This is a genomic window from Lysobacter sp. P5_B9 (genome assembly GCF_054049835.1).
This window is the reverse complement of the sequence record NZ_JBFULP010000007.1, coordinates 115344-173014: the sequence shown is the minus strand read 5'-3', so window position 1 is coordinate 173014 and position 57671 is coordinate 115344. Positions and strand designations below refer to the sequence as shown.

Below are 57671 nucleotides of genomic sequence, written 5' to 3'. Positions count from 1 at the left end.
GAACGTGAAGCAGCGTGCGATGTCACTGGAACAGCGGCTGCTGGCCAGCATGCACGAGGTCGAGGAGCGCGAACGCGAAACGCTGCACCGCCTCGCACGCGCGATCGAATACCGCGATGCCGGCACGAGTGCCTGGCTGGAACGCATGGCGCACGTGGCCGGCCTCATCGCCGAGCAACTGGGCATGTCCGAGGACGAGGCCCGCCTGGTCGAAATGGCCGCGCCCTTGCATGACGTCGGCAAGATCGCGATTCCTGACTCGATCCTGCTCAAGCCGGGTCCGCTGACGGAAGACGAGGTCGCCGTCATGCGCCAGCATCCCCGCATCGGGCACGAACTGCTGAGCGGCAGCCAGAACCGCTTCATCCAGGCCGGCGCGGTGATTGCATTGCGCCACCATGAGCGCTACGACGGCAGCGGCTATCCCGACGGGCTCGTCGGGGACGAAATCCCGCTGGAGGCGCGGATCGTGGCGGTGGCCGACGTCTTCGACGCCCTGATTTCGCCCCGGCCMTACAAGCACGCATGGGAGATGGAAGCGGCGCTGGGCTACCTGCACGCGCAGCGAGGACGACTGTTCGACCCGCGATGCGTGGACAGCCTGATCAGCAGCCGTGAGCGCCTCGAAGACATCTGCCAGCGCTATTCCCGCATCGCAAGGCGTCCCGGCACGGAGTGATCGGATGATCCGCGTCCTGTAAGCGGTCAGGCCTGTCCGGTCGTCCGGACGCGAGCACGCTCAGGAACTGGTCTCGATCGTCATCACCACACTGGCTGACGGCCGTACCGCAGTACTGCGATCCGCTGCGCATGCCCCTGAAGCAAAACGCCCGCAGGGCCTGAGCCTTGCGGGCGCAAGAAGGAAGATTTCCTTGCCGTATCAGGTGGTAGGGGTGGGATCGCGCAACTCACGACGCAGGATCTTCCCCACGTTGGTCTTCGGCAGTTCGGTGCGGAATTCCACGTATCTGGGATGCTTGTAGCCGGTGAGATTCTCGCGCGCGTGGGCCTTGACCTGTTCGACCGTCAGGGAAGGATCCTTCCTGACGATCACGACCTTGACGGCTTCCCCGGACTTTTCGTCCGGCACGCCTACGGCGGCAACTTCCAGCACGCCGGGCATCATGGCGATCACGTCTTCGACCTCGTTCGGATATACGTTGAAGCCCGAGACCAGGATCATGTCTTTCTTGCGATCGACGATATAGAAGTAGCCGCGCTCGTCCATCTTCGCCATGTCGCCGGTGTGCAGCCAGCCTTCACCGTCGATGACCTTGGCGGTCTCCTCCGGACGCTGCCAGTAACCCTTCATGACCTGCGGGCCCTTGATGCACAGTTCACCGACTTCGCCGGTGGCCAGCTTGCGGCCGTCCTCGTCCTTCAAGCAGGCGTCCGTGGAGGGGATCGGCAGGCCGATCGCACCGTTGTAGTCCTTCAGGTCCAACGGGTTGATGCAGGCCGCGGGCGAGGTTTCAGTCAGGCCGTACGCCTCGATCAATGGCACCTTGGTGACTTGCTTCCAGCGGTCGGCCACGGCGCGTTGCACGGCCATGCCGCCGCCGAGCGTGAGGTGCAGCTTCGAGAAGTCCACCTGGTCGAATCCGGGCGTGTTCAACAAGCCGTTGAACAGTGTGTTGACGCCGGTGATCGCCGTGAAGGGCACTTTCTTCAGTTCCTTCACGAACCCAGGCATGTCTTTCGGGTTGGTGATCATGTAGTTCAGCCCGCCGAATTTCATGAAGGCAAGGCAGTTCGCCGTCAGCGCGAAGATGTGGTACAGCGGCAACGCCGTGATGATGATCTCCTCGCCCATCCTGATGTTGGCGTTGATCCACGCGGATGCCTGCTGCATGTTGGCGACGAGATTGCGATGGCTGAGCATCGCCCCCTTCGAGATGCCGGTAGTGCCGCCGGTGTACTGCAGGAACGCGATGTCTTCCGAGCCGATCTGCACGGCAGGCAATGTCTTGAGCTGGCCGATGACGAGCGCATCGCGGAAGCGGGTGGCGCCGGTGATGTCGTAGTCCGGCACCATCTTCTTCACGTGGCGCAGCACGAAGTTGACGATCGAGCCCTTGGGAAAGCCGAGCATGTCGCCCAGGCCCGTGGTGATCACCTGCTTGATGGAGGTTTCCCCGACCACTTCCTGCACGGTATGGCCGAAGTTGTCGAGCACCACCAGCACGCTGGCGCCGGAGTCGACCAGCTGGTGCTTGAGTTCGCGGGCCGTGTACATCGGGTTGACGTTGACGACGGTCAGGCCCGCGCGCAGCGTGCCGAATATCGCTACCGGGTACTGCAGGCAGTTGGGCATCATGATCGCGACGCGATCGCCCTTCTTGAGGCCGAGTTCGCCCACCAGGTAGGCGGCGAACTGCCTGCTCAGGCGGTCGATGTCGCCGTAGGTCAGCACCTTGCCCAGGTTGGCGAATGCCGGGCGATCACGATAGGTGTCGATGGCCTTCTCAAGCACCGATACCACGGACGGAAATTCATTGACGTCGATTTCCGCCGGCACGCCTGCCGGGTATTCGGCCAGCCAAGGACGTTCATTGCTCATCGCGATCCCCTCTTTAATCGGCGATTTGTCGTACGCCGCAGCGAATGCGCTGCCGTACGGTTTCCGGTCGATTGGAGCATAGGCACTAGAGGCTGGCAAGGCACATCCGGCGGGCATTCCGTGCGCATACGCCCGTTGCGATCAAGGCAAGAGCAGGCAAGTGCGACTGCCGCCCGGCTGCCCCCGCAATGCAGGGCAGCAGCCTTTCAATCCGCTCAGGCGGCCTTCCGCGCCGCCAACTGCCGCAGCACGTAGTGCAGGATGCCGCCGTGGCGGAAGTACTCCGTTTCCTTCGGCGTCAGCAGCAGCACCTTGACCTCGAATCGCACCTCGCGGCCGTCATGCTTGCGCGCCGTCACCGTGGCGGTTTTCGATGCGCCATCCTGGAGGCCGGTGATGGCGATGGTTTCCGATCCGTCGAGCCCGAGCTTCTGCGCATTCTGGCCGTCGCTGAAGGCCAGCGGCAGCACGCCCATGCCGACCAGGTTCGAGCGGTGGATGCGCTCGAAGCTTTCAGCGACGACCGCTTTCACCCCGAGCAGGTTCGTTCCCTTGGCTGCCCAGTCGCGCGACGAACCGGTGCCGTATTCCTTGCCGGCAAACACCACCAACGGCACGCCGTCGGCCTTGTAGCGCATGGCGGCGTCGTAGATCGACAGCTTCTCGGTGGCGCCGTGCGCACCGTGGTAGATCGTATTGCCGCCTTCCTCGCCCCCGAGCATCAGGTTCCTGATGCGGATGTTGGCGAAGGTACCGCGCACCATCACGTCGTCGTTGCCGCGCCGCGAGCCGTAGCTGTTGAAGTCGGCCGGCTGCACGCCGCGTTCCATCAGGAAACGTCCGGCGGGCGACTCCTTCTTGATGTTGCCGGCCGGGGAGATGTGGTCGGTGGTGATCGAGTCGCCGAAGATGCCCATCACCCGGGCGCCATGCACGTCGTCGATGGTGCCGACCTGCATGGTAATGCCATCGAAGTAGGGCGGATTCTTGATGTAGGTCGACGCCGCATCCCAGCGGAAGGACTCTCCTTCGGGCGAAGCGATCTGGTTCCAGCGCGAGTCGCCCTTGAAGACATCCGCGTAGTTCTGTGCGAACAGCTCCGGGCCGACGGTCGCGGAAATGACATCGCCGATTTCCTTGTTCGATGGCCAGATGTCGCGCAGGAAGACGTCCTTGCCGTCCGGCGTATGGCCGACCGGGTCCTGGCTCAGGTCGATGTCGACGGTGCCCGCGATGGCATAGGCGACCACCAGCGGTGGCGATGCCAGGTAATTCATCTTCACCTCGGGGTGCACGCGACCTTCGAAGTTGCGGTTGCCCGAAAGCACGGACGCCACGACGAGTTCGTTCTCGGCGATACCCTTCGATACTTCGTCGGGCAGCGGGCCGGAGTTGCCGATGCAGGTCGTGCAGCCGTAGCCGACCACGTAGAAACCCAGTTTCTCCAGGTCTTGCAGCACGCCGGCCTTCTTCAGGTAATCGGTGACGACGAGCGAACCCGGGCCGAGCGATGTCTTCACCCAGGGTTTCGCCTTCAGCCCCAGCTTCACCGCGTTGCGTGCGAGCAGGCCCGCGCCGAGCATCACCGCCGGGTTGGAGGTGTTGGTGCAGGACGTGATCGCCGCAATCACCACCGAGCCGTCGGTGAGGTCGCAGTCCATGTCGTGGATGCGGATCTTCGACTTGGGCTTCGCGGCAAGATGCTCGGCTTGCGGCTGGTCGCCGCCTTCGCCCACCAGCCGCCCGATGGTTTCGCGGCGCGGCTTGCGGTTGGCGATGAGGCCTTCGAGGTTCTGGTGGAAGTTGTCCCGCACCGCCTCGAGCAGTACGCGATCCTGTGGGCGCTTGGGGCCCGCCAGGGACGGCTTCACGTCGCCGAGGTCGAGTTCGAGCGTGGCGGAGTAGGTGGCATGCGGGGAGTTCGCGTCGTGCCACAGCCCCTGCGCCTTGGCGTAGGCCTCGACCAGGGCGATCTGTTCCTCGCTGCGGCCCGACAGGCGCAAGTAGGTGAGGGCCTCCGCGTCGATCGGGAAGATGCCGCAGGTCGCACCGTATTCCGGCGCCATGTTGGCGATGGTGGCACGGTCGGCGAGCGGCAGGTGCTGCAGCCCATCACCGTAGAACTCGACGAACTTTCCGACCACGCCGAGAGCTCGCAGCATCTGGGTGACCGTCAACACCAGGTCGGTTGCGGTCGCGCCTTCAGGCATCCTGCCGGTGAGCTTGAAGCCCACCACCTGCGGAATGAGCATCGAGGAAGGTTGCCCCAGCATCGCGGCTTCGGCCTCGATGCCGCCCACGCCCCAGCCGAGCACGCCGATGCCATTGATCATCGTGGTGTGCGAGTCGGTGCCGAACACAGTGTCCGGGAACGCCTGCAGGACGCCATCGACGTCGCGTTCGACCACGACGCGTGCGAGGTTTTCCAGGTTGACCTGGTGCACGATGCCGGTGTTGGGCGGCACCACCTTGAAGTTGCCGAACGCCTTCTGGCCCCAGCGCAGGAAGGCATAACGTTCCATGTTGCGTTCGAACTCGATCTTGCCATTGAGGTCGAGCGCGTCGGCGCGGCCGAATACGTCGACCTGTACCGAATGGTCGATCACGAGTTCGGAAGGAATAAGGGGATTGATCTGCTTCGGGCTTCCGCCGAGCCGGGTCACCGCATCGCGCATCGCGGCGAGATCGACGACGCAGGGGACACCCGTGAAGTCCTGCAGCACCACGCGCGCAGGCATGAAGGCGATTTCGGTTACAGGTTCCTGCTTCGCATCCCACCGGGCGACGGCCTCGATGTGCTCCTTGGCAACCGTCATGCCGCCGTCTTCGTGGCGCAACAGGTTCTCGAGCAGGATCTTCATCGAGTAGGGCAGCTTCGACAGATCGAAGCGCTTGCCGAGTTCGGGCAGGCTGAAGTAGGTGTAGGACTTGCCGTTGAGTGCGAGCTGGGCGCGGGTGGCGAAGGAGTCGAACGACATGTGGTGCTCCCTGTTGTGTGCGGCGGGCGAGGTGGGGCGCCTGCGGGTTGGCACGCCTGCCGCCGGACCGAGCCGTACGACATGACGCGTCGATTATGAACAAGTCGGGGCAGGGCGGAGCGTTAACGAGGCCAAAGTCGTCGACGATGCGTTCCGTTCTTGTCGTAAGTCCCTGCCGAGACTAGGAATTTGCCGATTCTGGCGTTGCCGGAAGTCGGCGTTTCGGGCAAAATACGCGGCCGAGAATCGAACCCGCCGCGGCAACCCGCGGTCGGCCGATTCGACCCCCACCAATCCTGCCGACGGACGTCCTTGCGGACGGCTGCACAGCGCGGGCGCGGTGTTCTTCCGCCTCAGCAGACGGGACTTTCATGCTCTCCAGCGACATGCTGTCTAACTACCGCCAACACATTGCCGAGCGCGCCGCGCTGGGCATTCCGCCGCTGCCGCTGACCGCGCAGCAGACCGCCGACGTCATCGAGCTGCTCAAGGCTCCGCCGGCGGGCGAGGAAGCCTTCCTCGTCGACCTGATCACGAACCGCGTGCCGGCCGGCGTCGACGATGCCGCCAAGGTCAAGGCTTCGTACCTCGCCGCCGTGGCCTTCGGCACCGAGAAGAACGCGCTGATCCCGCGCGAACGCGCCACCGAACTGCTGGGCACCATGCTCGGCGGCTACAACATCCATCCGCTGGTCGAGCTGCTCGACGACGCGCAGGTCGGCACCGTCGCCGCCAACGCGCTCAAGCACACGTTGCTGATGTTCGATGCCTTCCACGACGTGCAGGACAAGGCGCAAAAGGGCAATGCGAACGCCAAGGCCGTGTTGCAGAGCTGGGCCGATGCCGAATGGTTCACCAGCCGTCCGGAAGTGCCGGAAAGCCTGACCATCACCGTCTTCAAGGTGACCGGCGAGACCAATACCGACGACCTGTCGCCGGCCCCGGACGCCACCACGCGCCCCGACATCCCGCTGCATGCACTGGCGATGCTGAAGAACGCCCGCGACGGCATCGTGCCCGAGGAAGACGGCAAGCGTGGCCCGGTGGCGTTCATCGAGTCGCTCAAGGGCAAGGGCCACCTGGTCGCCTATGTCGGTGACGTGGTCGGTACCGGTTCGAGCCGCAAGTCCGCGACCAACTCGGTGCTGTGGTTCACCGGCGAGGACATTCCCTTCATCCCGAACAAGCGCTTCGGCGGCGTGTGCCTGGGCTCGAAGATCGCGCCGATCTTCTACAACACCATGGAAGACGCCGGCGCGCTGCCGATCGAGCTCGACGTGTCCAGCATGAACATGGGCGACGTCGTCGAGCTGCGTCCTTACGAGGGCAAGGCGCTCAAGGACGGCCAGGTCATCGCCGAGTTCGCGCTGAAGTCCGACGTGCTGCTGGACGAAGTCCGCGCCGGCGGCCGCATTCCGCTGATCGTCGGCCGTGGCCTGACCGCCAAGGCGCGCGAGGCCCTCGGCCTGGCCCCATCGACGCTGTTCCGCCTGCCGCAGAACCCGGCCGATACCGGCAAGGGCTACTCGCTGGCGCAGAAGATGGTCGGCCGCGCCTGCGGCCTGCCCGAAGTTGATGGTGTGCAGCGAGGCGTGCGCCCGGGCACCTACTGCGAGCCGAAGATGACCTCGGTGGGTTCGCAGGACACCACCGGCCCGATGACCCGTGACGAGCTGAAGGACCTGGCCTGCCTGGGCTTCTCGGCCGACCTGGTGATGCAGTCGTTCTGCCACACCGCGGCCTATCCGAAGCCGGTCGACGTCAAGACCCACCACACGCTGCCGGAGTTCATTTCCAACCGCGGCGGCATCTCGCTGCGTCCGGGCGATGGCGTGATCCACAGCTGGCTCAACCGCATGCTGCTGCCCGACACCGTCGGCACGGGCGGCGACTCGCACACCCGCTTCCCGGTGGGCATCTCGTTCCCGGCCGGGTCGGGCCTGGTCGCGTTCGCCGCGGCCACCGGCGTGATGCCGCTGGACATGCCCGAGTCGGTGCTCGTCCGCTTCAAGGGCGAGATGCAGCCGGGCGTGACCTTGCGTGACCTCGTCAACGCCATCCCGCTGGCCGCGATCAAGCAGGGCCTGCTGACCGTCGCCAAGCAGGGCAAGAAGAACATCTTCTCCGGCCGCATCCTCGAGATCGAAGGCCTGCCGCAGCTGAAGGTCGAGCAGGCGTTCGAACTGTCCGACGCTTCGGCCGAACGTTCGGCGGCCGGCTGCACGGTGCATTTGGACAAGGCGCCGATCATCGAGTACATCAACAGCAACATCACGCTGCTGAAGTGGATGATCGCCGAAGGTTATGCCGACCCGCGTTCGCTGGCGCGCCGCATCAAGGCGATGGAAGCCTGGCTGGCCAACCCGCAGCTGCTGGAGGGCGATGCGGACGCCGAATATGCCGCGGTCATCGAGATCGACCTCAACCAGATCGTCGAACCGATCCTCGCCTGCCCGAACGATCCGGACGACGTGAAGACGCTGTCCGACGTCGCCGGCGCCAAGATCGATGAAGTGTTCATCGGTTCGTGCATGACCAACATCGGTCACTTCCGCGCCGCTGCCAAGCTGCTGGAAGGCAAGCGCGACATCCCGACCCGCTTGTGGGTCGCGCCGCCGACCAAGATGGACGCATCGGAGCTGACCAAGGAAGGCCACTACGGCACTTTCGGCACCGCCGGCGCGCGCATGGAGATGCCGGGCTGCTCGCTGTGCATGGGCAACCAGGCGCAGGCGCGCGAAGGCGCGACGGTGTTCTCGACCAGCACCCGCAACTTCCCGAACCGCCTGGGCCGCAATACCAACGTGTACCTGGGTTCGGCGGAGCTCGCCGCGATCTGCTCGCGCCTGGGCCGCATCCCGACCCGCGAGGAGTACATGGCGGACATCGGCGTGATCAACAGCAAGGGCGCCGAGATCTACCGCTACATGAACTTCGACCAGATCGAGGAATACCGCGAAGTGGCGGACAAGGTGGAAGCGGCGTAAACCGCGCGCCATCGTTCATTGCAACAAAAAAGCCCCGGCATGACCGGGGCTTTTTTTGTGTGCGGCAGTGACGGCCGGTCAGGCCAGCAATTCCTGCACGGCATCGCCCATGGCCCGCTTGCGCAGCATGAAGTCCCACAGGCTGCCGCCCATCTGCCGCCACAGCACCGCCGACCGCACCGCGGACAGCAGCACCGCACGCACTTCCGCGACCACCGCCGCCTGTCCGAGATAATGCGGATTGCCCTGCACCAGCACGCGCGGCCGCAGATGGCTCAGCGTGTCCGCGTACAGCGAACCCAGTGCGCTGAGCACCTCGGGATGCGTGCTTCCCAGTCGCTCCGCGGCGCCGCTCTGGGCGCGGATGCCACTGAGGACACGCGACACCATGTCGTCGTCGCGCACGAAGCGGCGCTCCAGCTGGAGCACCGCCAGCGCCAGGCGTGGCAGTTGGTCATCGGGCATCGCGCCGCCGAAGTAGTCGCGCAACAGCATCAGCCCCGTGCGCAACGACCCCGTGCCGCCGTAGACCCCCGCCGTGTCGTCCGCGTCGAAGCGGAACACCGAATCGAGCGCGGTCGAAAGTACGTCCGCATGTGCCTGTCCCGTATCGGCGATTCGCCGCACCTGGGCCAGCGCCTGCGCCAGGCCGGCCAGTGCGAGGACCCGTTCGGACATCGGATTTGGGCTGTCGGTCATGCGGCGTGTTCCTTGATCCGTTGTTCGAGCACGGCGTCGGTGGCGGCGATCACTGCGCCACCCAGGCAGACGTCTCCGTCGTACAGCACCAGGGATTGTCCCGGCGTGACCGCGCGTTGCGGGTCGGCGAAATGCACTTCCAGCGAACCATCGGCGCGAACGCTGACCTCGCAGGCCTGGTCCGGCTGGCGATAGCGGGTCTGCGCCTGGCACTGGAAACGGGAGGAAGGGGGCGCACCCGAGATCCAGTGCGCGGCCTCCGACCACAACGCATTCGCGTACAGGAACGGACTGTCGACGCCCTGGTCGACGTAAAGCACGTTGTTCGCCACATCCTTGCCGACGACATACCACGGTGCCGCCTCGAAACCGCGCACGCCGCCGATGTTCAAGCCTTCACGCTGGCCGAGGGTGAAATAGAACACGCCGGGATGCTGGCCCAGTACGTGGCCATCCGGCGTACGCATTTCCCCGGCGCGGGCGGGCAGGTAGCGCGCAAGGAACTCGCGGAAGTCGCGCTCGCCGATGAAGCAGATGCCGGTGGAATCTTTCTTCGCATGCGTGGCGAGTCCGGCGTCCCGCGCGATGCCGCGCACATCGGTCTTCAACAGGTCTCCCAGCGGGAACTTCGTCGCCGAGAGCTGCTTCTGTCCGAGCTGGTGCAGGAAGTAGCTCTGGTCCTTGCTCCGGTCGGCCGCCTTCAGCAGGCGCCATTGGCCGTCGGCCTCCGCGACGCGGGCGTAATGTCCGGTGGCGATGAAATCGGCGCCGAGCTCATGCGCGGCGTCGAGGAAATACTTGAACTTGATCTCGCGGTTGCACAGCACGTCCGGATTGGGCGTGCGACCCGCGGCGTATTCGGCGAGGAAATGGGCGAAAACACCGTCCCAGTATTCGCCCGAGAAATCACGGAAGTGGATCGGGATGCCGAGCCGCCCGCAGACCGCGACGGCATCGCGGCGGTCGTCCTCGGCGCGGCAATCGCCGCTGCCGTCGTCGGCCCAGTTCTGCATGAAAAGGCCCGCGATCGGCTCGCCAGCATCGCGCAGGCGCAATGCGGCGACGGACGAATCCACGCCCCCGGACATGCCCACGATGGTGCGCGCCTGGCTCATCCCAGGTGCTGCACGAGTTCGAGCGGCTGCCGACGGCCGGCCAGGAAATCGGACACCACGCGCCAGACCAGCGGACTGCGGTGACGGGCGGTTTCCGCCTGCAATTCGCCGGGCGTGAGCCACAGTGCACGGACGATGCCTTCATCCAGCTTGCGGGCGGGGTGGTGCGTCACGGGCTCCGCGGCGAAGGCAAATCGCAGGTAATGGCGACCGGTCTCCGGTGCCTTCCACTGGTAAGCCCCGACGAACGCCGTAAGCCGTACGTCCCAGCCGGTTTCCTCCAGCGTCTCGCGCAGCGCCGCCTCGAGCAGGCTCTCGTCCGGTTCGAGGTGGCCGGCCGGCTGGTTGAGCACCCGCCGGCCACCGGCGTTTTCCTCGACCACCAGCAGGCGGCCGTCATTGACCACGACCGTCGCCACGGTCACGTCGGGTTGCCAGAAGCGGCCCTCGCGATAGGTCATCGGATCGTGTCCATCAGATCGTGTCCATCAGAACGCATCCTTGCCGGGGGTGAGCTCCATTTCCATCGCCTCTGCCGAGCGCAGGGCCGCCTCGACGGCATCATCGAGCGCGTCAATGCCCGCATCCGCGGCCAGCTTCACCACGAACACCGCGTAGCGGCCCTGTTTCGCCCATGCGCCCAGCTTGCTTTCCTGCGTGGCCTCCAGCAGGCGGTTGGCGACGCCGGCCGGGAATTCGTCGGTCGCCGACACGTAGGCGGGCGACCAGATCTCGCGAACCTTATGGGAGCCGTAGGTTTCCACCGGCGAACGCACGAATACCAGCTGGCTGCGGCCACCCTTGTCCTCGTCCATGGCGAAAGTCAGGCGGAAGTCGCCTTCTTCGTCGACTTCGTACTGGTACTTCAGCTTGTCCAGCAGCTGCCTGACAGCCGGGTCGCCCTCCGGCCCCGATTTGGCCGGAGTGGCCCGTTCCGCCGCGTTGACGACAGATGAGACCGAAAAACACAGCAGCATGGAGACAGCGAAGGTACGCATCAGCCCCCCGGGGCAATCGAATGCCGCCATTGTGCAAGGGGGCACTCGGGGCGTCCATCGAGGCGTCCGCCGGCGTGGGTTCCTTATAATTCGCCCATGACGAAACGTACCGAACACGAACAAAGCCATGGCGTCATGGTCGAAACCAGCAAGCCGGAAGTGGCGCGGCCGCCGCTCTACTCCGTGCTGTTGCTGAACGACGACTACACGCCGATGGATTTCGTGGTGGAAGTATTGATGCGCTTTTTCTCGTTCAACGCGGAAAAAGCGACCCAGATCATGTTGCATGTCCATACCCGCGGCCGCGGCGTTTGCGGTGTCTTCACCCGCGAAGTAGCCGAATCCAAGGTGGCGCAAGTGAACGAATATTCAAGACTCAACCAGCACCCCTTGCTCTGTACGATGGAAAAGGCCTAAAAGTGCGAGTAAGGACGTTGTACCGATTGTGTTACGAGTGCCACGCAGCGTTCCGAACGTCCTATGGGGCTGGCATGGAAATCGCTGGTTGCTGTCCCCAGATAGGGTCGCAGTAATCCCGGAGGCTATCGCCCCATGTTCAGCAAGGACCTCGAATACAGCATCGGCCAGTGCTACAAGCGCGCCCGTGAAGCGCGCCATGAGTTCATGACGGTCGAGCATCTGCTACTGGCGCTGCTCGACAACCCGTCGGCCGAAGCTGTCCTCAAAGCCTGTCACGCCGATTTCGCGCGCCTGCGCGGCGATCTGGAGCAGGCCATTTCCACCTCCGTCGCCAGGCTCGCCGACGACGACGGCCGCGACACCCAGCCGACGCTCGGTTTCCAGCGCGTGCTGCAGCGCGCCGTCTACCACGTGCAGTCCTCCGGCAAGAAGGAGGTCACCGGCGCGAACGTGCTGGTGGCGATTTTTGGCGAAAAGGACTCGCACGCCGTGTATTTCCTGAACCAGCAGGACATCGCACGCCTCGACGTCGTCAATTATCTGTCCCATGGCATCGCCAAGCACGGTGGCGAGGAACCGTCGTCCCACCAGGACGACAGCGAATCGCGCCAGGGCGACGGTGGTGACGGCGAGATGAAGGGAGATGCGCTCGCCGAGTTCGCGATGAACCTCAATCAGCTTGCGCGTGAAGGCCGGATTGACCCATTGGTGGGACGAATCAACGAAGTCGAGCGCACCATCCAGGTACTGTGCCGCCGCCGCAAGAACAATCCGCTCTACGTGGGCGAAGCAGGCGTCGGCAAGACCGCGATCGCGGAAGGCCTGGCCAAGCGCATCGTCGATGGCGAAGTGCCCGAAGTGCTGGCAGACGCCACCATCTATTCGCTCGACCTGGGCGCGCTGGTTGCCGGCACCAAGTACCGCGGCGACTTCGAAAAACGCCTGAAAGCCGTGCTCGCGCAGCTGAAGAAGCTGCCCGACACCATCCTCTTCATCGACGAGATCCATACGATCATCGGCGCCGGTTCCGCTTCGGGCGGCACCATGGACGCCAGCAACCTGATCAAGCCGGCATTGGCATCTGGTGAACTGCGCTGCATCGGTTCCACCACGTTCCAGGAATACCGGGGCATCTTCGAAAAGGACCGCGCCCTTGCACGGCGCTTCCAGAAGATCGACATCGTCGAACCGACGGTGGGCGAGACCCTGGAAATCCTGCAGGGATTGAAGCCAAAGTACGAGCTGCACCATGGCGTCACATATGCCGACGAGGCGCTGCAGGCTGCCGTCGACCTGTCAGTCAAGCACCTGGGCGACCGCCTGCTCCCGGACAAGGCCATCGACGTGATCGATGAGGCCGGGGCCCGCCAGCGCCTGCTGCCGGACAACGAGCGCAAGACCCTGATCGATACCGAGGAAATCGAGACCATCGTTGCCAAGATGGCGCGAATCCCGACCAAGCAGGTCAGCGCGTCGGACAAGGACGTGCTCAAGAACCTCGAGCGCAACCTGAAGATGGTGATCTTCGGGCAGGATCCGGCGATCGAGACCCTGACCTCGGCGATCAAGCTCGCCCGGTCCGGCCTGGCCAACCCGGACAAGCCGATCGGCAATTTCCTCTTCGCCGGCCCCACCGGCGTGGGCAAGACCGAGGTGACCAAGCAGCTCGCACTGCAACTGGGCATCGAGCTGGTCCGCTTCGACATGTCCGAGTACATGGAGCCGCATTCGGTGAGCCGCCTGATCGGTGCGCCTCCGGGCTATGTCGGTTTCGACCAGGGCGGCCTGCTCACCGAGAAGATCGTCAAGACGCCGCACTGCGTGCTGCTGCTGGACGAGGTGGAGAAGGCGCATCCGGACATCTTCAACATCCTGTTGCAGGTGATGGATCGCGGCATCCTCACCGATACCAATGGACGCGAAGCCAACTTCAAGAACGTCGTACTGGTCATGACGACCAATGCGGGTGCGGCGCAGGCTTCGCGGCGTTCCATCGGCTTCACCAAGCAGGATCACTCGACCGATGCGATGGAAATCATCCGTCGGGCCTTCAGTCCGGAATTCCGCAACCGCCTCGACGCGGTGGTGCAGTTCCAGGCGCTGGGCTTCGATCACATCCTGCGCGTGGTCGACAAGTTCCTGATCGAGCTGGAAGCCCAGCTGCACGAGAAGAACGTCAGCCTCTCGGCCACGCCGACGGCGCGCGACTGGCTGGCCCAGCATGGCTTCGATCCGCTGATGGGCGCGCGCCCGATGGCCCGCGTGATCCAGGACCGGATCAAGCGGCCGCTGGCGGACGAGCTGCTGTTCGGCAAGCTGGTGGGAGGCGGTCGCGTCACCATCGACGTCAGGGAAGACGAACTGGTCGTCGAGGCGCAGGCGGAACCGGAGAAGCTCCTGCCGGTCACCGTGTAGCCGGGGCACGCTCCAGCGCATGCACGACAGTCCATGAAAAAGGCGGCCATTGGCCGCCTTTTTCTTCATGCAATTACCGCACTCACTTCATGCGGTAGGTGATACGACCCTTCGTGAGGTCGTACGGGGTCATTTCGACCTTCACCTTGTCGCCGGTCAGGATGCGGATGTAGTTCTTGCGCATCCGCCCGGAGATATGGGCAATGATCTCGTGGCCGTTCTCGAGGCGCACGCGGAACATGGTGTTCGGAAGGGTTTCCGCCACCGTGCCCTCGAATTCGATCACATCGTCTTTTGCCATGAAGTTCCCGGGTTGAGCATGAAGAGCAGGCGCAGCGCGCCCGCGAAGCCGCGCATTCTGCCACAAATGCCGGGGCGATGGCGCCGCGGTCCTGATTGTTCATCCGCGACGGGCGGGTGCCAGCCCGGACGCCGCGATCGTCCCGAAGCGCTGGGTCCAGCCGACGGCGGGTTCAGGCAGCGCCGTCAGTTCGGCAACCGCGGCAAGGAAGCGCTCCCGCGACCATAGTTCCGCCCCCAGGGACAGCAGGTGGTCGTTTTCGACCTGCGCGTCCAGCAGGGGCCAGCCCCATTCCCGGAGGCGGTGGGCGAGGGCGGTCAGGGCGACCCTGGAACCACCCGATTCCGCGCTGAACATGCTTTCGCCAAAAAACATCCGGCCGACGGCGACGCCATATAGCCCTCCCACCAGGCGCTCCCCGTCGAACACTTCGATGGAATGGCAATGCCCGAGCCGGTGCATCTGCTCATACGCGGCCCGCATGTCCGGTGTGATCCATGTGCCGCGCTGGCCCACGCGTGGCGTAGTCGCGCAGGCCTCTATCACCTGCGCGAAAGCGGTGTCGGCCCGCACCACCCAGTCGCTGCGCCGTAGCCAGCGCCGGAATCGGGATGGCAGGTGCACGCAGTCGGTCTGGAACACGGTGCGTGGATCGGGGCACCACCACAGGATCGGCTGTTCGTCGGAGTACCAGGGAAAGATGCCGTGGCGATAGGCGTTGAGCAGCCTCGCCGGCGCCAGGTCGCCCCCCATGGCCAGCAGACCATCGGGATGACGCAATGCGGCGTCCGCCGGCGGGAACGGGCCGTGGGGATCCAGTGACAGGGCAGGTAGCCGGATCGTCATGCCGCGATCATCGCCCACGCCGCAAGACCGCGCGAGTCGCAGTGCCCCGGCTCAACCAGCCTTGAACGGCGAATGGGTTGCCAGCGTGGCGGCGTAGCGTCGCACCGAAGCCGTTTCCTGCGCGCACCAGTCGCGCAGCGCCTCGCGAAAGCCTTCGTGTGCAATCCAGTGGTGGCTGTGAACCAGGGTCGGCAGGAATCCACGGGCGAGCTTGTGTTCGCCCTGCGCGCCGGGTTCGAAACGGGTGAGGCCTTCGCGCAGGCAGTATTCGATTCCCTGGTAGTAACAGGTTTCGAAATGCAGCCCCGGGATGTGCTCGCTGGCGCCCCAGTAGCGGCCGTACAGCGTGTCGCCTCCGCGCAGGCACAACGCTCCCGCGACCGCTTCACCTCCGCGCTCGGCCAGCACCAGGACCAGGGAGCGTGGCATTGCTCGCGCAAGGTGCCGCAGGAAAGGCAGCGTCAGCGCCGGATGATTTCCGTATTCGGCGAACGTCTGCAGGTAGAAGCCGTACATCGTCGCAAGATCGGCTTCGCTGGCTTCGTCGCCATGGATCACCCGGAAGCCAATGCCTGCGCGCGCGAATTTCGCTCGTTCCTGCCGGATGTTCTTGCGGTGCCGATGATCGAACGCGGCCAGGAAGTCGTCGAAGGTCCGCCAGCCCGCCGTGTTCTGCCAGTGGTACTGGACATCGATCCGGGCCAGCCACTCCCGGCCAAACGTGGTGTCCTGCTCGGAATGGAAGTTGACGTGCGCCGAGGAGAAATCAATCGCGCACAGGGCCCTCATCGCCTCGAGCAACCGGTGGCGATGCGCTGCGCCGGTCGCCAGGAGCCGGGGGCCGGTCACCGGCGAGTAGGGCACGGCACACAGCCACTTGGGGAAGTACTCGATCCCGTTCCGTGCGTAGGCATGTGCCCAGGCGTGGTCGAAGACGAACTCGCCATGCGAGTTGGTCTTGCGGTACCCGGGAGCGGCGGCGATCAGCTGATCGCCTTCCCAAAGCGTCAGGTGATGCGGCGTCCATCCCCAWTCCTCGCGCAGGCAACCGCAGTGCTCAAGGCCGGCGAGGAAAGCGTGGGAGACGAACGGATTGGAACCGTCGTGCAGTGCGTCCCATTGCCCTGCACGAATGTCTGACAGCGCGCTGACGATGCGCGCTTCTGCCATCAGCCTTCCTTGTCCAGGAATTTCTCTGCATCCAGTGCGGCCATGCAGCCAAAACCGGCGGAAGTGATGGCCTGGCGATAGACCTGGTCGGCGACGTCACCGGCGGCAAACACGCCCGGAACGGTGGTGGCGGTGGCTTCACCGGCCAGGCCGGTGCGGATGTTGATGTAGCCGTTCTTCATGTCGAGCTGGCCTTCGAACAGCGTCGTGTTCGGCGTGTGGCCGATGGCCACGAAAAGACCATGGATGGCGATGTCGCGCGTGGAGCCGTCCTGTACCGACTTCACCCTCACGCCCGTCACTCCGGCATCGTTGCCCAACACTTCGTCGACCGTGTGGTGCCACACCGGTTCGATCTTGCCGGCCTGGATCTTGGCGTGCAGCTTGTCCTGCATGATCTTCTCGGCGCGCAGCGTGTCGCGGCGATGCACGAGGTAGACCTTGCGGGCGATGTTGGAGAGATACAGCGCTTCTTCCACGGCCGTGTTGCCACCGCCGATCACCGCGACATCCTGTTCCTTGTAGAAGAAGCCGTCGCAGGTGGCGCATGCGGAGACGCCGCGGCCCTTGAACAGTTCTTCCGACGACAGGCCGAGGTATTTCGCCGTCGCGCCAGTGGCGATGATCAATGCGTCGCAGGTGTACTCGCCGCTGTCGCCCTTCAGCTTGAAGGGACGCCGCGACAGGTCGGCGGTATGGATGTGGTCGAAGACGACTTCCGTGTCGAAGCGCTCGGCATGCGCCTGCATGCGCGTCATCAGGTCCGGGCCCATCAGGCCGTGGGCGTCGCCAGGCCAGTTGTCGACTTCGGTCGTGGTCATCAGCTGGCCGCCCATCTGCAGGCCTGTGATCACCACGGGTTTCAGGTTGGCGCGAGCCGCATAAACGGCGGCAGTCCAGCCAGCGGGACCGGAGCCGAGGATGATCAGGCGGGAGTGCTTCGATGGGGTCATGGGTATAATTGCGTGCTGTTGGACGCGCACCGTACGGTGCGGGATGGATGGTACGGAAGGCGTTTTCGACGCGCGCCGGATACATCCGTGACCGCCATAGAGTGGCGTTGGCGTCCCGGCATTACAAGGCAAGGTCGACGGACTGCAGTGTTGCGTTCGCACCCGCCTGCCTTATGACAATCCGCCCGATCGCCGCGATTCGCGGTGACCCAGGGCATTACTTTGAGAGAACCGCAATGCGCATCGGTGTACCCAAGGAAACCAAGACCCTCGAGGGTCGTGTCGCTCTCGTGCCGGCCGCCGCCGGTGACCTTGTCAAGCGTGGCCACGAAGTGTGGCTGGAGCAGGGCGCGGGCCTGAAGAGCGGTTTCAAGGACGAGCAGTACACCAAGCTGGGTGTGAACATCGCTCCCGATGCCGCCGCGCTGTATGAGAAGGGCGAACTGATCGTCAAGGTAAAGGAGCCGATCGCCGGCGACCTGCAGCACCTGCGCAAGGATCACCTGCTGTTCTGCTACCTGCACCTGGCGGCAGAGCCGGTCCTGACGAAGCAGCTCCTCGACATCGGCCTCACCGGCGTTGCGTTCGAGACTGTGGAACTCCCCAACGGCGACCTGCCGCTGCTGGCCCCGATGTCAGTGATCGCCGGCAAGATCGCGGTGCAGGTCGGCACGCACCTGCTGCACCAGCCCGAAGGCGGCAAGGGCAAGCTGCTCGGCGGTCTCCCGTCGACCGAGCGCGGCAAGGTCGTGGTGTTCGGTGGTGGCAAGGCCGGCCGCGCGTCGGCCGAACTCGCCGCGGCGGGTGGCTCGAACGTGGTCGTGTTCGAGATGCGCCAGGACCGCATGGAAGAAATGATGCAGCTGGGCAACAACGTGACCACGCTGTACCCGTACGCCGACGTCGTCGCGCGCGAAGTGGCCTCGGCCGACCTCGTCGTCGGTGCCGTGCTCGTCACTGGCGCCCGCGCCCCGCACGTGCTGACCCGCGAGATGCTTAAGGGCATGCAGGACGGCAGCGTGGTGGTCGACATCTCGATCGACCAGGGCGGTTGCTTCGAGACTTCGCGCCCGACCACCTGGAAGGAGCCGACCTACGTGGAGGAGGGCGTGACCCACTTCTGCGTGACCAACATGCCGGGCGCCGTGCCGCAGACCAGCTCGCAGGCGATCTGTGCGGCCATCCTGCCGTGGGTCAACAAGCTGGCCTCGGGCAACTGGCGCTCCAATGAAGCTCTTGTGCGCGGCATCAATGTCGAAGGCGGCAAGCTGGTGCACCCGGCGTTGCAGGGCATGAAGCTCTAAACCGCTCCCTGGGCCGGACTGTCCCGGCCATGTCGGGTCAAGGAAGGGGCGCCGTGTGCGCCCCTTCTTCATTCCCGGCTATGCTCCGCCAGGGCCGCGACGACGGGGGTTGTTCCGGCCCTCCTGGTTCCCCGCGGGCGCTTTTTCCCGTATCTTCAAGTACTAACAGTACCTAGCTCAGGCAGATCCTCACAGTGGCGCAAGCCCCGGCAGCAACCCGCAAGAAGGTCAAGGCGGAAAAGGCACCGCCGTCGCCACGCCGCCAGCGGCTGATGCGCGACATCGCGCTGATCCTGATCGCGCCGTTGTTGCTGTACCTGATGGCGAGCCTCTTCACTTTTTCGCCTACCGACCCGGGCTGGTCGCATTCGGGCAGCGTGACCGCACCACTGCACAACGTCGGTGGTCGCGTGGGTGCGTGGACCGCCGACGTGCTCCTGCTCCTCACCGGCTACGTGGCATTCCTGCTGCCGATCATGCTTGGGCTCATTGCCTGGATCGCACTGTTCGGCATGGACACGGACGGGGACGGCGATGCCGACCTGGGTCCGGCGCTTCGCCTCATCGGCATCGTCGGCTTCCTGGTGTCCGCTACCGGCCTGCTGTACCTGCGCGTGGGATCCGCGCCGGATTTCGCGGCGGGAGCAGGGGGCATCCTCGGGCGTCTTGTCGGGAAATCGCTCTACAACGGCTTCGGCCCGATGGGCGGAAACCTGTTCCTGTTCGCGCTTCTGCTGATCTCGGTGACGCTGGCCACCGGACTGTCGTGGCTGACCGTGATGGACAAGCTGGGCCAATGGACGCTCGCGATCCCGCCGCTGCTCAGCAAGCTGTTCCGCCAGGGTAGCCAGCAGGCGACCGAATGGCAGCAGACGCGCGCGTTCCGCGAGGAGCGTGAAGAGGCGCGCAAGATCGAAACCGAAATGCGCGCGAAGCGTGCACCGGTCAAGATCGAGCCGCCGCCGGCACCCGTGGTGGAAAAGAGCGATCGCGCCAAGCGCGAGCAGCAGATCCCGCTGTTCCACGTCGGTGACGGCACCGGTATCCCGCCGCTCGCGCTGCTCGACGATCCCAAGCCGCAACCCAAGGGCTACAGCGAAGAAACGCTGGAAACGCTGTCCCGCCAGATCGAATTCAAGCTCAAGGACTTCCGCATCGATGCACAGGTGGTCGGCGCCTACCCGGGCCCTGTGATCACCCGTTTCGAACTGGAACCTGCCCCGGGCGTGAAGGTCAGCCAGATCAGCTCGCTCGACAAGGACATCGCCCGCGGCCTGTCGGTGAAGTCGGTGCGCGTGGTCGACGTGATTCCGGGCAAGTCGGTGGTCGGCCTGGAAACGCCGAACACGACGCGCGAAATGATCTTCCTCTCCGAACTGCTGCGTTCGAAGGAATACGACAAGTCCGGCAGTCCGCTCACGCTCGCGCTGGGCAAGGACATCGCCGGCCGCCCGACAGTGGCCGACCTTGCACGCATGCCGCACCTGCTGGTTGCGGGCACCACCGGTTCGGGTAAATCCGTCGCAGTGAACGCGATGGTGCTGTCATTGCTGTACAAGGCCTCCGCCAAGGACGTGCGGATGCTGATGATCGACCCGAAGATGCTGGAGCTCTCGGTCTACCAGGGCATCCCGCACCTGCTGGCGCCGGTCGTCACTGACATGAAGGAAGCCGCCAACGGCCTGCGCTGGTGCGTGGCCGAAATGGAACGGCGCTACAAGCTGATGTCGGCGGTCGGCGTGCGCAACCTGGCCGGCTTCAACAAGAAGGTGAAGGACGCGATCGACGCGGGCCAGCCGATGATGGACCCGCTGTTCAAGCCGAACGCGGAGCTGAGCGAAGCACCGCGCCCGTTGGAGCCACTGCCGTTCATCGTCATCTTCATCGACGAATTCGCCGACATGATGATGATCGTCGGCAAGAAGGTCGAAGAGCTGATCGCGCGGTTGGCGCAAAAGTCGCGTGCTGCCGGCATCCATCTGATCCTCGCCACGCAGCGACCGTCGGTGGACGTCATCACCGGCCTGATCAAGGCCAATATCCCGACCCGCATTGCGTTCCAGGTGTCCAGCAAGATCGATTCGCGCACGATCCTGGACCAGTCCGGCGCGGAAACGCTGCTGGGCCATGGCGACATGCTTTACCTGCCGCCGGGCACTGCGTTGCCAGAGCGCGTGCATGGCGCGTTCGTGTCGGACGAAGAAGTGCATCGCGTGGTCGAGCACCTCAAGCAGATCGGCGGCGGCCCGGATTACGTCGAAGGCGTCCTCGACGAAGTGCAGACACTGGGCGAAGGCGTGGTGGTTGGCGCCACCGGCCTGCCGGAAAGCGGCGGCGGGGCAGGGGACGAGTCCGATCCTCTCTACGACGAAGCCGTGCGCATCGTCACCGAAACCCGGCGCGCTTCCATTTCGGGCGTGCAGCGACGCCTGAAGATCGGCTACAACCGCGCCGCGCGCCTTATCGAAGCGATGGAAGCGGCGGGCGTGGTGACGCCACCGGAACACAATGGCGATCGCAGCGTGCTGGCGCCACCGCCGCCGAAATAATTCAGGGCGGATTCGGATTTTCGTGAGAGCCCATTCAGGGACTCCACATCAAACTCGCTGCCAATGTTTCCAGGAGTCATCCCATGCGCATCCCCGTGATCGGCCTCGCGGTCGCCATGTTTGCCACCAGCGCCTTCGCCGGCGCGCGTGACGACCTCAATGCCTTCACCAAGGGGCTGAAAGGCCTCGACGGGCAGTTCGCCCAGCAGGTATTCGATGCCAAGGGCAAGCTCAAGGAAAGCTCCAGCGGCAAGGTCGCGCTCTCGGCGCCGCGCCTGTTCCGCTGGGAATACGTGAAGCCCTATCCCCAGTTGATCGTGGCCGATGGCAAGACGGTGTGGGTCTACGATCCGGACCTGCAGCAGGTCACCAAGCGGCCGCAAGGCGCGGAAGAACAGAACAGCCCGCTGTCGGCGCTGATCGATCCCGGCAAGCTCGACGCGCAGTTCGTCGTCAAGGAAGGCGGCACGGCCGACGGTCTCGACTGGCTGCTGCTCACGCCGAAGGGCGATGCGGCCGAGGCAAGTTTCCGCTCCGCGCGCCTGGGATTCGCCCAGGCCGGCCTGGTCAAGATGCAGGTGGTCGATGCACTGGGCCAGCGCACCGAAATCAGCTTCAGCGGATGGAAGCGCAATCCCGCTTTCCCCGCCAGCACCTTCCGCTACACGCCGCCCAAGGGCGTGGATGTGATCGGCGGCGGCTGACCGGCCTGGTCATCCGCTGAATGACGCGGGCAAGCGACATGCCACTGCCGCCGCCTACAATGGCGGCATGCCTCGACGTACTCCTTCGCCGGCCGAATCAACCGATCTGCTGAGCGTCGACACCGACCACCTGCGTCCGCTCGCCGAACGCATGCGGCCGCGCACGCTCGACGAAATGGTCGGCCAACGCCGCCTGCTCGCGACCGGTTCCGCGTTGCGCAAGGGCATCGAGTCCGGCCACGTGCATTCGATGATCCTGTGGGGTCCGCCGGGTTGCGGCAAGACCACGCTGGCCCTGCTGCTCGCGCAGTACGCGAACGCCGAGTTCCAGGCTATTTCCGCGGTCCTCTGCGGTCTCCCCCAGGTACGGGAAGTGCTGGCCGAGGCCGCCCAGCGCTTCGCCTCCGGACGCCGTACCGTGTTGTTCGTTGACGAGGTGCATCGCTTCAACAAGGTGCAGCAGGATGCGTTCCTGCCGCACATCGAGCGCGGCACGATCATTTTCGTCGGCGCCACCACCGAGAATCCTTCCTTCGAGCTGAATTCCGCGCTGCTGTCGCGATGCCGCGTGCACGTGATGGAAGCGGTATCCGCGGACGACATCGCGGTCGCCCTCCGGCGTGCATTGCTCGAAGAGCGTGGCCTCGGTGACCGCGAACTGCAGATCAGCGACGACCTCGTGCACCTGGTCGCCACCGCTGCCGACGGCGACGTGCGTCGTGGCCTGACCTTCCTCGAGATCGCCGCCGACCTGGCGGGCGAGGGCGGCACGATTACCGAATCGACGCTCGAACAGGTACTGGCCGACCGCACGCGCCGCTTCGACAAGGGCGGCGAGCAGTTCTACGACCAGATCTCGGCGCTGCACAAATGCGTGCGCAGCTCGAGTCCAGATGCGGCGCTGTACTGGCTGGCGCGGATGTTCGATGGCGGCGCCGACCCGAGCTATCTTGCGCGCCGCCTGACGCGCATGGCCGTGGAGGACATCGGCCTCGCCGATCCGCGCGCCCTGCAGATGGCGATCGATGCCTGGGAAACCTTCGATCGACTGGGCAGCCCCGAAGGCGAACTCGCACTCGCCCAACTGACCATCTATCTCGCCACCACGGCGAAATCCAATGCGGCCTACGCCGCATTCAACACGGCCCGCGACGACGTGCGCGAATACGGCACCCAGGAAGTTCCGCTGCACATCCGCAACGCGCCAACGCGGCTGATGAAGCAGCTCGGTTACGGCAAGGGCTACCAGTACGACCACGACGTCGAGGGCGGCATCGCGCTCGGGCAGACCGGTTTCCCCGACGCCATGGGCGAACGGGTCTACTACCAGCCGGTCCCGCGCGGGCTGGAAATCAAGCTCAAGGAAAAGCTCGACGCGTTGCGCTCCGCACGCGAGGCCGCCCGCCGTGACGACGAGTAACCGATCGATGGCTTAGCATCGGCCGTCGATGCGGCAACCGGAAGGCGAGGCGGATGAATCTCTGGTTCCAACAGCTGTGGCTGGTGATGCTGGGCGGCGCCCTGGGTGCGGGCGGACGCTATTTCGTCGGTGGCCTGATGCTGCGGCAACTGGGTGACGGGTTCCCCTGGGGCACCTTTGCCGTGAACCTCGTGGGTGCGTTCGCGGGCGGCTTCCTCGCGGTCTGGCTGGAGGGGCGGGGAGCGTCGGCGCTGTACTGGCGCGCGTTCCTGGTGGTGGGATTGCTGGGTGGCCTGACGACGTATTCCGCGCTGATGATCGAATGCCTCCTCTATTCGCGCTCGTCGCGCACGGAGCTGGCCTTCCTCTACCTGTTGCTGACCGTGCTGCTGGGCCTGTTGCTGGTCTGGGGCGGTGCGCGAATCGCACATCTTTGGCGTCCCTGATCGCCAGCCTGCGGCTGTTGCCCCGCAGCGTCTGGCTGCTGGGCTTCATCAGCCTGATGAACGACGCCTCCAGCGAGATGATCTATCCGCTGTTGCCGCTGTTCCTCGTCGGCACGCTCGGTGCAGGCCCGCGCGTACTCGGATTGATCGAGGGACTCGCCGAAGCGGTGAGCAGCCTGCTCAAGCTCGCCTCCGGCATCTGGTCCGACCGGACCCGGCGCGCGAAACCATTCGTGGTGATGGGCTACGGCGTGGCCGGTCTTGCACGCGCCCTGATCGCGGCCGCGACCGGGTGGTTGTTCGTCCTGCTGTGCCGCCTGGCCGATCGCGTCGGCAAGGGGCTGCGCAGTTCGCCGCGTGACGCGATGCTCGGACGCAGTGTCGAACCGGGACAACGCGGACTGGCGTTCGGCTTCCATCGCGCCATGGACAACGCGGGTGCCGTGCTCGGCCCGCTGGTCGCGGCGGCCCTGCTGGGATTGGGAATGGAACTGCGCATGGTGTTCTGGTGCGCTGCGATTCCTGCGGTGGTGGTATTCATCGCCACCCTGCAATTGCGCGAGCCGGAAGCCGAAGCGCGGGTGCAGTCGCCGCGATTCAACTGGCACCTGGGTGAATTTCCGCCACAGTTCCGCCGCTACCTCATCGTGCTGGGGCTGTTCATGCTCGGCAACTCGTCGAATCTGTTCCTGCTGATGCGCGCGCGCGAGCTGGGATTGCCGCAGGCGCAGGTGCCACTGCTCTGGGCAACGATGTCGGGGGTGGCGGCGGTATTCCTCACCCCGTTGTCCGCCCTGTCGGACCGCCTCGGAAGGCGCCGCCTCATCATTGCGGGCTGGATTGCTTATGCGGCCATCTACCTGCTGTTGGGGTGGGCCGGAGTGAAACCCTGGGGTGTGTGGGCACTGTTCGTCGCTTACGGCCTCTTCATCGCGGCGACGGAGGGCGCGGAAAAAGCGCTGGTCGCGGATCTCGTGCCCCGGGAGCAACTCGGGACCGCGTTCGGCTGGTACCACCTCACGCTTGGCATCACCCTGCTGCCGGCCTCGCTGTTGTTCGGCGCGCTGTGGGAATCGGTTTCGGTCTTCGCCGCCTTCGCCTTTGGCGCTGCCTGCGCCTTGCTCGCGGCCGGACTGCTCGTGTTCTGGATCCGCGACGACCGGTCCTGAATTCTTATCCGGCCCCGGGCCAGGACAAGGTTGTCGCCCGGGCGCCGCGACAAGAGAACCAGTAAGGCTTTGGGGCAATTGCCGCGTTGCGGAGCTGGTGAAAGGATCAGGCAGCCGGCGGCAGTCAATGCCCGGCCGGCGTGCCTCGCCGCCAGCCTGCAGCCTGTCCGGCCAACGCTGCCGGTTCACGCCGTGACGGCGTTTCTTCGCTGAGGAGTCCGCGATGTCGACTCGAACCTTCTCCCTCTCCCGGCTGGTTCCGCTGCTCACCGCGCTTGCCGTTGCGAGCCCGTTGGCTGCCCAGGCGCAGGAGTCACCCAAGGACGGCGAGACCGTCTTCAGGGAGCCGGCGGCCGTCGTCACGCCGGAAGCCCGCGCCGTGCTCGACCGCATGCAGAACTATCTGAATTCCCTGCAGGCTTTTTCCGTGACCGCGAACGCCTCGCGCGACGAGGTACTCCCCTACGGCTACAAGCTGCAGAACAACGAATCCGCACTCATGGTCGTGCAGCGCCCCAACAAGCTGCGCGTCGATGTCGATGGCGACATCAAGCATCGTTCCTATTACTACGACGGATCCAAGCTCACCATGCTGGTGCCGGAACAGGGTGTGTATGCGCAGGCCGACGCGCCGGGAACCGTCGGCGAAGTGGTCAACGGACTGCTCAACGCCGGCGTCGAAATGCCGTTGATCGATGTCCTCAGACAGGCCTTCAACGGAAGCCTGCTCGAGGGCGTGCGTTATGGGCTCCGGGTCGGCGATTCGACCATCGATGGCGTGGAGACCGACCATCTCGCTTTCCGCCAGTCGACCATCGACTGGCAGCTCTGGGTGGCCAAGAACGGACAGCTCAGAAAACTGCTGATCACCACCCGCTACGAACTGGGCGACCCGCAGTACCAAGTCGTCCTCGACTGGAACACGAAGCCGAAAATCAACTCCACCACGTTCAAATTCGTCCCGCCAAGCGGAGCGAAACAAATACCTTTCTTTGCCCCGCGGGCGTCATCACCTGCGCCGATGACCGAGCGTGACGGGGGATCGCCATGAACATCCTGACTTCCAAGACACTGTCCACCCGATCGCTGCGGCTGGCTGCCATCGCTGCAACGCTGCTCGCGTGCGCCGCGATGATCATTCCGGACAGCGCGGATGCGCGGGGAGGACGCGGTGGCGGTGGCATGCGCGGAGGAGGGATGGGGATGCGTGGCGGCGGAATGGCGCGCAGTTCCGTCAGTGGCGCCAATCGCGCCAGCTCCGGCCGGGGCATGGATTCAAGTCGCGGAAGCGGACGGGTCCAGAACCCGGATCGTCCGGGATCTGGATCTGGATCGCGTCAGCCTCCTGACGGGTCCTCGATGGCGGGTTCGCGCGACCGACCAGGCACGCTGCCATCGGGCGACCGCGGTCCCGGCGACCGCACTCCTGGAAATCGCGGCGACAACGCGAACATCGATCGCGGCAATCTCGGCGACCGCGACGTGGACATCGATCATGACGGCTGGGGCGGCTGGCACGATGTCGATATCGACATAGACGGATCGCGCGGCGACTGGGATATCGATGTCGATATCGACCACCACCACCCGATCGCAGCCGCGGCGGCAATCCTCACGACCGCGGCCATCGCGAGCAATATGTATTACTACTCGTTGCCCTACGGGTGCCCGTGGATGGACCCTTATTACTATTGCGGGGGCATCTACTACCAGGAGCAGATGCAGGGCGACGATGTTGTCTATGTTGTTGTCAATCCGGAGGGGGAGCCGGCGAAGGCGCCTGCCGAGCCCGTGCCTCCGCCCGAGGGAAATCCCCCCCGATAGCGTCAGCCTTATGCCGTGACGCGAGGTGGCAGCGCGAAGCGCAGCGTTGCTCCACGCGAGCCGTTGTTCTCGGCCCAGAGCCGGCCGCCATGCGCCGCGATGATCGAGCGGCACACCGCCAGGCCCAGCCCGACGCCATCCCGCTTGGTGGTCACGAAGGGCTGGAAGATGCGTTCCAGATCGTCCGGTGCGATGCCGTGGCCGCTGTCGGTGAACGAGACCTCGACCCAGCCCTCGCGCGTCAGCTTCGACTGGATGATCAGTTCACGCGGGTTCTCGCTTCCGGTCATGGCGTCACCCGCATTCAACAGCAGGTTGATCAGGACCTGTTGCAGTTGGACGTGATCGCCGGACACCAGGGGAAGGCCCGAAGCAAGGTCGGTATGCGCATGCGCATTGCGATTGAGCAGGTCGCTCCTGGCCAGGCGCAGCACTTCCAGCACCAGGTCGTTGAGATGGAGTGGCTTATGCTCCGCGGCCTGCTTCTTCAGCATCGCGCGCAGGCGGCGGATGACCTCGCCCGCACGCTTGTCGTCGGCCACGATGTCCGCGAGGCTGGCCCTGACCTCGTCCAGGTCCGGCTGCGCGCGGTCCAGGAACCGTTGCGCTGCCTGCGCGTTGCTCAGGATCGCCGCAAGCGGCTGGTTCAGCTCATGTGCCATCGATCCTGAAAGTTCGCCCAGCATGCCCACGCGTGACAGGTGCGCCAGTTCCTCGCGCTGGAGTGCCGCCTCGCGTTCCAGCGCCAGCCGCTCGGTAATGTCGGCCACGGATGCCAGGACGAAGAGACCTTCCGGAGTCGCGATGGGCCTGAGCCCGACGACAACAGGCACCTGGCTGCCATCCTTGCGCAGGCCGTGCAGTTCGCGTCCAACCGCCATGTTTCGTGCCTGGGGTTGGCCCATGAACTGTTCCCGATAGGCGATGTGCGATGCGCGCACGCGGCCCGGTACCAGCGCTTCGACATCCATGCCAATCAGTTCGTGGATGCGATAGCCGAACACGCTGCTGGCCTGGGCGTTTGCCAGGACGATGAGCCCCCCGGTATCGACCATCAGCAACGCGGTAGGCGAGGCTTCGAAGACCATGCGGAAGCGATGCTCGCTTTCGCGCAGCTGCAACTGGCTTCCCTTCAGCGCCACCGTAAGTTGCGACGACCAGACCAGATGCGCGCCCAGGTCGTATGCCATGACCGCGATCATGATCAGCGCGGGAAAATTGAATGTGATCGGCGCGCGCAGCTGACCGAAGTTCACCATCGCGACCAGGCCGGTCATGGCCAGGTAGCACGTCATGATGCCGCCACAGACCATGATTACCCGTCGTTGCTCGCCGGGATCACCACGTCGCAATACTTCGACGATGGCATGCAGGAGGAACGCGAGTACCAGGAGGCGGCAGAGCTGGTCCAGCAAAGCCCAGGGGCTGATGGTTCCCATTGGCACGGCCACGATCCCGCCCAGGAACCCGACATGCGTCAGTGCCTGGATGGAACTGAAATTCAGGTTCGCGCCGGAAAAGAAATTCGGGATGAGGGACAGCCAGCGCAACCCGATGGCCGCATAGGCGAGACGGCGCGACCCCGCGCGAAAGCGTAGCCGGACGTAGCCGACCAGGGCGGTGGCCAGCACGGCGATGAAGACGTTGGCCCATCGCAGCAGCTCGCCATAGTGGGCGGGGCTCGTCGTCCGCATGGCCAGGAGTTCGAGGATGGCGAGCGCCCCGACGGAGGAGGCGGCCAGCGAAAACATCAGATAGGCGTATTCGCGGCGCTGCCCGATCCACAGGAGGAAATAGACCAGCGCGAGCGTCAGACTCGCGGCGCCCATCATGGGCCAGGCGATGTCGATCCAACTCATCCCGGCAACCCCATAGGTGTTGCCCGGAGTCTAGCGGCAAGGCCGGCGGTGGAGGTAGGCCCCGCGGCCGGGGCACGGCGGGGGTGCACGGAAGCTGGATCAGCTCGTTGCCGTGTTCCCTATCACCCATTGGATGGCGTCGAGTAGCGCCTGGTTGTCGGCGGGTTTGTGCAGGAACAACCGGGCGCCCAGTTCGCGGGCGTTCTTGCGGGTGTCGTCATCGTCGCGCGCGGACACCGCGATGACCGGTACCCCGATTCGACGCTCACGCAGCTTGACCAGGATGTCGGTCCCGCTTTGACGCGGCATGGTGAGGTCCAACAGGATCACGGCATTGCCGATATCGCGTATTTCGGCGAGGAAACGCTCGGATTCCGCGTAAGGACGCGGCTCGAGTCCCGCCGCGCGCATCAATCGCGCGAGCGCCGTCCGGACCGAATCATCGTCATCCACGATATAGACGATCAGCTGGTCGGCATGCTCTTCCAACTGCCTGGTTCCCGCTTGGGGTAGCGGGAACCTTAATGCCAACACGTGTCCATCGATATTGGACCTTGATCCCACGTAATCCGGAGACGCATTTACCGGGCAGCTGCCGGTGTCTGGACGGTCCCCCGCGAATCGGCGTTGATGCCGACCAGATCGCATTCGTGGACCAGCTGGGCAACGGAGTGCACCTCCATCTTTGCCATCACGCGGCCGCGATGGACCTTGACCGTCTTCTCGGCGATACCCAGGACGTCGGCGATCTGTTTGTTGAGCCGTCCCGTGAGGACCTGTTCCATCACCTCGCGCTCCCGGGACGACAGCCGCGCCATTCTCGCGTCGATCGATTCGATGTCGTGGCGCCTTTCCAATGCAGCGGCGTGCAGGAGGGTTGCTTCCGAAACCGCCTGCAGCAAGGCGTTTGAATCGATCGGCTTGAGCAGGAAATCCACCGCACCCTTCTTCATGGCAACGACGCTGCTGGCTATGTCGCCCTGGCCGGTAAGGAAGACGATCGGCAGGACGGTGTTGCGTTCCTGGAGCAGGTCCTGCAGTTGCTGCCCACTCATCCCGGGCATGCACAGGTCGAGCACGATGCAACCGATGTCCTCATAGTCAGGCCGCGCCAGGAAAGCCTCGGCGGACGCAAAGGCCTCCGCATTCCAGCCAGCGCTGCGCAGCAGCCGGACAAGCCCCTTCCGGACGGAGGGGTCGTCATCGATGACGAATACGGTGGCGGCGGTCGCTTCCATCGGGGGATCTGTAGCGCCTCGGCCTAGGCTCTGAATCCAACGTCACGCGGTGCGCACAGGGGCCAAGTGTAGGCCTCGAATTCCGCCGGACTAAGTGCCTTCACATTTGCAACGCATGTCGGTTCATCAACGAAGGAAAACCGGCATGCATCTTGCGTGCGGTCAACAACAAGACCAGGCAGGAAGTCTTCACGCGCATGAACGAAGTGCGCAGGTCTGGGTTTCGGCGAAGAGCACGACGCCGCCGTACTTTCATCACTCGTCCGATGAACCCGTTGAGTCGTCAGAGCGTATCCGCGCCAGTTCCGGCGCGCCGCGCTGCCCTGGGTTCCAGCCAGTGCCACACCAGGTACATGGCACCGACGGCGAACGCGCCGGCCAGGCTGAAGTACAGGATGCGCGTCACCCATATTCCCGGCTCACCGGGGCCCGATGTGACCAGGGAGCCGAAAATGCAGAGCATCGCAGTCGTGCCAAACACCAGCGTGGGGACCGACGGACCACCTTCGGCCACGCGCAGGCCGATCAGGAAAGAAACGATGAACGTGATCAGGCCCAGCGTGACCAGCGTCGGATGGATCAGCAATACCCAGAAGGCAACAAGGCCGATCACACCACCGACCGCGTTTGCCCCGATCTTTTTTATTGCATAACTCTGGCTCAGTTGCAGATCGAAGGTCGCGACCATCAAGACCGTGTTGATGAGCACCGCCAGTGCGTGCGCCGGCACGAAAAGAAGAAAAAACAGCATGATCGGAACCACGATGCCGGTCGCGAGAAGTGCGGTCGCCACGGGTGCAGGATTGCGCGCCGGCGGCGCAGCGGGTTTGGGTGCCATCCTGCGCGGCCAGATGGCGTAGACCAGCCAGATCGACAGCATGGCCAGTACCATTCCGCGAACCAGCGCCTGCGGCAGTGCAGCGGCCTGGCTCGGATAGGCCAGCGCCACGACCGGAATCGTGGAAAGGCAGACCAGCAGCAGCGTGGCGGGAAGCGTCGCCGCGGGACCACCGGTCAGCAACGCCAGGAACCCGATGAACAGGAACAGGGTGATCGCGCCGAACAGCACCCACGGCATATCCAGCAAGAGAGTCGACAGCAACCAGGCGAGCGCGGCAGACAGGGTCATCGCCGCGACTATCATCACCCCCAACTTCAGCGGTGGCCGGCCAGGCAGATTGGCCAGCAACGCGCCGGTCAGTATCGCCGTGAGGTATGCCGGCTGCCATGCCATCGCTTCGCAGACGACGAACGATACGCCGATCCCGACCGCAAACCGCAGCGCCGCATGCATACGCTCGACCGCTGCCGCGTCGGCGGGGCCTTTCTCCATTGGCACCGGTCGCGCCATTGGATTACCGCAAGTAGCTCAGCAAGGTGATCGCGCGCATCCATAACCGCGCGATCGGGTTGAAGATGGACCCCTTTTCGGCAAGCACTACGACATTCGCCTGGGCACCGCTGCGGCCGAGCGGCGGCGCGGCTTCGTGGTCGTCCACCGGATCCACGACGATGCGCACGGGGAACTGTTGCGGCTCACGCAGCCAACCGCTCGGCGCCGCGAGATCGGGCAGTTGTCCCGTTGGCACTTCATTCCCCTGGGTCACGCCCCAACCGAGGCTGTCCACGTGCCCTTTGAAGAGGCGGCCGGGAAGCTCGTCGAATGCGACCACCACTTCATCGCCCGGATCGATGTTGCCCAGCTGGTTTTCGCGCATCGCCGCGGTCACCCAGCGTCGGCCGTGCTCGATGAACGTGAGTACCGGCGCGCCACGGCTCACGAACTGTCCGGTCGACAGCCGCAGGTTGGTGATGACGCCGTCAGCCGGTGCCAGCACCGTGGTGTTGTGCAGGTCCAGCTTTGCCTGCTCGACGGCAGCTCGTGCCTGCTTGACCTTGGCGTTGTTGTCCCCGGTTTCGCCGAGTGCGCTGCGCGCGCGCTCCAGTTGGACCTCGGCACGCGTGACGTCGGCGCTTGTGGTGTCCATGGCGGAGCGTGCCCGTATCGCCGTCGTTTCGGACACCGCCTGCTTTTCCCAGAGATTCAGCACGATCTTGCCCAGCTTGTTGTTCGTCGCGAGCTCGATGCGCTGCTTCTCCAGGTCTGCCTTGGCGTAGCTGACATCGAGTTCGGACACGTCCGCGCCCTGGATGGCAACGGCAAGGTTGGCCTCGGCGGTACGCAGCGCGATTTCAAAAGGCTGTGGGTCGATCCGGAACAGCACCTGGCCTTTACGTGTGGGTGCGTTGTCCCTGACCTCAACGGCGATCACCTGGCCGCTCACCTGTGGGGCAACCTGTGCGAACGGTGTGTCCACTGAAGCCTGCGCGGTGTAGGGCGTGAGCCGGTCGGCGATGACGTGGTAGATGAACAACACCAGCAATGCGATCAGCGCAATCTGGATCACCCGGCGCGCGGGATTCGGGGCGGGGGAGGGGGGCGCTTTTTCCCGCGCACCGTTGGAGGCAGCCCCAGCTTCAGCGGGTGCTGTCTTGTCCCCCGGGGTCTCACGCGCGGAAGTCATCATTCATCCTCGTCGGTGCGACGCGGGGCCAGTTCAGGAGCGCGCCCCATGGCCTCATTAACGTGTCTTCTCCGTGCCTGCGGCCGGTGCCGCCGACACAGGCTGGGACGTGGCCATCTCATCCCAGTCGCCTCCCATGGCCCGGTACAACCCCACCATCGCCCGATAGCTGTCGCCCTGCGCACCGCTCAGCGCAAGTTGGGCCGAGAACAGGCTGCGCTCGGTGTCGAGCACTTCGAGGTAGTCGCTGTAGCCATTGTCGTAACGTATGCGCGCCAGCTCGACGCCCCGCAGCAACGCGGTCACGCGTCGGTCGAGCGATGCTTCCACTTCCCGTGTGGTGCGCACCGCGATGAGGAAATCGTCGACATCCCGGAACGCGTTCTGGATCGTCGATTCGTAGACGGCAAGCGCCTGCTCGCGGCGGGCCTCCGCCTGTTGATTCGTGGCCTTGATGCTGCCACCCGCGAACAGCGGCCCCAGCAGTTGCCCGACGAATGACCAGGTACGCGCCGGTCCGGTAAACAACGAGTCGAGGTCGGCGCTGGCAAAGCCGCCCGTACCGGTCAATGAAATGCTGGGGAAGTACAGTGCACGCGCGACGCCAATCCGTGCATTGGCAGCGGCCAGCTGCTGTTCGGCTTGCAGGATGTCGGGCCGGCGCTCCAGCAGCTCCGCGGGCAGGTCTCCCGGTACTGCCGGCATTCCAAGGCTTTTCAGGCTCTGCGCGCGGACGATCGGGCCCGGATTGCGACCGACCAGCACGGACAGTGCATCCTCCTGTTGCGCGATGACCCGCTCCAACTGCGGGATCGCCGCAACCGCACTTTCGTATTCGGCCACCACCTGTTGCATCTCGAAGTCGGAGATCACGCCGCCTTCCAGGCGAGTGCGGAACAGATCCACCGAAGCCTTGCGGCCCGTGACCGTGTCTTCGGACACCTTCAATTGGCGATCGAGGTCGAGCAGGTTGATGTAGCCAACCACGATCGAGGCGACGAGCGTCAACGCGACGCCGCGCCGTGCGTGGTCCGTGGCGAGCAGGTCAGCGCGCGCAGCTTCGGTATCGCGCCTGATCCGGCCCCAGAGATCCAGTTCCCAACTTGCCGACAACCCGGCGCTGTAGCTTTCGCTGATCGGATCGACACCGGATGGAAATGGAGTTGCCCCACGCGTACTTGCACGCTGGCGGCTGGCGCTTGCCCCGTAGCCGACCTGGGGATAGGCCTCCCCATGCACGGCGGCGAGGCGCGCGGCGAATTCATCGACCCGCGCCACCGCGACGCGAAGGTCGCGATTGTTGGCGAGGCCCTCACGCACCAGCGAATCGAGCGCTTCGTCATGGAAGCCCTGCCACCAGGGAGCGACATCGGCCAGGGTTGAGATCGTCGGTGCCTCCGCCCCCTGGAAGCGGTAGGCGCCCGGCGCATCGATCGTCGGTCGCACGTAATCCGGGCCCAGGACGCAACCGGTGCCGGCACACGCGAGGAACGCGATTGCAGCGGCCGGTGCCAAGCGCAGGCTATCAATGCGAATCACGTTCAGATCGCTCCAGTCCGAACCTGGCGACAAGCTGCGAAGGGAGACAGAACGTCGCCGGGCGATGCTTCATGCGCCTTTGATAGAACGCGGCAAAGGGCGTGCCATGGCCACGCCGCGAGGCGCGTGGATTAACAATTGCCTGTGGGGCTCACGGGGCAGGGGGCAGGGGCCCATTTCCAGCACCGTAGCCCGAGCCTGACCGGCTTCCAATTGGCCGTTGGACCAACGCGGCTGCCGCTCAAGGCGGGAGGTGCGGAAACTCACAGGCCGCAGCGGTGGTGTGCCAACGGTGGGGTTCCGCGGTTCGCAGCGCGCGCCCTTGCAAACCGCTTTTCGGTATCCTCGGCCTCGGCGCCACAGGGGGAGCCGTGATGGAAATACTGGTCGCAATACTTCATATCGTCGGGGCAGTTATCGCCACGATAGTGCTCGGCACCACGCTTTTTCTTGTGGGTGCATGGGTGCAAAGCCGAAGTACTAAGCGCGAGCTAGAAGAAGCATCGTTGTTTCTTGAAGTACCACTGGGCGATCTTGAAGAAGATGATCCCGCTTTGCGCCCAAAGATAATTCACTACGCAGCATCAAAGTTTAGTAACGAGTTGTTCCGCAATCGCATTTCAGATCTTCTCGGCACAGTGCTAACCGCATGGAATTGGGTTGGCCTGGCCGCTGAAATAGTGGTTCTAGCTTGGGTTGCGTGGATCGCGTTTTCCGATAGCGCAGGTCACGCTATCTATGCTTGGACCATAATCGTGGTCGCGCTATTCGTTTCGTTGGTTAGTGCCGCGGTCGTTTTTGCCTGCAGAGTTCTCACTGGGCGTTATCCGGGTCAAGCGCGCCAAGTTCGAAAGCAGCTTGCCAGCACGATCAACTCTCCGCAGATCATCTAGCACTCGTCCGCCGGACCTACGTCGGGAAGCCAAACACGCACCAGGTCACGGCCATGGTGGCGGCTATGTCACTTCGCATAATGCCTATTATGTAAACATCTGCGACTGACTGTGCGCGCAGCACCAACGGTCTAGCCGCCGGCTAGCTCATTTGCCACCTTCATTAGTTGTTCTCCCCGCAGGAGTTGTTCTCAACGTACGAACACGGAGTTTCCACTTCTGGGCTATGCACGCGGCGGCCGAGATGACAGCTTCGAGGTGGAGCATGATCGCTGCCACAATAAGTGATCGGTCATGTTAAAGAGGCCTGCAACGCCACGAACTGACGCCTGGGGAGTGTCCGACCCTCTAATGCGTCGATTCCTCGCAGGCCTGTGCATAGGGATTGCCATAGGCATCGCCATCGGCAAGCTAGTTGCCTAGCCTAGAAGTCACTTGATGACGAATCCAGAGAACGACGCCGCCCAAGGGCGGCCTCCAAGGTAAAGCGGTCCCCGCCTTCGCGGCGCAACGATCATGTCCTGGCAGACTGATGCTGACCGGGTCCGGCGACTTCCGGGCTGCTCCGTTCGTATCCGTCCGGATTCAGCGACTGCCAGTGCCAGGCGTCTCGGCACATCTCATCGATGTCGAATCGGGCCCGCCAGCCGAGCAGTTGGTTTGCCAATGAAGGGTCGGCATAGACCTGGGCCGCGTCGCCCGGGCGCCGCGCCACGATCTCGTACGGGATGTGGCAACCGGATGCCCGTTCGAACGCGTGCACGAGCTCAAGCACGCTCACGCCACGGCCGGTACCCAGGTTGACGGTGAGGTTGGCATCCGAACGCATGACGTACTCCAGCGCGTCCACGTGGGCCCGGGCCAGGTCCACGACATGGATGTAGTCCCGGATCCCCGTGCCGTCCGGCGTCGGGTAATCGCCGCCAAAGATGCTTAGCTTGCTGCGACGCCCTGCGGCGACCTGGCAGATGTAGGGCATCAGGTTGTTCGGGACGCCCGTGGGATCCTCGCCGATGAGGCCCGAAGGATGCGCGCCCACCGGATTGAAATAGCGCAGGTTGGCGGCGCGGAAAGAAGAGCATGCACGACACAGGTCGCCGATCAGCTGTTCCATGATCAGCTTGGTGCGGCCATAGGGATTCATCGCGTCCAGCCGCGAGTGCTCGGCGACCGGCACGCGCTCCGGATCGCCGTAGACCGTGGCCGACGAGCTGAACACCAGTCGTTCCACGGATGCCTCCTGCATGGCCTGCAGGAGATTGATTGTGCCGCCGATGTTGTTGTCGAAGTACTCCAGCGGCTTGGCGCAGGATTCGCCTACGGCCTTCATCGCGGCGAAATGCATCACGGCATGGAACCGGTGCCGGGCGAACAGCCGCGCCACGGCGGTCCTGTTGCGAAGGTCCACCCGCACGCACTCCACCGGGGTACCCATGATGCGCTGCAGGCGCAGCAGCACGCGCGGTGAGCTGTTCGTGAAATTGTCGGCGATGACGACCCGGTGCCCCTGTTCCGCCAGGGCGACGCAGGTGTGGCTGCCGATGTAGCCGGCGCCGCCGCACACGAGGATGCACATCGGTGCCTGCTCCGCCATCTGCATCTGCCTCGCTCTGTCCCGTTTCCAAAGAGAACGCGGAATGGCCGCGTGGGCGTCCAGGCTGGAACGCCCCCTCCCCTCACCCCCTGCTTTCCCTGCCCTACCCCCGGACCTTGTCCTCGGCATCACACGATTGGCGTTAGCAATTGGAGCACTGCCGCCTTCACGCGCGGATCAACCAGGACGTCGACCCAGAGGGGAGGTCTGCTTGGCAAGTAATGCCCCGTTGGCCACGTTGGACCAGGCCCGCATCGCAATCCTTGGACTCGGTTACGTCGGCCTGCCGCTCGCCGCGGCCTTCGGCAAGCGTTACCCGACCGTCGGATTCGACATCGACGCGGCGCGGGTGTCCGAACTCAAGAGCCACCACGACCACACCCGGGAAGTCACGGCCGACAACCTTCGTGAGGCGGCGCTGCTGGAATTCAGCAGCGATCCGTCGGCGCTGGCCGGCTGCAACGTTTTCATCGTGACGGTGCCCACGCCGATCGACGAGTACAAACGCCCCGACCTGCATCCGCTCGAATCAGCGAGCCGCACGGTCGGGCGTGCGATCGGACGCGGCGGCATCGTGGTCTATGAATCGACCGTCTATCCCGGTGCGACCGAGGAGATCTGCGTTCCCATCGTCGAACGCGAATCGGGACTGGCGTTCAACCGCGATTTTTATGCGGGTTACAGCCCCGAGCGCATCAATCCCGGCGACCCGAAGCATCGCCTGGAAACCATCATGAAGGTCACGTCCGGCTCGACACCGGTAGCGGCCGAGTTCGTGGACGGCCTCTACGGCAGCATCATCACCGCCGGGACCCACAAGGCATCCAGCATCCGCGTGGCCGAAGCGGCCAAGGTCATCGAAAACATCCAGCGCGACGTCAACATCGCCCTGATCAACGAACTGGCCCTGATCTTCCATCGGCTCGGCATCGATACGCACGAGGTGCTCGAAGCGGCCGGCACCAAGTGGAACTTCCTGCCTTTCCGCCCCGGTCTCGTCGGCGGGCACTGCATCGGCGTCGATCCCTATTACCTCACCCACAAGGCGCAGCAGATCGGCTACCACCCGGACATGATCCTTGCCGGGCGCCGGATCAACGACGGCATGGGCAGCCATGTCGCGCGCCGGGTGGTCAAGCTCATGCGCCAGCGAAACCAGGACATGACCCGTGCGCGCATCCTTATCCTGGGCCTGGCCTTCAAGGAAAACTGTCCGGACCTGCGCAACACCAAGGTCGTCGACATCATTCGCGAACTGCATTGCTACAACGCCAAGGTCGACGTCCACGACCCCTGGGTCAACGTCGAACATGCGCGTGCGGAATACGGCGTGGACCTGATCGCCGAGCCCGCGACCGGCCAATACGACGCGGTGGTGCTCGCCGTGGCGCATGGCGAATTCGTCGCCATGGGTGCGGATCGGATCCGAAGCCTCGGAACGCCCGGAGCGGTCCTGTTCGACGTCAAGCGCGCCTTGCCACGCGCCAGCGTCGACGGATGCCTGTAGCCATATGCGCGTGCTCGTCACCGGTGCGGCAGGTTTCATCGGCGCCAAGCTGAGCGAAGTGCTGCTCGCGCGCGGCGATGAGGTGCTGGGCTTCGACGATCTCAATGCCTACTACGATCCGCGCCTGAAACAGGCACGACTCGCGCGTCTGCTCCCGCATGCCAACTTCCAGTTCACGCGCGGCTCCCTCGAGGATCGCGTGGCGCTGGACGGCGCCTTCGCCGCGTTCGAACCGCAGCGCGTGGTCAACCTGGCGGCGCAGGCTGGCGTGCGCTACTCGCTCGACAATCCGCAGGCCTATGTCGACAGCAATGTCGTCGGCTTCCTGAACATCCTGGAAGCCTGTCGCCACCGCCACACCGAACACCTGGTGTATGCGTCGTCCAGTTCCGTGTACGGCGCCAACCGCAAGCTTCCCTTCTCGGTCGACGACAGCGTCGATCATCCGGTCAGCATGTATGCCGCGACGAAGAAGGCCAACGAACTGATGGCGCATACCTACAGCCATCTGTTCGGGCTTCCGACCACCGGTCTGCGCTTCTTTACCGTTTACGGCCCATGGGGCCGGCCGGACATGGCGCTGTTCCTGTTTACCCGCAGGATCCTCGCCGGCGAGCCGATCGACGTCTTCAACCACGGGCGCCACAGCCGGGATTTCACCTACATCGACGACATCGTCGAAGGCGTCGTCCGCACGCTCGACCGGATCCCGGCCCCCGACCCGCACCACGACCCGAAGGCGCCCACGCCGGCGAGCTCGAATGCGCCCTATCGGGTCTACAACATCGGCAACCACCAGCCGGTGGAGCTGCTGCGCTACATCGAGGTCCTGGAACGCTGTCTGGGACGCAAGGCCGAACGGCGGTTGCTGCCCATGCAGCCGGGCGACGTGCCCGACACATGGGCCGACGTCGAGGCCCTGCGCCGGGATGTCGGCTACTCGCCCTCCACCCCGATCGAGGTCGGGGTGGCGCGATTCGTCGACTGGTACCGCGAATATCACGGGGTATGAGGAATGACCTCCTCCCCTGATCAGGTGGCCGGGAGCATTCGCCCTCGGCGTTGTTCAAGAGGGGTCTATTGGAGAATCGCCATGCAACTTGCATCAGCCCTTCGGGCTTTCGGCCTGTCCCTCCTGCTAGCGGGTTGCGCCACCTCGGCCAACCTCTCTTCAGGCACCCCGCCCGCCCCCGCCCCTGCCGACGACTACCAGATCGGTGTCGACGACATGGTCCAGGTGTCGGTCTGGCGCAATCCGGAGCTGGGTATCACCGCCCCGGTACGCCCCGACGGGAAGATCTCGGTTCCGCTGGTCGGCGACGTCGTCGCCGGTGGCCGGACTCCCGACGAGGTCGCCAAGGACCTGCAGACCAAGCTGGGTGCCTATGTGCGCGAGCCGCAGGTCACCGTCATCCTCACCGAGCTGCGCAGCCACGAATACCTGTCCCGCGTCCGGGTCACCGGTGCCGTGCGCACGCCGGTTTCGATTCCGTACCGCCAGGGCATGACCGTGCTGGACGCCGTGCTCGCCGCCGGTGGTGTTACCGAGTTCGCCGCTCCTGACCATTCCAGCCTGCACCGCAAGACTGGTAATGGCGCGCAGGCCTACGGCGTGCAACTGGGCAACATCCTCGAGAACGGCGACCTCAGCACCAACTACAAGGTCGCCCCGGGCGACGTGATCACCGTGCCGGAGCGCGTACTGTGAACAATGCATACAGGCAACCTGCCTTGCCTGGTCCCGCAGCCGACCGCCTGCCGGCGTTCGCGATGCTGTCCCTCGCACGCAAGGAATTCCGCCGCTATCTCCTGCCGTTCGCCACCATCTTCGCAGGCATAGCGCTTTTCTTCCTCGCCTGGGGATTGCTCAACCCGCCGACCTACAAGTCGTCGGCGACGGTGCTGGTCCAGGACAACACTCCCATCGCCCCGCTGATGGAAGGACGCACCGCGGCGCCCAGCGAAGCCGCGCGCGCAACCATCTCGCGCGACGTGCTCTTCGGCCACCGCGTCATGGACGAAGTCCTGAAGGCGGGCGGTTGGGATAACGAGAGTCTCAGCCCGGCAGAAAAGGAAAAGCTGGTCGACACCATCACCGGGAATACCGAAGTCCTGGTGACCGAGCGCACCCAGGTGCGCTCGACGGATCCGAAGCTGAGCCTGGTCAAGATCACCTACGCGGATTCCGATCCCAAGCGCGCCTACGCTGTTGCCAAGCGTTTCTCGGAAGCCTTGATCGAGCAGGTGCTCGAGTCCAGGGCACAGGCCAGCCAATCCGCCTATCAGTTCATCGATGCACAGGTCGAGAAATACCAGGTGGCGCTCGGCGAGGCGGACAAGAAACTGCAGGACTATCGCAGCGTCAATCCGGATGCGGTGCCAGGCGTGGATACCGACGTGGGCGCACGCATCGGGGAACTGCGCCGGGCCGCCGACAACGCCAGCATGGACCTCGCGGACGTCGGTGCCCAGGAGCACCAACTGATGGGCATGCTTTCCCGCGAAAGCCAGATCACCACGATCTCGCGCTCCACGCAGGCCAATGCACAACTGGGCGCACTGCAGGCTGAAGAAAGCCGACTGCTGCTCAGCTACACGGACCAGCATCCGGATGTAGTCCGGGTACGCAACCAGATCCGCGAACTGCAGGGGCAGGTGCGAGGCGGCCGCATGCGCGGATCCGTCCTGCCAGGCTCGAGCCCGACGATGAATCCGGTTTACGAGCAGCTTCGGACACAACTGGCTGAAGTACGGCGCCAGGGTGCCGCGGCGGCCTCGCGCGTCGCCACCGCCCAGGCCCTGCTGCGTGACGAGCTTGAACGCAGCCGCAGGATCATCGGCTCCGAAGGAATGGTTTCGGCGCTGACCCGTGCGCATGACGTCAACAAGGAAATGTACGAAGACCTGCTCAAGCGGCGCGAAAACGCCCGTGTTTCGATGAGCCTGGATGCGGACGGACGCAGCCTTGGTTTCCAGATCCAGGAACCCGCATCGATCCCGGCGATACCGACTGGCCTGCGCCTGATGCATTTCGCGGTGGCCGGCATTTCGGTCGCAATACTGATCCCGCTGCTGCTCCTGTCGATGCTGGTCAAGCATGATCCCCGCGTGCGACTCCCATTGCAGATCGAACGCGATTCCGGCCTGCCGGTGTTGGGAACCATCCCGCTGCACCTCACGCATGATCAATTCGAACAGCGCAACAAGCGAACCAGGCTGGGATCGGCCCTGTTCGTCGCCGTGCCGCTGATTTATGGATTGGTGCTCATGCTGAAACTGGTGGACGTCTTATGAATGACTTCAACCACTCGACTGTGAATGCCATGGACAAGATGACTGATGCCGGACATCGAAGCGTCGCGCGGAGAAACGAATCCACCTCGCTGACGCCTGCCCAGTTGGCAGAACGCTCCATCATTCCTTACGTGGATGGAGCCAACAGGCAACTGGTGGACTCGTTCAGGGAGCTGCGCACGCGATTGCTGGCGACCTCGAACGACAACTTCATCACCCTGATCGCGCCGGTCACCGACGGATGCGGGGGGAGCTTTGTCGCCCGCAACCTCGCGCTCGCGATGACGTTCGACCAGTCCAAGAACGCGCTGCTGATCGATTGCAACCTGCGCCATCCAACCCAGGACACATCGATGAAGATCGATACGTCCCGCGGCGGACTGATCAACTATCTCGAGGATCCGGAGGCCGAGGTCGAATCCATGCTGTACAGCACCGGCATCCCGCGCCTGAAGCTGATTCCGGCGGGCCGCTCGTCCTACGGCGAGATGGAGGCTGAATATTTCTCGTCGTTCCGCATGCGCCTGCTGCTGGATTCCCTGCGCAGCAGTTATTCGGACCGTTACATCTTCCTGGACAGCCCGCCGACCCTGGGCGCACCCGATGCGCGCATGTTGTCGGAACTGGCGGACGTGGTGATTCTCGTTGCAGGTTACGCACAAAACACCCCGGCCGATATCGCCGCGGCTGCGGCCAACTTCGATCCCCGCAAGTTCGCCGGCGTGGTCTTCAATGAAAACGCCTGAGCGCCGCAACGGCCGCCCATCCCTGTCCCGGGTGCATGTGCGCCCGACGGCCTTGTGCGTTGCAATCCTGGCCGCTGCGTTCAGCGATGGCGCGGACGCGGCACGCCTCAACTACCGGCTGGAAGGCCTTGGGCTCCACAGCGACAACATCAATCTCAGCGAAAGCGACGAACAGGCCGAGACCGTGTTCGCACCCCGCCTCGCGTTCGATTTCAAGGAGGAAGGCGCGTCGGTCGAAATCCAGGCGCGCGGAGAAATCGAACGGCGCTTCTACAGCGGCAATGCATTCGACGACGAAACCCGCAGTGGCTTCGCCGGTCAGCTCAACTGGTCGCTGTTTCCCGAGCGCCTGAACCTGGTCGTCGAGGACTACCTCAGCGAAGAGCCGATCAACTTCCGCGACGGGCGATTTCCCGGCAACCTGCAACAGGTGAACGTCTTCGTCGCGGGGCCGACTTTCTTCGCCCGCTTCGGCGATACCACGCGCTTGAAACTCGACGTTCGCGGCGCCGACACCTATGCCGAGGAGACGGCCGGGTTCGACAGCAAGCGCTATGGCGCGGCCGCGGCGCTGGAGCACGATATCCGTAGCACGTCGAAGGTCTCGCTCAACCTGGCGTATACGAACGTCGACTTCGACGATTCGGATCCGGCGATTGCGATCGACTACGACCGGGAGGACGCCTTCGTCCGATACAACGGCAAGCTGCGCAATATCGACTATGAACTGGACGGGGGCTATTCGCGCCTGAAGCGCGATCTGGCCAGCGATGAATCGACCGCCATCGGCCGGGCCACCGTCCAATGGCATCCCGACCCGCACAACCGGCTGAGCTTCCGCGCGCGCCATCAGTTCGCCGACGCGGTCCAGGACATCGTCCTCCGGCTGAGGGACTCCGACGAGGTGCTGATCCCCGACCTGATGGCACCGTCGGACTCGCTCGTGACGTCCGGGACCTATCGCCAGAACTACTACGACCTCGATTACCGCTTTTCCGGAGAACGCTTCGGCTTCCGCGCCCGCCCGCTATACAGAAAGTTGCGCTACGTCGACCCGGGGAACAGCGATCGCACCGAGCGCGCCCTGGTGTTCCAGGCCAGTTACCGCCTTCGCCCGAGGATGACCGTAATGCTCGACGGCGCCGAGCGCCGGCGTGAATTCCTGACGCAGGACGAAACCGACCGCGACCACGTCTATGGCCTGGCCATGGAGTATCAGCTGACCAGGCATTGGGGCTGGCGGGCCGACGTTTTCAAGAACGACCGCAGCTCGGATGTACCCGAGGCGCGTTACAAGGAAAACGCGGTGCAATTCAAGGTCTGGTGGCAGCGCTGACATCGGAGCCGGCGAAATGTTAGAGGCACTGCTCTGGAGCGCGATCTTCCTGCTGGGGTACATCTACGTGGGTTATCCGGTCCTGGCGATCGCGATCGCCCGTATCTGGCCACGCCCCGCACGCAAGGGCGCCATCTCTTCCGCGGTCACGGTGATCATCACCGCGTTCAACGAAGAAAAGCACATCGAACAGAAGATCCGGAACGTCCTGGAACTCGACTATCCGAACGACCTGGTCGACATCATCGTCGCGTCGGATGCATCGAGCGATGCCACGGACCAGATCGTGCTCGCCTTCAATGCCACGAATGTACGCCTGCTGCGGGTGGAGGGACGCCTGGGCAAGACCGCCTGCCAGAACGCCGCTGCCGCGGCCGCTTCAGGGAACATCCTGGTTTTCACCGATGCCACGACCTTGATCGAGACGGACGCCCTGCGGGCGATCTGCGGCAATTTCCATGATTCTTCGGTGGGCTGCGTGGCCGGTCGCCTCACGTATGTCGCGAACCAGGACGATGCAACCGGCAATGGCGGCACGTCCTACTGGAACTACGAAATCATGCTGCGGATGGCGGAGGGCTCGCTGGGCTCGCTGATCGGGGTCTCCGGCTGCCTGTATGCCGTGCGACGCAGCGCCTATCGCGCCATCGCCCCTGAACTGATCAGCGATTTCGTCATTGCGATGGTGGTGCGGGAACAAGGGCTGCGCACGATTCTCGAGCCGGACGCGATCTGTTACGAAGAAACCCTCGACCACCCCGATCGCGAACTTTCCATGCGCGTGCGCGTTGGCATGCGCAGCCTGGCCGCGCTTGCCAGCCAGAAGCAGTTCCTGAATCCGTTCCGCTACGGTGTATTTGCCTGGCAGCTGTGGTCGCACAAGCTGCTGCGATACCTGTCGCCGGTGTTCTGGACGGTCGCGTTACTGGCGAACGTGGCGCTGGCACTCCAAGGACGCTATCTGTGGCTGTTGACGATGCAGCTGGTGCTGCTGCTGTCGGGACTGCTCGGATTCGCGTCGCTGCGTGCATTCGGGACGTCGCGCCTGCTCGCCCAACCGTATTACTTCCTGCTGACCAACCTCGCGTCCGCCGTCAGCCTGTTCCGGTTCCTGCGCGGTGAACGGGTCGTGACATGGACTCCGTTACGCTAGAACGGCGCGCTGTATCGGCAGCCAGCGATGGATGACTGGCCGTGGATGGCGCCCCGCGACGTTTTTCCCTAGAGCGGGATTGGATCAATGCGAATGCAGTCGACGGAGAACAACTACGCTGCCGGTCCGGATGGCGTCCCGGCCCCGGCGCCGCAAGCGTCATGGGCGGAGTCGCTGGCCCCGGTGGATCCCTCCCCGCAGCGCATCCTGTATGTGGTCTCGCAGTTTCCGAGCCTGTCGGAGACCTTCATCGTCCGCGAAATCCAGGCCCTGATCGATCGCGGCGTGGATGTCCGCGTGCTGTCGCTGAAACAGCCAAGGGAAAACATCGTCCAACCGCAAGCGGAAGCATTGCTCGCTCGCGTCATGCATCCAGCGAGTGGCCTGCAAACGCTCGGCGCGGCATTCGCCACCTTGCTGCACCGGCCGTCGGAGAGCCTGACCTTCCTCGCAATCATGTTGCGCGAGCTGTGGCGCCGGCCTGCTGCACTCGCCAAGAGCATGGCGGCGATCTTCCGCGCGCTGGGCCGCATCGATGAGATCGGCGCGTTCTCCCCGCAGCTCCTGCATGCCTCCTGGGCAACCTACCCAGCGACGGTGGCGTGGTTCCTGTCGCGGGTACTCGAAGTGCCCTACAGCTTCACCAGTCGTGCGCACGACATCTTCATCGAAGACCACATGATGGCTGGCAAGCTGCAGAGTGCCGCGCTCGCCGTGACCATCACCGAACACAACGTCCGCTTCATGGAGCGCTGGATGCCGGCACCGGGCGCGATCCCCGTGCACGTCATCCACTCGTCGCTCAACCTTGCCGAACTTCCGTACGTTCGCACCGGACGTGATCCGCGGAAGCTGCTCTCCGTCGGCCGGCTGGTTCCGATGAAGGGCTTCGACATCCTGCTCAAGGCGCTGGCGGAGCTGCGCGATCGCGGCACCGAATTCCGCTGCACGGTCATCGGCGAAGGCCCCGAGCGGACACGGTTGGAAAACATGCGCAGTGCACTTGGCCTCGACGCGCTCGTGGAATTCCCGGGAGCGATGCCCCAAGGCGAGGTCACCCGGCACATGACCGACTCGTCACTGATGGTCCTGCCTTGCGTCGTTGCCCCCAATGGGCAGTCCGACGGGATCCCCAATGTCCTGATGGAATCAATGGCAACCGGGCTACCCGTCATCAGCACACGGATATCCGGAATTCCCGAACTGGTCGAGGACGGCGTCAGTGGACGCCTGGTCGCGGCAGGCGACGTGGGAGCCCTGGCCAATGCGGTACAGGCGCTGCTCGACGCGCCCCTTCAACGCGAGTCCTTTGCCGAGGCCGGGCGGCGCAAGGTTGAACGTGATTTCGACGTGCGCATCGAGGCCGGACGGTTGCTCAAACACTTCAGGGCGCTGTGCCATGCATGATCGGCGGCGCGTGCTCGTGGTGATCGACAGCATGGAAGTTGGCGGCAGCCAGCGCCAGGTCCAACACTTGCTGGACGGACTGGACAGGCAGCATTGGGAGCCGGAGCTCGCCTACTTCCGCAGCGACTCGTTCCTGGTCGATGCCATTCGCGCAAGCGGCATCACCGTGCATTACCTGCCCAAGCGCGGTCGTCTCGACCTGCGTTTCCTTGCCTCCTACGCCCGCCTGCTGCGCGAGAGGAACTATGCGCTCGTGCATGCCTATTCGTTGACGGCCGAGCTGTGGACCCTGCCGGCGCGATTCCTGTCCGGCCTGCGCCCGGTGCTGGTGGCGTCCGAACGCAGTTCGGTACGGGACGATCGGCCGGCGTGGTACTGGTGGCTCAAACGCATCGTGCTCGGCCGCAGCGCGGCAGTCATCGCCAATTCCGAAGCAGGCGCGCACTCGACAGCGCAACGTACGCGAATGCCGGCGTCGCTGTTCACCACCATCGCCAACGACGTCGGCCTGCCCACGCCGGTCTCCACCGAAGACAAAGCCGCCATGCGCCAATCCATTGGCGCGCCGGAAGGAGATCTTTTTGGTCTCTTCGTCGGGCGGCTGGTTCCGGTGAAGAACCTGGAATGCCTGGTCCGCGCGCTCGCGATGCTCTCGCCCGCACAACGGCCCTGGCTGGCGCTGGCTGGCGATGGCCCCTTGCGCGACGAGATAGCCCAGCTTGCTGCAGACCATGGCGTGGCTTCGCGCCTGCGCTTCCTTGGCGAACGACCAGATGCCACGCAGTTGATGCAGGCAGCGGACTTCCTGGTGCTGCCTTCCCATTTCGAGGGCTTGTCCAACGCATTGCTCGAAGCCATGGCCGCCGGTTGCCCGGTGATCGCTTCGGCGGTCGGCGGGAGTGTCGAACTGATCGAGCATGGACGCACTGGCCTGTTGTTCCCGAGCGACGATCCCGGCGCGTTCGCCACCCTGATCGCGCGCATGGCCGATCCAGACCTGCGCACGAGGCTCGCGCAGGCGGGCAGGCAGCACGTGGAACAGCACCACAGCCAGGCCGCGCTCGTCGCCGGAACGACGGCGGTCTACGAGCGTTGTCTCTGTAAAGCGGATCCGGCGGGAGTTCGCACGCTGGCACACGCGGAACCAGGGCCGACGAAATGAACGCAGGCTGCCGACGCAACGCCAGCCCACCCAATGCGACCGGCATGGCCGGTGAGGTTTGCTGACCCATGCGCCTTCTCTACGCCATCCCCATCGTGCTGCTGCCGAATGCGGCGCACCTGCCGTCCAATGTCAGCGTGTCGGTTTCGGTCGCAGCGATCGTCATCGCCATACTCCTGGGCGATCGCGAGGAGCCCTATCTCGCGCGCGCCAGCTATCTTCTTCCCCCGCTCATCGCGCTGTTCCTGGCGATGCTGATTGCCTTCGTCGCCGCACAATGGAGCGACCTGTCCAACTTCGGGGCAGACCTTCGCGAAGCCAAAGTCGCGGTGCTCTTTCCGTTCCTTTATCTCGCGTACCGGCGATGCGGGCTGGACCTGAAAGGCACCCGGCAGATGATCATGCTGATGCTGCTGGTGGCCGTCCTTGCCGGGCTCGAAGCCGTCTTCCAAGGGTTGAGCTTCAACTTGGGCTCGTTCTCCAACACCGAACGCGCCACCGGTCCATTCGGCCCGATCAACATGGCCAACCGTGCCGGCGTGTTCTTTGCCATGTTCCTGCCATTCCTGGTGGCGCTGGTGCTTCAGCCGAACCAGCGCCGATCCGTGCGCCTGGCAGCGATCGCGGGCAGCGTGATCCTGGCCTTTGCAATTCTGTTCACCTACTCACGCCAGGCATACCTGATCGGTCTGTTCGGCATGATGGTGCTGCTGGTCTGGCGCAGCATTCCCGCCGCGTTGCTGGCGGCCGTGTTGCTGGTGGCGACTGCGGCCAGCTTCCTGCCGTCAAGCGTCGTCGAGCGCGTCCAGGAAACGCAGCAAGTGGACGCCACGGGCGCCGTGACGCTCGATGCCAGCACCTCCAGTCGCTTCGTGATCTGGAACGGCACGATGAACATGTTGCGCGACCATCCGGCCGGCGTGGGATTGGGACGCTTCGACAGGCATATCGGCGATTACACCCCTTATGGCCGGCCCAAGGACGCGCACAACGGTTTCGTGCTGACCCTGGCCGAGTGCGGTCCGCTGGGTCTGCTGGCGCTGCTGTGGGTGTTCTGGCGGCTATGGCGACTGTCACGATGGCTGCGCCGCTCCCCGGGGGCAGCAAAGCCGGAGTTGCGCACGTTCGAACTGGGCTTCACGTTGGCGGTCATTTCGATGGCCTTGGGCAACATGTATGGCAGCCCGTTCTTCGACAGCGTGATCATGGCCAACTTCTGGGTCCTGTGCGGCCTGATGGAACGTTACGGCCGGATCAAGGCGCACTCCGCCGCGCTGTCAGCCGAAGCCAGCGAACCGACAACCGTCCCCCTGGTCCCCGTCAGCACGCGTTTTCCACTGGCCGTGCGCGCAGTGCCCGGGCTCGCCAGGCTCAGGGATGCGCTTCGCTGACATGCACGGGGGAGCGCGGATAGCGCTCGCCGCCTGCGCATGCGCGGCCATGGTCGCCTGCGCGGCGGATGCGGTCCCGGCGCCCGAACTCTGCCCATCGGGACGATCGGGCAACTCGGATATCCCGGTCGCCTTGGCGTCGCGGAATGCGACGACTTATTACATCCGCAGCGACGGCGGAGACGCCAACCAGTGCAATGGCCGCGCGGATGCCGCCTATTCCGGCCATGGCACTGCCCAGGCCTGCGCCTGGAAAAATCCCAGCATCGCCCTGCCCCACTCGGGCCCTGCGCGCATCGAAGGTGGCGACATCCTGCGCATTGCCAGCGGCACCTATCCCATTGGTGAAGACGACTATCTGCAGCCGGTTCCCAGTGGACCGAGCAAGGATGCGCCTACGCGCATCCTGGGCAAGGCGGGGGCGATGCCGAAACTGGTCGGCGTCAATGGAGTCCATCGCGTCCTGAACCTCGATGGCAGTTCCAATGTCGAACTCGGTCACCTCGAGATCACCGACAGGAGCGATTGCGTCTACAAGCATTCGAACGCCGGGGCAGCCTGCACCGATGCCATGCCATGGGCACGCGTCGGCCTCTACGCCCGCGCGTCCAACAACGTCTGGCTGCACGACCTCAACATCCATGGCATGGCGGCACGGGGGATCAACGCCGGCGACCTCAGCAACTGGACGCTGGAGCGCGTCAAGCTCAACAGGAACGGTACCGCCGGATGGGACGGCAACATCGAAGGCGGAGGTTCCAACTCCGGCAGGATGATCATGCGCAACATCGAGATTGCCTGGAACGGATGCGGTGAACGCGTTGCGACCGGCGAGCCGTGGGCCTGCTGGGCGCAGAAGACCGGCGGCTATGGCGACGGCCTGGGCACGACCAAAACCGGCGGCCAATGGCTGATCGAAGATGCGTATGTCCATCACAACACTTCCGATGGCCTCGATCTGCGTTACATGGATGGCGCCGACGCCACCAGGGTGACGCTGCGCCGCATCCGCGCAATCGCCAATGCCGGCAACCAGGTCAAGGTGAAGGGAAACTCGCTGATCGAGAACTCGGTGATGGTCGGCAGCTGCAGCTTCTTCAGGAACAAGTTCTTCATGACCGATGGCGACCTGTGCCGCTCCGATGGCAGCACGCTGCAGTTGGTGATGACCGGCCACAACACGGCGATCGTGCGCCGCAATACCCTGTCCGGCGAGGGAGCCGTGCAGATTGGCCACAGCGAGGGCGACACCTCGGACAGGATAGATATCCGCAACAACCTGGTGATCGGTTATCCGCGTTACGGGGATCCCATCCGGCTCTCTGCATTCGATGGCGGCAAGTCAAAGGCAGCCATCAGTTACTCCGGCAACATGGCCTGGAAAGTCGCTGCCTGCCCTGGCGACACGCTGTGCACGCAAGACCCGAAGCTGGCCAACATGGCCTTGGGCGCCTTCGATGCGAAACCACTTGCGGGCAGTCCGGCCAACGGCAAGGCCGGTGCCGTGACGTGCGGCAAAGCTGCCCCTCGCTAGGCGCGGCACCTTATTCGACCAAGCCGCATTCATCGAAGCTGGTCGGAATCCGGCAATCTTTTTTCGTGCTTGTTGGAGCCAGTCGGCGCCAAAAGTTGGCACGATTTAAGCCCGGGATTCTCGCGTGTGACGCACGACACACTTTGCTGACCAGCTCTATTGCGCCTTCACGAATAGAATCCGCACGAGCGCGCACGCGCGAGAAAACACTGAACAGGCAAAACCCTGTTCATGATTTTGATCTATCGAAATCCCAGCTGAATTTCTCGCGCAATGTCAGGGCGTTGAGCGCCTGAGACGGGCCTGCCGAACGAACGGACGGCGAAGTGTGCCGCGTCGCACAAACCCCCCTGTACCCCCTCCGTAGAGTCCGCCTCCTGGTCGAGGGAGGGAGCTCTCGGCCACGCCCCCTTTGTCTTACGGAGACGTGCGTTTTGATGACTGTTCCCACTATTCGCAATCGCAAGCTGTCCAAGCTTTTCCTTTCGCTTCTTCTGCCGTCGGTTGGCCTCGCCGCCATCGGTTCCGCACAAGCCACAACCTTTTATGTCCGCGCCGATGGTGGCGATGCGAGCCAGTGCAATGGCCGCTCCGATGCTGCCTATCCGGGCAGCGGCACCGCCCAGGCCTGCGCCTGGAAGAACCCCAACATTGCCATGCCATCGTCGGGCTCCGCGCGTATCGCTGGTGGTGACACCCTGCTGATTGGCGCCGGTTCCTATCAGATCGGCAGCGGCGGCTACATGCAGCCGATCCCGAGCGGCACCAGCTCGGCCCGGACCAAGATCCTGGGCAAGCCGGGCACGACCCCGAAGCTCGTCGGCGTCGGCGGCGTGCACCGCGTGCTCAACCTCGACGGCAGCTCGAATGTCGAACTCGGCAACCTCGAAGTCACCGACAACAGCGACTGCGTCTTCAACCATTCCAACTCCTCGGCCGCCTGCACCAGCAGCATGCCGTGGGCGCGCGTGGGCCTGTACGCCCGTGCCTCGACCAACGTCTGGGTGCATGACGTCAACATCCACGGCATGGCCAAGAACGGCATGAACGCCGGTGGCCTCACCAACTGGACGATGGAGCGCTTCAAGCTCAACAAGAACGGCGCCGCGGGCTGGGACGGCAACATCGGCACCGGTGCTTCCAACTCCGGCAAGATCGTCATGCGCGACATCGAGATCGCGTGGAACGGCTGCGGCGAGCGTGTGTCGACCGGCGAGCCGTGGGCTTGCTGGGCGCAGCAGACTGGCGGCTACGGCGACGGCATGGGCACCACCGAAACCGGCGGCGACTGGCTGATCGAAGATGCGTTCGTGCACCACAACACCTCCGACGGTATCGACCTGCGCTACATGAACGGCGCCGACACCACCAAGGTGACGCTGCGTCGCATCTATTCGGTGGCCAACGCCGGCAACCAGGTCAAGCTCAAGGGCAACTCGTTGATCGAGAACTCGGTCCTCGTCGGCCAGTGCACCTACTTCCGTGGCAAGTTCTACATGACCACGGGCGACCTGTGCCGCGCCTACGGCAGCTCGCTGCTGCTGATCCTCACCGGTAACGACGTCGCGACCGTTCGTCACAACACCATCGCCGGCGAAGGCGACGCGCAGATCGCTTATGGCGAAGGCACGTCCACCGACAAGATCTACATCCAGAACAACATGGTGCTTGGCTTCCCGTACTACGCCGATTCGACGAAGCAGACGCTGATGACTGCTGGCGGCGCCCCGGCGGCCAAGAGCTTCTCCGGCAACATGGGCTGGAAGGTGCGTACCTGCCCGAGCGGCACCACGTGCTCGACCGATCCGAAGTTGACCAATGAGACGCTGGCTGGCTTCGATGCCGAACCGCTTGCCGGCAGCCCGGTGATCGACAAGGCCCCGATGATCAGCGCGGTGACCACCGACTTCGTGATGGGTGCCCGTCCGACGGGTGCTGCCAACGACGTCGGCGCGTATGAGTACGGCGCTGGCTCCACGACTCCGCCGCCGACCACGCCCACCACGCCGCCGACGACGCCCACGACCTGCACCCATGCGGCGCCGACGCTGACCTTGACTGGCCCGACCACCGCGGTCGCCGCCGGCACCAAGAACAGCTACGCCGTCAGCGTGAAGAACAACGACAGCAGCGCCTGCAGCAACACCACGTTTGCCCTGGCTCGTAGCGTTCCGTCGGGTTGGACCGGCACTCTGTCGGCCGCCTCGGTCGTGCTCGCCCCGGGTGCCAGTGGCAGCGCCACGCTCGCCGTGACGTCGCCGACCACCGCCACCGGCAGCAATGCCATCGGCGTGGGCACCAGCAGCACGGTTGGCAGCGTCCACACCGCGAATGCTTCCAGCACCTATGCCGTCGCCGCCGCTACCGGTCTGACGCAAACGGTGACCTCGAGCAAGAGCAGCTACAAGGCGGGTGAAACGGTTTACCTCACCGCTCGTGTAATGAAGGGTGGCGTGGCTGTCTCGGGAGYGAAGGTGAGCTTCACCGCGCTCAAGCCGAACAAGATCAACACGATCGAGAAGACCGTGACGACCGACAGCAACGGCTATGCCAAGATGTCGTTCGTGTCTGGCACGGGTTCGAGCTCGATCGGAACCTACCAGCTGACCACGGTGGCGACTTACGGCAGCCTGACCAAGACCACGACCAGCTCCTTCTCGGTCTACCAGTAATCAGCTGACGATATAAAGCTGCAACACCTCAAAGGGCCCCGGAATCCGGGGCCCTTTTTTTGTTCTGACAGTTGCTGGCCCGTTTCACCGACCACGCGGTCGTGCATTACCGCTCGATTCCGTGGCGGCCGCGCCAGCGGTAGTTCACGAGTCCTACCCATTCGTGCAACGCAACTTCGGAATTCGCCAAGCCGCTGGTTCGCGGCACCAGCGCCCAGGGCAGCCGCGACGGCAGCCGGCGCAGATCAGTCCCGAGCGGGCACACTTCGAAGCCGGCACTGGTGAAAGCCTCCTGCGCCCTGGCCATGTGGATCCAGGACGTCACCAGCACGATACGGCGCGGCAGGCGCGGCGTCAGTTGCGCGGCCTGGCGCGCATTGCTCCAGGTATCGAACGAACCTTTTTCCAGCTGCAATGCCGATGCGGAGACACCCCGCATACCGGCGTAGGCGGCCATCAGTTCGGCCAGCGGGGGGTTGCCGGTGCCACCCTGGAGGACGAGTCGCCTGCCCTCGCCTTCGCCCCACCAGTCCACTGCGCGATCGATGCGGCGCCGACTCGCCAGATTCAGGGCGGTGTAGTCCATTGCGCTTCGAGGCCGGCCGTCGATGCCTCCGCCCAGTACGACCGCGGTCGATGGCGGCCCCGACTTGCAGCCCGCTGGTTCGGCGAGAGGGCGCTCCAGCGGCCGCGACAACATGTTCGCCACGAGCGGCGTCATCGCTGCCAGCGCGATGACGATCACCAAGCCGCATGCAATGGTCGGCCAGGTTCGTTGCCGGTGATGACGCCAGGCCCACGGCATCGACACGCACGCGAGCAGCAACCACGCGAGCGGGGATAGCAGCCACGTGACCAAGTCAATCCAGCCGCGATCTCAGGGCCCGCATCATCTGGCGAAGCTTGGGATCGAGCGCCAGGACCGGCACTGCATAGAGGAGCACGAACAGCACGCCACCTGCGAGCAGGCGCATCCAGACGCCGTGCAACCCGAAAAGGTCGGTGCCGCGCGCCACGGCCACCAGCACCGCGCCGCAGCCCACGGACACCACGAGGGAACGCGCGTCGGGAAGGCGCGCCAATCCCTTCGGACAGACCATGAACTGGGCAACGGTCAAAGCGCCGTAGGCGATCGCCGTGGCCCACGCGGCGCCGATGTACCCCATGCGGGGAATCAGGATGAAGTTCATTGCGATGTTCAGCAGCGCGGCGATGAACGTGATCGTCAACACCTGCATGGTCCGCTTCTTCAGTTGCAGGCCGTAATTCGCTATGGCGAACAACGCGAATGTCGACAGGGTGATACCGACCACGACAAACACTTCGCCCGATGCCGCCTTGTCGGCGCCGCTCAGCGCAACCAGCAGGTCCTGGCCAGATACCAGCAGCATGGTGATGATCGCCACCACCGCATAGGTCATCGGCAGCAGGACCTGCTCCTTCAGCTCGCGGACGGCAACGCTGCCCCCCGTTTCGTAAGCGCGCATGACCGCCGGCGTGAACGCCTCCGAAAGGGTCGCGTTGATGAAGACGTTGAGTTGCATGGCCAGGGAATAGCCGATGGCATAGATGCCCACTACCGCGAAGTCGCCGGTGATGTGCTTGAGCAATACGCGATCCATGTTGGCCAGGACGCTGGACGCCAACTCGTTGGCCATCAGCGGGAAGCCATACATCATTCCGGCGCGAAAGGCGGCCAGGTCGATCGAATCGCGCGCGACATGCACGTTGCGATACATCCACTGCGCAAGCCAGGCCAGCACCAGCGCCGCCGCGATGAGCTTGCCGCCGTACGCAGCCAGTGCGCTGTGCTGTATCAGCACTACTGCCCCAAGCACGAACACCAGCTCGAGCATGCGCGCGATGACGCGCGTCGCCATGAGGATGTCCGAACGCTCGCTGGCGCGAACCACCATCTGCACGATGTTGGTGGCAGCGAGCATGGGAACCAGCATCACCGCGCACCAGAAGAGAGGATGGGAATTTCCCCCTCCCAGCCATGCCCAGAGCATGAGGACGACGACACTCAAGGCCCACACCGCCCCGGACAACAGCAGGGGCAGGAACACCATGTTGGTGCCGAAGTCCCGCATGCGGACCGGGTCGCCATCGTAGGGATAGAAGCGCACGATCGCGTGCGGCGTTCCAAACTTGAGGAGCGCCACACCCAGCAGCATCAATGTGTCGTAATACCTGAGGATGCCGTACTGCGTGTTGTCGAGGTACCGCGTCAGGATCGGGAAAGAGATGAATCCCAGGAGCATCACGACGCTATTCGAGACAAAATAGCGCAAGTAATGCGTACCGATGTCCGTACGCGGCTGGGCTGGCGCCTGCGCGCCCTTGCCGTCGTCCCGGGTGATTTCCGCCTGGCTGTTCATCGGGTGCAATCCGCCATCGTTCGCATCAACGGGGTGGCGCACCGGGGTGCGCCCGGTCCCCCGTCTTCTGCAGGACAGCGGAAGCCAACTGCTCCACCTTGTTGTCCGCGGCAGGATCAATGCTCCTCTCAGGTTGGGAACGGGGGCCGTCGAATATCTTCAGGTACGCCGGCCCGGTGGGTCGGCGTCCAAACACATCGAGTACTTCGACGCCGCCGTCGACGTTGTAGGTATGGCATCCGCCCACGGGCCGTGCCAGCTGGGGCGCCAATCGCGAGAGTTGGCGCTCGCGATAGGTCGTCGGTCCCAACTCGAGTACCTCGTTGAAGACCACGGCGTTTCCGTAGCCGGGCCCGCAGTCCTGGGCCGGCCGGATCAGACGGCCCCGGTGACGGAACAGCCGGCCCGCCATCCGCGCACGGCGCACGTCGCAGACGATGGGTGACGCCGGGTGCGGGGAAAACTCGCCTTCGAGACTGTCGGCCACGAACAGGAACAGCTCATCGCTGGTGCTGTTGCGGTTCTCCGCCACATTGGTGAACAGATACCAACGACCCTCGTGGTGATGAAGCGTGGGATCGACGCATACCCGTCCCGTGACCAGGTCCCGCACGCGTTCCCACCCGAGAGGAAAATGAGTAGCCCGGTACAGGCTCACGCGCCGGTCGTAGCTCGACTCGACCGTCATGTACCAGTGCTCCTGCCAGGCGAAGACCTGCGGGAACGAAAGATGGCCTGGTTCGTCGAGTGCCACGCCCAACCGGCGTGCCCCGCCATCGGTCAGTTCCACGCAGGCAATGTTGGCGACGTTGCGCTTCGGATTGATCATTTCTTCCACGTACACGAGCCGGCGTCCCTGCGCCGTGATCACGAACGGATCCGCCCACCACCCCTTCTCGGCCCTGAGCAGTACGTGCGACCCCATGACGGGCGCCTGCGGATCAAGCGGAGTCCCGTTCAGGCGCAATACCAGGGTCCAGCCGATGCGGCCATCCCTGCGCTTGCCTGTGATCCGGCGCAAGCCAGCCTGCAACAGCAGGACGAGCACCCGCATTCCAACTGCTCGCCCCATGGGCAGTTGCGAGCGCAGGTCCAGCGTCGCCACCGAATGGGGAACCACGGAAACATAGCCGCCAGCGAGACGGTGCAAGGCACGCAGCAACAGGCCCGGCAGCTTCCGGAAGGCGTCCTCCCGTTGCTTCATGAACGAACTCGGACGCGTCCGGCCCCAACTGACAGTCAGGTCGATCGGCGAGCCCGCCGCCTGCTTCAACATCAGGGCCATCTGCGTCGTGTGTTCGCCCTGCAACATCGGCGCAAGCAGGGAAAGCCCCGCATATCGCGCGTCGACCAGGTTGGCATCCACGTGCCAGCAGCCCAAGGGCGCAAGGGCAGCCAGCGCGGTTGCCGATTCGCGCGGCCCCAGCAGCAGGATGAGGTCGGGACTCAGCGCGCTGACCCGCAGGGAAAGCGACGCATCGAGCATGGCGTCGGCATGCCCGGGAACCGAGGGCATTGGCACAGCCGCCAGGGTGCTGTTGTCTCCAAGCATCGCGTGCTCGAGCGCAACGACGGCGCGCACGTCGGCGGGCACGTCGGGCACCCGGGGAAGCATGGTTTCCGGCACCACCACTGTCCGCAGTTCGATCCAGTCGTAGCCAGCGGCAAGGTCATGGAAGGAACGCAACCATCCGGGGATCTCGGCGGGCCCGACCATCACCACGCGCAGCGGCTTCCTGGCACCTTCCGGCACTGCATACAGTGGCGTCTTCACGGTCGCTCCCGCGTGCTTCATGGGGCCTTCTTCGCCGCCAGCGCAACCATCCAGCCGGCCACTGCCTCGACCAGGCGGTCGCGCTGCGCACGACCGAAATAGGTGTGGTCGCAGTCAGGCCAGTAATGCATCGTCACCCGCGCATCGTTTGCCGGCGGGCCGAACGACCATCCGAACTGGCGCGGATGCAGGAAGTGCTCTGCATAACCGCCACTGAAAATCCACAACATCCGCACGTCGCGTGCCACCAGCTGTGCGAACTGTTCGCGCGCCTGTGCGTGGCTGGGCCAGGTGCGGAACGAATCCGGATCGAGGCTCGCGGTACCGCGCAGACGCCCCGTCGCCTTGCGTGCGAAATGCCGCCATTCGTTCGGCATGCGGCGCAGCAGCCCGAGGATGCGGGCGTAGCGATGCCAGGGGCCAGTGAAACAGATGCCGTCCAGCAGCAGCAGTGCCGATACGCGTGGATCCAGGTTGGCCACGTCCCAGCCGGTATCGGCAGCGCTGCAGATGCCACCAATGGCGAAGTTGCGACAGCCGTGCATCGCTTCGAGCTGGTCCATCGCGGCTACCGTCGCCAGCGTTGCGTCGCATGCCGGCATGCGCGGCGCTTCACCAACGCCCGGGACGTCGTAGCGAAAAGTCCTGATGCCATTCGCCGCCAGCCTCTGCGCAAGCAGGACATGCAACCGGAATGGACCCGCACGCGGCTGCAAGCCGGCGCTGGGAAGCAACAGCGTCGGTCCCGTTCCGGACACGCCACTCAGCACACCGGCCAATTGGCCGCCGGAACCGAAGCGCACGAGCA

46 protein-coding genes (2 of these 46 cut by a window edge) are annotated in these 57671 nt (G+C 64.5%); 25 read left to right on the top strand and 21 right to left on the bottom strand.

Going from position 1 to position 57671, the window contains the following annotated elements; translation table 11 throughout:
- Positions 1 to 679: the 3' portion of an HD domain-containing phosphohydrolase gene (locus ACXJJ9_RS14495; RefSeq protein WP_457097835.1), read on the top strand. The gene continues 380 nt to the left of window position 1, outside the view; only the last 679 of its 1059 coding nucleotides appear in the window; the start codon falls outside the window, past its left edge; its stop codon occupies positions 677 to 679.
- 201 nt (positions 680 to 880) lie between these two features.
- On the opposite strand, the gene ACXJJ9_RS14490 is transcribed toward ACXJJ9_RS14495, so the two are convergent.
- Complete coding sequence (locus tag ACXJJ9_RS14490; RefSeq protein WP_457097834.1) at positions 881 to 2560, bottom strand: long-chain fatty acid--CoA ligase; 1680 nt, start codon at positions 2558 to 2560, stop codon at positions 881 to 883.
- A 215-nt stretch (positions 2561 to 2775) separates the two neighbouring features.
- The gene (gene acnA, locus ACXJJ9_RS14485) at positions 2776 to 5538 is read right to left on the bottom strand and encodes an aconitate hydratase AcnA (RefSeq protein WP_457097833.1); all 2763 of its coding nucleotides are present in this window, start codon (positions 5536 to 5538) and stop codon (positions 2776 to 2778) included.
- Positions 5539 to 5924: 386 nt separating this feature from the next.
- Here acnA and acnB point away from each other — a divergent pair, with 386 nt between their 5' ends.
- On the top strand, positions 5925 to 8525 hold the full coding sequence (gene acnB / locus ACXJJ9_RS14480; protein ID WP_457097872.1) for a bifunctional aconitate hydratase 2/2-methylisocitrate dehydratase: 2601 nt from the start codon (positions 5925 to 5927) through the stop codon (positions 8523 to 8525).
- 78 nt (positions 8526 to 8603) lie between these two features.
- Here the strand turns inward: acnB and ACXJJ9_RS14475 are convergent, their stop codons facing one another.
- Genes ACXJJ9_RS14475 through ACXJJ9_RS14460 form a run of 4 tightly spaced genes read right to left on the bottom strand, consistent with a single transcriptional unit; the run spans position 8604 to position 11316 of the window.
- A complete protein-coding gene (locus ACXJJ9_RS14475) occupies positions 8604 to 9203 on the bottom strand; it encodes a lysogenization protein HflD (RefSeq protein WP_457097871.1) in 600 nt (199 codons plus the stop codon).
- A 17-nt stretch (positions 9204 to 9220) separates the two neighbouring features.
- A complete protein-coding gene (gene mnmA, locus ACXJJ9_RS14470) occupies positions 9221 to 10339 on the bottom strand; it encodes a tRNA 2-thiouridine(34) synthase MnmA (RefSeq protein ID WP_457097832.1) in 1119 nt (372 codons plus the stop codon).
- Positions 10336 to 10800, bottom strand: coding sequence for an NUDIX hydrolase (locus ACXJJ9_RS14465; protein ID WP_457097831.1), 465 nt, complete (start codon positions 10798 to 10800; stop codon positions 10336 to 10338). Before ACXJJ9_RS14465 ends, mnmA begins: the two co-directional genes overlap by 4 nt.
- 27 nt (positions 10801 to 10827) lie before the next feature.
- Positions 10828 to 11316, bottom strand: coding sequence for a hypothetical protein (locus tag ACXJJ9_RS14460; RefSeq protein ID WP_457097870.1), 489 nt, complete (start codon positions 11314 to 11316; stop codon positions 10828 to 10830).
- Between the two features lie 117 nt (positions 11317 to 11433).
- Between ACXJJ9_RS14460 and clpS the strand changes: the two genes are divergently transcribed.
- Together clpS and clpA are read left to right on the top strand one after the other, a co-directional pair.
- Positions 11434 to 11754 carry an ATP-dependent Clp protease adapter ClpS gene (clpS, locus tag ACXJJ9_RS14455; protein ID WP_310052736.1) on the top strand — a complete coding sequence of 107 codons (321 nt, stop codon included), beginning with the start codon at positions 11434 to 11436 and terminating at the stop codon, positions 11752 to 11754.
- A 135-nt stretch (positions 11755 to 11889) separates the two neighbouring features.
- Positions 11890 to 14172, top strand: coding sequence for an ATP-dependent Clp protease ATP-binding subunit ClpA (gene clpA / locus ACXJJ9_RS14450; protein WP_310052734.1), 2283 nt, complete (start codon positions 11890 to 11892; stop codon positions 14170 to 14172).
- 82 nt (positions 14173 to 14254) lie between these two features.
- On the opposite strand, the gene infA is transcribed toward clpA, so the two are convergent.
- From infA to trxB, 4 genes are all read right to left on the bottom strand, one after another.
- On the bottom strand, positions 14255 to 14473 hold the full coding sequence (gene infA / locus ACXJJ9_RS14445; protein ID WP_031372296.1) for a translation initiation factor IF-1: 219 nt from the start codon (positions 14471 to 14473) through the stop codon (positions 14255 to 14257).
- A 99-nt stretch (positions 14474 to 14572) separates the two neighbouring features.
- Complete coding sequence (gene aat / locus ACXJJ9_RS14440; protein WP_457097830.1) at positions 14573 to 15319, bottom strand: leucyl/phenylalanyl-tRNA--protein transferase; 747 nt, start codon at positions 15317 to 15319, stop codon at positions 14573 to 14575.
- 51 nt (positions 15320 to 15370) lie between these two features.
- A complete protein-coding gene (locus ACXJJ9_RS14435) occupies positions 15371 to 16489 on the bottom strand; it encodes a GNAT family N-acetyltransferase (protein WP_457097829.1) in 1119 nt (372 codons plus the stop codon).
- Positions 16489 to 17442 carry a thioredoxin-disulfide reductase gene (trxB, locus tag ACXJJ9_RS14430; protein WP_457097828.1) on the bottom strand — a complete coding sequence of 318 codons (954 nt, stop codon included), beginning with the start codon at positions 17440 to 17442 and terminating at the stop codon, positions 16489 to 16491. Before trxB ends, ACXJJ9_RS14435 begins: the two co-directional genes overlap by 1 nt.
- 236 nt (positions 17443 to 17678) lie before the next feature.
- Between trxB and ald the strand changes: the two genes are divergently transcribed.
- The 8 genes from ald to ACXJJ9_RS14390 all read left to right on the top strand — a co-directional run bounded on the left by ald (position 17679) and on the right by ACXJJ9_RS14390 (position 26858).
- Positions 17679 to 18746, top strand: a complete 1068-nt coding sequence (gene ald, locus ACXJJ9_RS14425) for an alanine dehydrogenase (protein ID WP_310052722.1) — start codon at positions 17679 to 17681, stop codon at positions 18744 to 18746.
- Between the two features lie 194 nt (positions 18747 to 18940).
- A complete protein-coding gene (locus ACXJJ9_RS14420) occupies positions 18941 to 21295 on the top strand; it encodes a DNA translocase FtsK (RefSeq protein ID WP_310052720.1) in 2355 nt (784 codons plus the stop codon).
- An 83-nt stretch (positions 21296 to 21378) separates the two neighbouring features.
- Positions 21379 to 21999 carry an outer membrane lipoprotein chaperone LolA gene (gene lolA, locus ACXJJ9_RS14415; protein WP_457097827.1) on the top strand — a complete coding sequence of 207 codons (621 nt, stop codon included), beginning with the start codon at positions 21379 to 21381 and terminating at the stop codon, positions 21997 to 21999.
- Positions 22000 to 22066: 67 nt separating this feature from the next.
- Positions 22067 to 23419: a replication-associated recombination protein A gene (locus ACXJJ9_RS14410; protein ID WP_457097826.1), complete on the top strand. Its 1353-nt coding sequence runs from the start codon at positions 22067 to 22069 to the stop codon at positions 23417 to 23419.
- 53 nt (positions 23420 to 23472) lie between these two features.
- Entirely contained in the window at positions 23473 to 23865 is a 393-nt protein-coding gene (gene crcB, locus ACXJJ9_RS14405; protein WP_310052715.1) for a fluoride efflux transporter CrcB, read from the top strand.
- A gap of 17 nt (positions 23866 to 23882) precedes the next feature.
- Positions 23883 to 25034, top strand: a complete 1152-nt coding sequence (locus tag ACXJJ9_RS14400; protein WP_457097825.1) for an MFS transporter — start codon at positions 23883 to 23885, stop codon at positions 25032 to 25034.
- A gap of 223 nt (positions 25035 to 25257) precedes the next feature.
- Positions 25258 to 26085, top strand: a complete 828-nt coding sequence (locus ACXJJ9_RS14395; RefSeq protein WP_457097824.1) for a DUF2092 domain-containing protein — start codon at positions 25258 to 25260, stop codon at positions 26083 to 26085.
- Positions 26082 to 26858, top strand: coding sequence for a hypothetical protein (locus ACXJJ9_RS14390; protein ID WP_457097823.1), 777 nt, complete (start codon positions 26082 to 26084; stop codon positions 26856 to 26858). Before ACXJJ9_RS14395 ends, ACXJJ9_RS14390 begins: the two co-directional genes overlap by 4 nt.
- Positions 26859 to 26866: 8 nt before the next feature.
- On the opposite strand, the gene ACXJJ9_RS14385 is transcribed toward ACXJJ9_RS14390, so the two are convergent.
- From ACXJJ9_RS14385 to ACXJJ9_RS14360, 6 genes are all read right to left on the bottom strand, one after another.
- Complete coding sequence (locus tag ACXJJ9_RS14385) at positions 26867 to 28717, bottom strand: sensor histidine kinase (RefSeq protein ID WP_457097822.1); 1851 nt, start codon at positions 28715 to 28717, stop codon at positions 26867 to 26869.
- 99 nt (positions 28718 to 28816) lie between these two features.
- Complete coding sequence (locus ACXJJ9_RS14380; protein ID WP_457097821.1) at positions 28817 to 29206, bottom strand: response regulator transcription factor; 390 nt, start codon at positions 29204 to 29206, stop codon at positions 28817 to 28819.
- Between the two features lie 92 nt (positions 29207 to 29298).
- Positions 29299 to 29955 carry a response regulator transcription factor gene (locus ACXJJ9_RS14375; protein WP_457097820.1) on the bottom strand — a complete coding sequence of 219 codons (657 nt, stop codon included), beginning with the start codon at positions 29953 to 29955 and terminating at the stop codon, positions 29299 to 29301.
- Positions 29956 to 30238: 283 nt separating this feature from the next.
- Positions 30239 to 31306: a DUF2955 domain-containing protein gene (locus ACXJJ9_RS14370; protein ID WP_457097819.1), complete on the bottom strand. Its 1068-nt coding sequence runs from the start codon at positions 31304 to 31306 to the stop codon at positions 30239 to 30241.
- Positions 31307 to 31310: 4 nt separating this feature from the next.
- Positions 31311 to 32363 (bottom strand): HlyD family secretion protein, encoded by a 1053-nt coding sequence (locus ACXJJ9_RS14365; protein WP_457097818.1) that lies wholly within the window; start codon positions 32361 to 32363, stop codon positions 31311 to 31313.
- 174 nt (positions 32364 to 32537) lie between these two features.
- Positions 32538 to 34019 (bottom strand): efflux transporter outer membrane subunit, encoded by a 1482-nt coding sequence (locus ACXJJ9_RS14360; RefSeq protein WP_457097817.1) that lies wholly within the window; start codon positions 34017 to 34019, stop codon positions 32538 to 32540.
- A gap of 374 nt (positions 34020 to 34393) precedes the next feature.
- Here ACXJJ9_RS14360 and ACXJJ9_RS14355 point away from each other — a divergent pair, with 374 nt between their 5' ends.
- Complete coding sequence (locus tag ACXJJ9_RS14355) at positions 34394 to 34912, top strand: hypothetical protein (RefSeq protein ID WP_457097816.1); 519 nt, start codon at positions 34394 to 34396, stop codon at positions 34910 to 34912.
- A gap of 514 nt (positions 34913 to 35426) precedes the next feature.
- Here the strand turns inward: ACXJJ9_RS14355 and galE are convergent.
- Entirely contained in the window at positions 35427 to 36488 is a 1062-nt protein-coding gene (galE, locus tag ACXJJ9_RS14350; RefSeq protein WP_457097815.1) for a UDP-glucose 4-epimerase GalE, read from the bottom strand.
- A 247-nt stretch (positions 36489 to 36735) separates the two neighbouring features.
- Here galE and ACXJJ9_RS14345 point away from each other — a divergent pair, with 247 nt between their 5' ends.
- From ACXJJ9_RS14345 to ACXJJ9_RS14290, 12 genes are all read left to right on the top strand, one after another.
- Positions 36736 to 38013, top strand: coding sequence for a nucleotide sugar dehydrogenase (locus ACXJJ9_RS14345; protein ID WP_457097869.1), 1278 nt, complete (start codon positions 36736 to 36738; stop codon positions 38011 to 38013).
- Positions 38014 to 38017: 4 nt separating this feature from the next.
- Positions 38018 to 39025 (top strand): NAD-dependent epimerase, encoded by a 1008-nt coding sequence (locus ACXJJ9_RS14340; protein ID WP_457097814.1) that lies wholly within the window; start codon positions 38018 to 38020, stop codon positions 39023 to 39025.
- Positions 39026 to 39106: 81 nt separating this feature from the next.
- Positions 39107 to 39721, top strand: coding sequence for an XrtA/PEP-CTERM system exopolysaccharide export protein (locus tag ACXJJ9_RS14335; protein ID WP_457097813.1), 615 nt, complete (start codon positions 39107 to 39109; stop codon positions 39719 to 39721).
- A gap of 23 nt (positions 39722 to 39744) precedes the next feature.
- The gene (locus ACXJJ9_RS14330) at positions 39745 to 41307 is read left to right on the top strand and encodes an XrtA system polysaccharide chain length determinant (protein WP_457097812.1); all 1563 of its coding nucleotides are present in this window, start codon (positions 39745 to 39747) and stop codon (positions 41305 to 41307) included.
- Between the two features lie 29 nt (positions 41308 to 41336).
- Complete coding sequence (locus tag ACXJJ9_RS14325; protein ID WP_457097811.1) at positions 41337 to 42053, top strand: polysaccharide biosynthesis protein; 717 nt, start codon at positions 41337 to 41339, stop codon at positions 42051 to 42053.
- A complete protein-coding gene (locus ACXJJ9_RS14320; RefSeq protein WP_457097810.1) occupies positions 42040 to 43389 on the top strand; it encodes an outer membrane beta-barrel protein in 1350 nt (449 codons plus the stop codon). The genes ACXJJ9_RS14325 and ACXJJ9_RS14320 overlap by 14 nt, the downstream gene beginning before the upstream one ends.
- Positions 43390 to 43405: 16 nt before the next feature.
- Positions 43406 to 44542, top strand: coding sequence for a glycosyltransferase family 2 protein (locus tag ACXJJ9_RS14315; RefSeq protein WP_457097809.1), 1137 nt, complete (start codon positions 43406 to 43408; stop codon positions 44540 to 44542).
- 87 nt (positions 44543 to 44629) lie between these two features.
- The gene (locus ACXJJ9_RS14310) at positions 44630 to 45949 is read left to right on the top strand and encodes a glycosyltransferase (protein ID WP_457097808.1); all 1320 of its coding nucleotides are present in this window, start codon (positions 44630 to 44632) and stop codon (positions 45947 to 45949) included.
- Positions 45942 to 47111, top strand: coding sequence for a glycosyltransferase (locus ACXJJ9_RS14305; protein WP_457097807.1), 1170 nt, complete (start codon positions 45942 to 45944; stop codon positions 47109 to 47111). Before ACXJJ9_RS14310 ends, ACXJJ9_RS14305 begins: the two co-directional genes overlap by 8 nt.
- A gap of 68 nt (positions 47112 to 47179) precedes the next feature.
- Positions 47180 to 48502 (top strand): O-antigen ligase family protein, encoded by a 1323-nt coding sequence (locus ACXJJ9_RS14300; RefSeq protein WP_457097806.1) that lies wholly within the window; start codon positions 47180 to 47182, stop codon positions 48500 to 48502.
- A gap of 133 nt (positions 48503 to 48635) precedes the next feature.
- Positions 48636 to 50036, top strand: a complete 1401-nt coding sequence (locus ACXJJ9_RS14295) for a hypothetical protein (RefSeq protein ID WP_457097805.1) — start codon at positions 48636 to 48638, stop codon at positions 50034 to 50036.
- A 437-nt stretch (positions 50037 to 50473) separates the two neighbouring features.
- Positions 50474 to 52708, top strand: a complete 2235-nt coding sequence (locus tag ACXJJ9_RS14290; RefSeq protein WP_457097804.1) for a choice-of-anchor Q domain-containing protein — start codon at positions 50474 to 50476, stop codon at positions 52706 to 52708.
- Positions 52709 to 52814: 106 nt separating this feature from the next.
- Here the strand turns inward: ACXJJ9_RS14290 and ACXJJ9_RS14285 are convergent, their stop codons facing one another.
- The 4 genes from ACXJJ9_RS14285 to ACXJJ9_RS14270 all read right to left on the bottom strand — a co-directional run.
- Positions 52815 to 53453 (bottom strand): YdcF family protein, encoded by a 639-nt coding sequence (locus ACXJJ9_RS14285; RefSeq protein WP_457097868.1) that lies wholly within the window; start codon positions 53451 to 53453, stop codon positions 52815 to 52817.
- Between the two features lie 115 nt (positions 53454 to 53568).
- Complete coding sequence (locus tag ACXJJ9_RS14280) at positions 53569 to 55089, bottom strand: lipopolysaccharide biosynthesis protein (protein WP_457097803.1); 1521 nt, start codon at positions 55087 to 55089, stop codon at positions 53569 to 53571.
- Positions 55090 to 55114: 25 nt separating this feature from the next.
- On the bottom strand, positions 55115 to 56842 hold the full coding sequence (locus ACXJJ9_RS14275) for a glucosamine inositolphosphorylceramide transferase family protein (protein WP_457097802.1): 1728 nt from the start codon (positions 56840 to 56842) through the stop codon (positions 55115 to 55117).
- A 38-nt stretch (positions 56843 to 56880) separates the two neighbouring features.
- Positions 56881 to 57671: the 3' portion of a hypothetical protein gene (locus ACXJJ9_RS14270; RefSeq protein ID WP_457097801.1), read on the bottom strand. Its footprint extends 52 nt past the window's final position; 791 of the gene's 843 nt are visible here — the last part of the coding sequence; its start codon lies off the right edge, out of view; the stop codon is at positions 56881 to 56883.

Coding starts and splice junctions, on each gene's coding strand:
- ACXJJ9_RS14385 (WP_457097822.1), bottom strand. CDS start 28,717: ATGAGTTGGATCGACATCGCCTGGCCCATGATGGGCGCCGCGAGTCTG.
- ACXJJ9_RS14370 (WP_457097819.1), bottom strand. CDS start 31,306: ATGGCGCGACCGGTGCCAATGGAGAAAGGCCCCGCCGACGCGGCAGCG.
- ACXJJ9_RS14395 (WP_457097824.1), top strand. CDS start 25,258: ATGTCGACTCGAACCTTCTCCCTCTCCCGGCTGGTTCCGCTGCTCACC.
- ACXJJ9_RS14310 (WP_457097808.1), top strand. CDS start 44,630: ATGCGAATGCAGTCGACGGAGAACAACTACGCTGCCGGTCCGGATGGC.
- galE (WP_457097815.1), bottom strand. CDS start 36,488: ATGTGCATCCTCGTGTGCGGCGGCGCCGGCTACATCGGCAGCCACACC.
- trxB (WP_457097828.1), bottom strand. CDS start 17,442: ATGACCCCATCGAAGCACTCCCGCCTGATCATCCTCGGCTCCGGTCCC.
- ald (WP_310052722.1), top strand. CDS start 17,679: ATGCGCATCGGTGTACCCAAGGAAACCAAGACCCTCGAGGGTCGTGTC.
- ACXJJ9_RS14490 (WP_457097834.1), bottom strand. CDS start 2,560: ATGAGCAATGAACGTCCTTGGCTGGCCGAATACCCGGCAGGCGTGCCG.
- ACXJJ9_RS14320 (WP_457097810.1), top strand. CDS start 42,040: ATGAAAACGCCTGAGCGCCGCAACGGCCGCCCATCCCTGTCCCGGGTG.
- aat (WP_457097830.1), bottom strand. CDS start 15,319: ATGACGATCCGGCTACCTGCCCTGTCACTGGATCCCCACGGCCCGTTC.
- acnA (WP_457097833.1), bottom strand. CDS start 5,538: ATGTCGTTCGACTCCTTCGCCACCCGCGCCCAGCTCGCACTCAACGGC.
- ACXJJ9_RS14410 (WP_457097826.1), top strand. CDS start 22,067: ATGCCTCGACGTACTCCTTCGCCGGCCGAATCAACCGATCTGCTGAGC.
- ACXJJ9_RS14390 (WP_457097823.1), top strand. CDS start 26,082: ATGAACATCCTGACTTCCAAGACACTGTCCACCCGATCGCTGCGGCTG.
- clpS (WP_310052736.1), top strand. CDS start 11,434: ATGACGAAACGTACCGAACACGAACAAAGCCATGGCGTCATGGTCGAA.
- crcB (WP_310052715.1), top strand. CDS start 23,473: ATGAATCTCTGGTTCCAACAGCTGTGGCTGGTGATGCTGGGCGGCGCC.
- infA (WP_031372296.1), bottom strand. CDS start 14,473: ATGGCAAAAGACGATGTGATCGAATTCGAGGGCACGGTGGCGGAAACC.
- ACXJJ9_RS14475 (WP_457097871.1), bottom strand. CDS start 9,203: ATGTCCGAACGGGTCCTCGCACTGGCCGGCCTGGCGCAGGCGCTGGCC.
- ACXJJ9_RS14355 (WP_457097816.1), top strand. CDS start 34,394: ATGGAAATACTGGTCGCAATACTTCATATCGTCGGGGCAGTTATCGCC.
- lolA (WP_457097827.1), top strand. CDS start 21,379: ATGCGCATCCCCGTGATCGGCCTCGCGGTCGCCATGTTTGCCACCAGC.
- ACXJJ9_RS14335 (WP_457097813.1), top strand. CDS start 39,107: ATGCAACTTGCATCAGCCCTTCGGGCTTTCGGCCTGTCCCTCCTGCTA.
- ACXJJ9_RS14305 (WP_457097807.1), top strand. CDS start 45,942: ATGCATGATCGGCGGCGCGTGCTCGTGGTGATCGACAGCATGGAAGTT.
- clpA (WP_310052734.1), top strand. CDS start 11,890: ATGTTCAGCAAGGACCTCGAATACAGCATCGGCCAGTGCTACAAGCGC.
- ACXJJ9_RS14460 (WP_457097870.1), bottom strand. CDS start 11,316: ATGCTGCTGTGTTTTTCGGTCTCATCTGTCGTCAACGCGGCGGAACGG.
- ACXJJ9_RS14375 (WP_457097820.1), bottom strand. CDS start 29,955: ATGGAAGCGACCGCCGCCACCGTATTCGTCATCGATGACGACCCCTCC.
- ACXJJ9_RS14300 (WP_457097806.1), top strand. CDS start 47,180: ATGCGCCTTCTCTACGCCATCCCCATCGTGCTGCTGCCGAATGCGGCG.
- ACXJJ9_RS14315 (WP_457097809.1), top strand. CDS start 43,406: ATGTTAGAGGCACTGCTCTGGAGCGCGATCTTCCTGCTGGGGTACATC.
- ACXJJ9_RS14280 (WP_457097803.1), bottom strand. CDS start 55,089: ATGAACAGCCAGGCGGAAATCACCCGGGACGACGGCAAGGGCGCGCAG.
- acnB (WP_457097872.1), top strand. CDS start 5,925: ATGCTGTCTAACTACCGCCAACACATTGCCGAGCGCGCCGCGCTGGGC.
- mnmA (WP_457097832.1), bottom strand. CDS start 10,339: ATGAGCCAGGCGCGCACCATCGTGGGCATGTCCGGGGGCGTGGATTCG.
- ACXJJ9_RS14340 (WP_457097814.1), top strand. CDS start 38,018: ATGCGCGTGCTCGTCACCGGTGCGGCAGGTTTCATCGGCGCCAAGCTG.
- ACXJJ9_RS14465 (WP_457097831.1), bottom strand. CDS start 10,800: ATGACCTATCGCGAGGGCCGCTTCTGGCAACCCGACGTGACCGTGGCG.
- ACXJJ9_RS14325 (WP_457097811.1), top strand. CDS start 41,337: ATGGACAAGATGACTGATGCCGGACATCGAAGCGTCGCGCGGAGAAAC.